Below are 57,671 nucleotides of genomic sequence, written 5' to 3' on the forward strand. Positions count from 1 at the left end.
CGCCGCACTCCGCGGCGAGCCCGGCCGCGAGCCGCAGCACGGCTTGGGCGCGCGCGGGGTGCCCGGCCGCGCGGTGCTCCCGGCCCAGGTCGCCCAGCGCCCGGGCGAGGTGGAGCTTGTCCCCGCAGGCCCGCAGGCTGTCCACGGCCTGTGTGAGCAGGCCGACGCGGTCGGCCGGGGCGGCGGTGGCGGCGAGCACCCGCAGCGTCATGCCGCGGGTGCGCGGACGGTCGTCCCGGACCAGCATCGCCTGCCGGTGGGCCAGCGCGGCGGCCTTCTCGGTGTGACCGAGGGCCAGGTGCGCGTACGCGGCCCCGATGCGCCAGGGCACCACGGACGGCGGGTCGAACCCCCACGCCGTCATCGTCGTGCCGCAGGAGGTGAAGTCGTTCAGCGCGGCGTGCGGCTGCCCCGTCTCCGCGTGGTGCCGGCCCCTGGCGTAGAGGTAGAACATGCCGAACCGGCTCTGGAAGACGGCCTGCGGCAGTGGCACCTTCAGGTGGGCAGCGGCCGCGGTGTGGTCACCGGTCTCCGTGGCCGCGTGCACCAGCACCGACAGCGGGGCGGCCGCCACCGTCCCCCACCCCTCCAGGGGCACCCGGGCCAGAGCGGTCCGCGCCAGCGCCGCGGCCCGGTCCAGGTCGCCCTGCCGCAGGGAGATCTCCGCCCGCAGGGCGGCGAAGTGGCCCTCCCACATCGGCACCTTCTGGGCCCGGGCCTGCTCCAGCCAGTGGTCGCACCACCTGCCCGCGTCGTCCAGCCGGTCGGCGTACAGCAGGGCGGCCACGCCGGCGCGGAGCGGCACGTAGCTGCGCTGGTCCAGGCGCATGCTCCACATCGCGGCGTCGGCGTCGGCGACCGCGGTGCCGTCCGGGCCCTCACCGAGCACCTGGACCAGCGCGGCGGTGACCCGCACGCGCGGGTCGCCACCGGGCGCCCGCGGCGTCCGCCGGTCCTGCCCGGCGCGCAGCTTCTCGTGGGCGCGGAGCGCGGGGAAGGTGACGAACATCAGCTCCCTGGACAGGTACTCGTCCATCGCGGCCGCCGTGTCGTCGCCGGTGTCCTGCCCGGCCAGCGCCAGGGCGTCCACCGCCTCCTCCGACTGGCCGAACCACAGCAGATACCTGGCGATCATGAGTGCGTGCCTCGCCGGGAGCCGCCCGTCCCTGAGCATGTGGGCCAGGTCCGCGGTGTGGTGCCGGCACAGGGCGGGGTTGAGCAGCCACGCGGTCCTGGCGAGGTCCAGCTTCAGCTCGGCCCTGACCGGTTCGTCCGCGCAGACGCGCAGCGCCAGCTCCAGGCAGCCGTGGGCGTCGGCGAGCCGGTGGTCCGCCGCCAGTTGCTCCGCGGCCGAGCGGAGCACGCCGACGGCCCAGGGGGCGGAGCCCCGGTCGGCGGCGACCAGGTGCCTGGCCACGGCGATCGGGGGCGCCCCGTTCGCGTACAGGATCCCGGCCACCTCCGCGTGCAGTTGCTGGGCCCGCCGCGGCGGGATGGTCCGCAGCACGGCCTCGCGGACCGCGGCGTGCCGCAGGCGCCTGCCGTCCAGGAAGCCGTGGGCGGTCAGCCCCCGCATGTAGTAGTCCACGATGTGCGTCTGCTCGCCGAGGAGCCGGGCGACCGTCTCCGGGTGCAGGTCGTCCTCGTCGAGCAGGGCCAGCGCCTGGGCGGTGTGCAGCAGCCCCGGGTCGTAGCGCTCCATGATGCTGAGCGCGACGTCGACGAACGCGCTGCCCAGGACCACGTCGGTGACGGGTTCCGCGCTGCTGCGCACGTCCTCCAGCAGCGCCCGGACGAGCAGGGGGACGCCGAGGCTGACGGCGTGGAACTGCCCCGCGAGCCGCCTGGCCGTCATCCGGTCCAGGTGCTCGCCGAGCATCGCCTCCACACCGTCCCGGCTCAGGGCCGGCAGTTGGATCCGGCGGTAGTCCGGCTGGCGGAGCAGTTCGGCGCGCAGCGGCGAGTGCGCGGGCAGCAGGTCGCACTGGGACATCACCAGGGCGACCCGGGAGCCGGGCACGGCCCTGAGAAACAGCAGCAGCCACTGCCACGACGGCGGGTCCAGATAGTGGACGTTGTCGATGCAGATCAGCGTGGGCCGCTCCGCGGCGGCCGCCAGGATCGCGGTGGTCACCCGGTGCAGGTGGTCGGCCGTCTCCGGGTCCGGCTCGTCGCGCTGCCGGTGACGGCCGGGGGCGGCGGGCGGCTCGGCACCGCCGAGGGAGCGGAGCAGCTCGGCGACGTCCTCCTCGGGGAGCACCGGCGCGCCGGGGCCGCGCAGCAGGTGGCCGAGCGCGTGGCCGGGCAGGGACCGGTCCTCCCAGGCGATGGCCGCGGTGAGCACCCGGAAGCCCGCCTCCGCCGCCCGCTCGGCGACTGCGCCGAGCACCGCGGTTCTGCCGCACCCGCCGCTCGCCGTCACGAGCGCGCAGCCGCCTCTGCCCCGCGCCGCCCGGTCGAGCAGGTCGTACAGTTCCCCCAGTTGCTGGTCACGTTCGGCGAGGCGCATTGCCTGTCCTCTCCTACCTCGGCTGGCCATCAGAGGCGGTACCGCGCGGCGTCGGCGGTGCGCCCGGGGCGCGCGCCGTGTCCTCCCGTCGGCTCGGCCGGCTCCCGCACACGGGGGCGCACCGAGCGGCAGCATGCGTCGCCTCCCTGGGCGGATCGGTTCGTCGACGGGGACACGCGCGGCCCCGGGCCGGTCACCGGGACCGGTCGCCCGTACCGGTCGCGGGCAGATCGTGCGAGCCGCCCGCGACGGCCGGACGGCCGGCGGTGCGCCGCGCCCCTGACCGTTACGGAAATGCGGTGGACGATGACCATAAGCATCTCCATGGCCATAAAGACTCGATCACCGATCGCTTCCGAGTGGAGGTTTCACCAGCTCAACCCGGTCATCGCGGGCACGCGGGGCGGGGGCGGCCACCGTTCGCGAACCGGGACCGGGGTTGGTGTGGGGCGGCACGTGGACGGGCGGCATCGGGCACGGCCGGGCGCGCCCGGAGGGCCGCGCGGGCCCCGGACCGGGCCCGAGCCGGCCGGGCGGCCGGTCCCGGCTCGCCCTCGATGGACCGGCCTTCTGACGCAGCGACACCTGCCTGCACTCGACGCGTGCCTGCACTCGGCGCCGGCCTGCACTCGGCGCCGCAGGCCGGCGGCCTCACGGGCCCGAGCGTGGCGAAGGCCCCCGCACGGGGGCCTTCGCGGTGCACGGAATGGCCGGGCACCACGGGGTGCGGTGGGTGCGCGGGGCACCCACCGCACCGCGTCGGCGCGGGGCCGTCACATCGGGCGCCCGCCCCGGCCGGGGTCAGCCGGTGAGGGTCGGGGTCTGCCAGTTCCGCCACTCGGACAGGTTGCCGGACTTCCTGCTCGAGATCCGGAACACCCCGGGGTCGCTGCCCGTCCTCAGCAGGAACTTCTTGATGTTCTGCTGCAAGGGCGTCCGCCATTCACCCCTGACGGCGCAGTGGCCACCGTCCTGGATGTCGGACCAGTACGTGATGTTGCTCCCCGCGCCGAGCGCCTTGTAGACCTCGGCTCCGCCCAGGGCCGCCACGCTTCCCGACCTGGCGCCCAGCCAGTCGATGTGGGGGTTCTCCATGATGAACAGCCCGCGCGGCGCGACCATGCCCACGATGTGGTGGGTGTCCACCGGAAGATTGGCCGGATTGCCGGTGAAGGAGCCGAACGCGTCACCCAGCCAGGGCTGCTCCGAATAGCCGCTGCTCAGCGGCTGAGCGCCGCTTTCCCCGGGAATTCCGCGGAATACCGGGGCACCGGCGGTGCCCGACTCGATGGGCATGGTGAGATCGATGCGCTGGTCGAAAGCGCCGATCACGAATGCGCCTTTCCCGTACCGCGAGCATCCCGTGACGCCCATCGCGTCGGCTTTCAGGATTCCGCCGCCCGACTGCTCGATGACGTCGATGACACGGCTCGCCCCCCAGGCCCACGCCATGAGCAGCCCTGTGCTGCTGGACGAGCCGTGGATGCTGTAGAACGCGCCCTGCTTGTTGTTCCGCGGGGTCCCCTCCCTGCCGACGGCGAGGGGGTCGTAGTGGATGACGGCGGCGCCGGACGCCTTGATGGTGGCCGTGTCCGCGCCGAATCCGCCCACGACGAGGACGGCCGGGAAGGGCCCGGAGCCGCTGGGCAGCTCGACCCTCGCGGAGAAGCTCGCGCTCCTGCCCTGGTCGCTCACGTTCACGGTGATGTTGGTGTTCGACACCGTGCCCGTGACACTCGCGGGCTTCCGGTGCTTCTCGCCGTAGACGTACCTCTCCGCGAGCTTCTTGATCTCCGCCCGTCGGCAGCGCCAGTCGGACTTGGCGGTGATGCGCCTGCCGTCCATCTTCGTGAACGGGTCGGGCAGCCTCGGGTTGGCGGTCGGCGCTCCCGGTTCGGGCACGACGCAGTCGACGCCGTCGTCCTCGACGCGGGGGGCGGCCTGCGCGGCGGGCGCGGTGCTGTCGGCGGCTCCGGTCCGCGCGCCGGGGGCCGCGGACGCCTGCGCGCCGAGGGTGGTGGCCGTCAGTCCGGCGACAGCCGCGAGGACGACCGCCCACACTCGTGGCCGATGTCGATGGATGCGCATGGTTGGGGGACCTCCGATGGGAAGGCGCGCGGTCGGCGGCGACGGCCGCCTGCCGGACGGCATGGGGTCGCGGACCTGCCGCTGCGCGCCGGAATGGTGGGAAGTGCGCCGGACCGCGTGGTGATCGAAGGCCGCTCCCGGGGCTCAACCACGGACCGGGGGCCGTTCACGGATGTGGGAGCGCTCCCACAGTATGAAGGGGCCCGGTGGGCGGCAACACCCGGAACCGAGGGCTCCGAGGTTGGCCGCTTTTCTCCCCTGTCCACCCGGCGATCACGGCCCTCTCGGGCGGGGGCCCGTGGCGCGCTTCCGGCCGCCGGGGGCTCGCCCGCCGCACCGGGGGCGGACCCTCCGCCTTCCGACACGCCGCGCCGGGCGCCGACCCCACGCGGCGGACCGCACGCCGGACGACAGACGGCAGACGGCAGACGGCAGACGGCAGACGACACCTATCCATCAACGTGATTTGCCTACAAGCTATAGGTAGATGCATACTCGATTTAGGCAACAGAGAGAGGGCAGCCATGGCACGCGCAGGGCTCACCGCCGAACGCCTGGCCAGGGCGGGCGCGGAGCTGGCCGACGAGGTCGGCTTCGAGCAGGTGACCGTCTCCGCGCTCGCCAGGCGGTTCGGCGTGCAGGCCGCGAGCCTGTACTCACACGTCAAGAGCTCCCAGGACCTCAAGACCAGGATCGCCCTGCTCGCCCTCGAAGAGCTCGCCGACCGGGGCGACGCCGCGCTGGCCGGGCGGGCCGGCAAGGACGCCCTGGTCGCACTGGGGGACGTCTACCGCGACTACGCCCGGGAGCACCCCGGCCGCTACGCCGCGGCCCGGCTGAGGCTCGACCCGGAGACGGCCGCGGCCAGCGCCGGTGTCCGGCACTCCCGGATGACGCGGGCGATCCTGCGCGGCTACGACCTGGCGGAGCCGGACCAGACCCACGCGGTGCGGCTGCTGGGCAGCGTCTTCCACGGCTACGTCAGCCTGGAGCTGAGCGGCGGATTCAGCCACAGCGCCCCCGACTCGCAGGAGAGCTGGTCACGCGTCCTGGACGCCCTCGACGCCCTGCTGCGGAACTGGCCCGCGGCCTGACCCGGGCGCCCGCGGCAGCCGGAGCCCTCTCTCTATCCCCCCGCACGCACGCACGCGTCCGCGAAGCCGGACGGCGCCGGACCGCGCCGCACCCTCCGACACATCCATTCAACAGGTGAAGGCCATGCACCCCACGCACCACTGGATCACCACGCCCGTCACCGCCGACCTCCTGCGCGGCGCCCTCGACGTGGAGCGCACCGAGCGCGGCGTGCTGCCGCACCGGCTGCCCGCCTGGGCCCGCGCCCAGTGCGCCGACGGGCAGTTGGCCATGGCCGAGTCCCAGCCGTCGGGGGTGCGGCTGGCGTTCCGCACCCGGGCCACCGCCGTCGAACTGGACGCGCTGCCCACCAAGCGGGTCTACGTCGGCGTCCCGCCCCGCCCGGACGGCGTGTACGAGCTGCTGGTGGACGGCCGCCCGGCCGGCCGGGCCGCTGTGGCGGGCGGCAGCACCCTGACGATCGACCTGACCGCCGGGACCTTCGAGCACCGGCCCGGGCCGGTCGGTACCCTCCGCTTCTCCGGCCTGCCCGACGCCGCCAAGGACGTCGAGATCTGGCTGCCGCACAACGAGACCACCGAACTCGTCGCCCTGCGCACCGACGCCCCGGTCGAGCCCGTCCCGGACCGGGGCCGCAGGGTGTGGCTGCACCACGGCAGCTCGATCAGCCAGGGCTCCGACGCCGCGAGCCCCACCACGACCTGGCCCGCGCTCGCCGCCCGCCTCGGCGGCGTGGACCTGGTCAACCTGGGCCTGGGCGGCGGCGCCCTGCTCGACCCGTTCACCGCCCGCGTCCTGCGGGACACCCCCGCCGACCTGATCAGCGTCAAGATCGGCATCAACCTGGTCAACAGCGACCTGATGCGGCTGCGCGCCTTCACCCCGGCGGTGCACGGCTTCCTGGACACCATCCGCGAGGGCCGGCCCACCACGCCGCTGCTGGTGGTCTCGCCCATCCTCTGCCCCATCCACGAGGACACACCCGGCCCCGGCGCCCTGGACCTCGCCGCCCTCGGCGCAGGGGTGGTCCGCTTCCGGGCCACGGGCGACCCGGCGGAGCGCGCGAGCGGGAAGCTGACCCTGGGCGTGATCCGGGAGGAGCTGGCGCGGATCGTGGCGCAGCGGGCGGCGCGGGACCCGAACCTGCACTACCTCGACGGCCGCGAGCTCTACGGTGAGGCGGACTTCGCCGAGCTGCCGCTGCCCGACGGGCTGCACCCGGACGACGCCGCCCACCGCCGCATGGGCGAGCGCTTCGCCGAGCTGGCCCTCACCCGCTGGATGGCGGGATGAGGGCCGCTCGGCGGCGCGGGGGCGTCACCGGCCCGTGGGCGGCCCGAGCTGGTGGAAGGCGTCCAGGACGAGGGTGCCGCTGACGACCTCGATGGTCACCGTGTGCCGCCCGTTCCGCAGCGAGGACAGGTGGTAGGGGACGGCGCGCTCCCCCGTCGCCACCACCTCCAGGCCCTCGGCGACCGGTTCCCCGTCGACGTGGACGTCGATGACGGCCTTGGTGCCGGCGCCGTCGACGGCGAACCCGGTGCCGCGGAACGGCACGGTGAGCCTGGCTCCGGCGGTGCCGGTGGAGCGGGTGCGGTACAGGAACGCGTGGCCCGCGTTGACGGCGTGCGCCCAGGAGCCCTGGGGACCGGAGAACCGCACCCGCGCGTCGCCGTTGTCGAGCCGTTCCGTGGCGTAGGGCGCGTACCCGGGGATCGCGGTGACCTCGAGGTTGTCGAAGCGGTTCTGGTGGAAGCCGCTGGAGATCACCACGCGGCCGGCCACGGTCCGGTCGGACCGGTCCACGTACTCGACGACCTTGACGCCGTCCAGGTAGCCGACGTAGTGGTCGCCGCGCAGGTCGAGCCGGATGGTGTGGGTGGCGTCCGGGTCGAAGTCCGGGACGGTGCCGCTGAGCAGGGTGCCGTTGGCCGGGTCGGGCCGGCCCGGGGTCTCGGCGGGGAACCGCCTGGTGTCGCCGCGCTTCTGGAGGCCCCAGGTGCCGTCGGGCTGCACCACGAAGCTGATGCCGTCGCGCACGTCTCCCCCGCTGCCGCGGGCGTTGCGGCCGCCGAGCGCCACATAGTTCTCGTAGTGGGCGTCGGGGTCGGAGTCGACCTTCTTCGCCGGGTCGTACGGGGTCCGGTCGAAGGAGAAGTCCAGGCTGGCCGAGTAGTTGGCCCAGTGGTCGTCGCCGAGCAGGGTGTGCGGGTACCCGTTGCCGCCGTACCGCCACAGGCCGGGCTTGACGGTGTAGTCGATGGCCTGTTCCAGGTAGTTGCCGCTGCTGGGGCCCTTGCCCTCGGTCCTGACCTCGAACGCCCCGCTCATGTCCGTGGTGTAGCGCGGAGTGCCACCGCGGCGGTCGAGGTAGTCCAGGCGCGGTCCGGCGGCGCGGCAGGCGTTGCGCCCCGGGTCGGTGCCGGGCGCGCAGCGCTCGTAGTCCCAGGCGGTGGTGGCCGGCCGGTACCCGGCGTACTCGAAGTCGTCCCGGTACAGCAGCCCGCCGGGCCGGCCGACGTCGAGCACGGTGCGCCGGTGCGGCTCGGAGGAGCCGGGCTCGTAGGAGCGCACGCCCTTGACCGTGGTCACGGTGGAGATGGAGTGCGGGGCGAGGGTGACGGTGAAGGTCCGCCCGCCGGCGGTGGCCTTGGCCGGGACCCGGCCGGTGTCGCGGAACCAGTTGGCGTCGTACGCCTCGCCGGCGTCGGGGCCGCGGGTCTCGAAGCGGGTCAGGGCCCTGTGCTGGGCCGCGCCCATGTTCTTGAGGGTCACGGTGACGGTGACCGGCTCGGCGGTGCTGTTGGTCAGGACGGTGGAGAAGTCCTTCTTCTCCGGGTCGGCGAGGGTGAGGCGGTTGACGCGGGTGTCCTGGATGCCGTCGCCCGCGGTCCAGCCGGTGCCGTAGGACGCCCCGCCGTCCACGTACCGCCACGCCCGCTCGTGGCCGGTCTCGGCGAACGCCGTGAAGTGCCGGACCATCTGCACCCCGCTGTCCAGCTCGTACCACCCCGACCACGGGTCGTGCGCCCCGACGAGCTGCTTGGCGCTGTAGGTCCCGTTCTGGTAGAAGGCGCTGATCGCGGGCTGGAACAGGTAGCGGGTCTGGCCGGAGTCGGAGGGGAAGGCGCCGTTGCCGCCGTCGCTCCGGCCGGCGTTGTGGTACCCGAAGATCACCCGGTTGGCGATGTCGAGGGAGCTCTCGCCGCCGGTCAGCCCGCCGTCGCCGGAGAGGGTGACGCGGTTGCGGGACATGGCCATGGGCGCGATGCCCTCGGAGTACCAGAACTCCTTGGCGTAGACGTTGTTGAGGATGCGGATGGCCCGGTCCGCCGCGGAGTGGTAGTGGATGGAGACGGCGTCCACGCTGGTCAGCAGCTCGGCCGGGTCGAGGGGGCGGCCGTCGATCCCGGTGGTGGGCTCCCTGGGGTCGCCGATCGTGTAGTGGTACGTCGTGGAGTCGCCCTCGGCCGGCGGGTGGACCACGCCGTCGGAGCGCGTCCAGCCGTCGTACTCGCGGCCGGGGAACACCACCCGGTAGACCTTGCCGGTGACCGCGCCGGCGCCGGTTCCGGTGGTGTGGTCGCCGACGTACTCCACGTCGTGGGCCACGTTGGTGTACAGGCCGTCCTCGGTGACCGGGTGCTCGGGGTCGGCGTCGTCGGCGTCGATGCGCACCGGCTCGTCCAGCCGGTCGATGCGGGCCACCTCGTCCGCGCTGAGCACCCGGACCAGGTCGCCCGCGAAGCCGCGGCCCTTGATCTCGTCCGCGCCCACGAACTTGATCGTCCTGGCGTAGTCGTAGCGCGGGCGGTTCTCCGGCCGGGAGTCCTCGGCCAGCCGCTGCTCGAAGTGGTCGAGGAACGGGAGCACGTCCGTGCGGTCGTAGTCCTCGTTCTTGCCGATGCCGACCCAGTCGACGCGCATCCCGTAGGTGTCGTGGACGGCGTCGATGGTCTTCTTGTACCAGGCGTACCTGGCCTCGAGCTTCGCCTTCAGGCCGCCCTTGGCGGCGTCGGCCACCCATCGGGGGTCGGCCCAGCGCAGCATGCTGACCTCGATGTCGGGGTTGATCGACTTGGCGTCGGCCGCGAAGTGCCAGCCGGCGCCCGCCAGGACGTCCGCCTGCTCGTCGGCGGCGCGCATGGAGGCCGGCTCGGTGCCGGAGGAGGTGTTGGTGTCCGAGCCGAGCTCGACCTTGACCTCGGTGAGTCCCATTCCGGTCTTCGGGTTGAACAGGGTGTTCAGCAGCTCCCAGTACCGGTCGGGGTGCTCCTCCTTGTAGTCCAGGAGGAGCCGCGAGGTGTTGTTGCACGAGACTGCGCCGAACCCCTTGAACACGTCGGCGGGGTTGGGGTTGACGGCGTCGCCGTCGATGGTGAACGCCTCCTCCACCGCCACCGTGCCGCCGGGCGCCGCGGCCGTACCCGCTGCGGCCGTACCCGCCTCGGCCGGGCCCACCTCGGCCGTCGCCCGCGGCGCGCCCAGCCCGCACAGTGCCAGCGCGCACACCGCAGAGGTCGCCAGGGCGGCCCGCCCGAGTCTGCTCACCATGGAAGCCCCGTTCCCGTAGTGCCGGAGAATGGCCCTCCCGCCGTGGGGGCGAAGGGCACGGTCACACTACGACCGGGTTCGACCGGCTGACAGCACCACCAACCTCGATCGATCAGAATCGATCAACAATGAACACGCGGTGCGGTCGGCGGCCCCGCGCCGCGGAGGAGCGGGGACCGTCCGTGCCCCGCACTACCCTGGCCCGCGGAACAGGACGGCGGGGAGGCGGCGGAAATGACGGAGCGGGACTTCCGGGTGGGCGACGTGCTGCGCGTGTCCTGCCCGTTCACCCCCGCCCGGGTGACGGGGGTCCGCCGGGGCGAGGTGGTCCTCCGCTGGCCGTGGTGGCGGCAGGACCCCGACTGCGCGTGGATCGAGTGGGACGGCGACGTGGTCCTCGAACACGGCCCCGACCGGCCCGGCCGGCCCGTGGAGCTGTTCCGCGCCGACCCGCCGCTGGAGCGGCTGCGGCCCGGTGACGCCTGCCGCGTCGGCGTGCCCCCGACCGTGGTGCACGTCACCGGCGTCGAGCACTTCGACCCGCCGCTCGAGACGGGGCGACTGCCCCGGCCCTGGGGCCTGATGACCGTGCTGACCGCGGGCCGCGAGCCGATCCCCGGGGCGGAGCAGTGGGAGTCCGGCGGGCCCGATTACGCCGTCCACCTCGGCGACGGCATCCCGTTCGCCTTCGAGCCGCTGCTGCGCCCGTACGCGTTCCTGGCGCCGGGCGACGAGGTGGCCGACGGGGACGGACGGGCCTGGCGCTTCGACGGGCCGTGGACCTGGCACCCGTACGACGGCCGCGGGCCGGGCGCGCCCGCGTGGCCGCTGACCCTGCTGACCCGCGGCGGGAGCCCGCTGACGGACCCGGCGGACACGGCGACGGTGGCGTCGGCGACCGCCGCGGGATCGCACGAGACCGAGGCGGAGCGGTGGCGGGCGCTCACCCGGGTGCGGCCCGCCGCGGCCGATCCGGGGCCCCAGCCGTGCGGCGGCGTCCCCCGATAGGGTCGGCGCATGCTTGTCTGGATCAACGGCCCGTTCGGCGCCGGCAAGACGCAGACCGCGTACGAGCTGAGGCGGCGGCTCCCCGGCAGCGTCGTCTGCGACCCGGAGGAGGTCGGTTTCGGCCTGCACCGCATGACGCCCCCGGCGCTGCGCGGGGACTTCCAGGACTTCCCGGCGTGGCGGCAGGGCGTGTACGAGGTGCTCGACATGGTCCTCGGCAGGCACCGCGGCACGGTGATCGCGCCGATGACCGTGGTGGAGCCCGCCAACTTCCGGGAGACCGTGGGCCGGCTGCGGGAGCGGGGCCACGACGTGCGGCACTTCGCGCTGCTCGCCGACCGGGAGACCGTGCTGCGCCGGCTGCGGGAGCGCGGCCTCGGCCACGTGGCGGGGTTCCTCGCCGGGAAGGACGCGCCGCTGCGCCGGGAGAGCTTCGCCGTGTCGCACCTCGACCGCTGCCTGGAGCGCCTGCGCGGGGAGGAGTTCGCCGAGCACGTGTGGACGGACCGGCTGACCGTGCCCCAGGTCGCCGAGCGGATCGCCGCGTCGGCGGGCCTGACCCTGACCCCGGACACGGACGGCGCACTGCGCGGACGCCTGCGGCGGGCGTGGACGGGGGTGCGGCACATCCGGTTGGTGTGAGCGGGGCGGGGTTCCCGGGGCAGGCCGGGTGGGACCGGGGACCGGCCGCCCGCCGGTCGGTCGGTCGGTCGGTGGCATTCCGTCAGGGTGGCCGGCGGGCAGGCACGGCGAACGCTCGGGAACGGCGCATTCACGCCACGGCGGGAGTATGCGGCGAACCACGCGGTTTCTCCCGGTTGAGCGCTCCCCCGCTGCTGGGAGCGCTCCCAAATCCGCCTCCGGAACCGCCCGGCGCGACCACCTCCCAACGCCACCCCGCCCCGCTCCCCCACCGCCTCCGGCCGCCGCGTACCGCATGGTTGACGCGCGTCACATATCCCGTGACCCTCGGGTACCACACGTCCCTTCCGGCATGGAGGTCACATGCTCAGACGCACCGCCCGACTGCTCGTGACACTTGTCATGATCGCGACTGGCGTATTCGCCGGGACCGTCGTGACGGCGGGAACCGCGTACGCGGACGGCTGCTACACATGGAGCCGCACCCTGTCGCAGGGCTCCTCCGGGGCCGACGTCACCCAGCTCCAGATACGGCTCGGCGGGTACCCGGGCTACGGTTCCGTGCTCGCCGTCGACGGGGAGTTCGGGCCGGCCACCGCGGCCGCCCTCAAGCGCTTCCAGTCGGCGTACGGCCTCGCCGCCGACGGTGTCGCCGGTCCCGCCACCTACAACAAGCTCTACGCCCTCCAGGACGACGACTGCACGCCGATCCACTTCTCCTACAGCGAGCTGAACGACTGCAACAGCACCTGGTCGGGCGGTGCGGTCAGCGCCTCGACCGCCAAGGCCAACGCCCTGCGCACCATGTGGAAGCTGGAGGCCCTGCGACACGCCCTGGGCGACCAGCCGATCACGGTCACCAGCGGCTTCCGCTCGTACGCCTGCAACGAGGCGGTCGGCGGCGCGGGCGACAGCCGCCACCTGTACGGGGACGCCGCTGACCTCGGGGCGGGCCCGCACTCCCTGTGCACGCTGGCCAAGCAGGCCCGCTACCACGGCTTCCGCGGGATCCTCGGCCCCGGCTACTCCGGCCACAACGACCACACCCACCTCGACCACCGCTCCAGCCAGTTCTGGTCGGCGCCCACCTGCGGCGTCTGACCCCGCGGGGGCGGCCGCGGCGGCCGCCCCCGGGACACGGCCGTCCGCCGCGCCTCCCTCCCGGAGGCGTGGCGGACGGCCGTCGCGGTCACACCGCGCGGACCGGGTCAGCGCACCACGACGACACATGTGACGCGGCTGCCGTCGGGGTTGGTGCGCGGCCGGCAGTCGTCACCGTTCATCCGGTCGCAGGCGGCGAAGGCCACGGCCACCAGCCCGCCGAGGAGGATGCAGAAAAGGTATCCCCTGACGTCCACGTCTCAGCCCCGCTTTCCGGCACGCCGGTTGAGTCGGCGGCAGGTTACGGTCGCGCGGCCGGGACCGGTCCCCACGCCGAGGGCGCGGCCGGGGCGCGGCGGGGGTGCTTCGCGCGGGAGGCGGGAAGGCGGAACGAGTCCTCGCCGAACGCTGACACGGCCACCGAGATCCACGGTCGCGCCCATGCCGGGGGTCAACCATGCGTCCGGTCCGCGGCCGAGCCGCTGATGCCCGCGGAGCCTTCTCTGGCGCCGGAGGAGCCGAAGGAGCCGGAGGAACCGGGAACGAGAGGAACCGGGAACCGGAGGCGCCGGAGAGCCGGAGCAGTCGGAGAACCGAAGGAATCGGAGCCGGAGGAACCGGGAAGCGGAGGAACCGGAGCCCTGAGGAACCGGAGAGACCGGAGCCCGAGCAACCCAAGGTGCCGGAGGAACCGGGTCCCAGAAGGCGCGAGGAACCGGAGCCGGCCGGAGGAACCGAGGATGAACGCGAACAGCAGACGCCGCCCCTCCGCGGCTGGGGGCCGGTTTCCCGTGGTGCCGTCGGCAGGGTCCGGACGTCGGCGCGTCTCCGCCCGCTCCGCGCGGGTGAACGGGACGTGAGGGTTCGTGGGATTTCCCCGAGGCCCGACGGCGGAAGGCCAGGAGCGGCCGCGCCCCCGCTGTAGGGTGCGGCGGACCGTGTGCGAAGCCCGGCCGTCCGGGCCGCGCCGCCCCGCACCGCTCAGGCGCCTCGGCGACGGCTGCCGGCAGTTGTCTCTCCCTCACACCCATCTGGAGTTCGCCATGCCCGATCAGAAGTTCACCACCAAGCGCAAGGGTCTCCTGGCCGCCGTGGCCGGTGCCGGCGCGCTCGCCATCGGCGCCGGAGCGGTGGCGACCGCGGGGGCCGCCGAGTCGCACGGCGTCAAGCCGCCGGTGCGGAAGGTCGTCGTCAGGGCGGCGTTCTCCCCGGCGTCCGCGGCGCCCGCCGCCGAGGCGGTGACCTACAACACCGAGCTGGTGCCGGTGGGCGCCAAGGCGCGGGTCGAGGAGAAGACGCGGCGCGACGGGGGAACGCGCGTCGAGCTGCGGGTGAGGGGCCTGGTGCCCGACCGGGTCTACGGCGCCCACGTCCACACCAAGCCGTGCGGCGCGCTGCCCGCGGACGCCGGCCCGCACTACCAGGACACGCCGGACCCGGTGCAGCCCTCGGTCGACCCCGACTACGCCAACCCGCGCAACGAGGTGTGGCTGGACCTGACCACCACCCGGTTCGGCTCGGGCCGCTCCGCGGCCGTCGTGGACTGGCGGTTCCGCGAGGGCGGGGCCCGCTCCGTCGTGCTGCACCAGATGGCCACCTCGACGCACGAGGGCCACGCCGGAACCGCCGGCGCCCGCCTCGCCTGCGTCAACGTGCCGTTCAAGTAGCCCTCCCGGCAGGCCGGGACCGACCGGTGGTCCGCCGGGGCGCGAGTGCGCCCCGCGGGGTGACGCGAGGCGTCCGCCCCCGGCGGACGGCCTGGTCGTGCGGCGTGCCCGGGAGGCGGGCGGCGGCCTGGTGACCCGGCGGGCGCCGGGCCGGGGTCGCGGTGCCTCCCGGGCGGGGTGCGCCGGCGGTCAGCCGGTGAAGTTCACGTCGCTACAGAAGTAGTAGGACTGGTCGAGGTGGCTGGCCTGCCAGACGGTGTAGACGATGTGGTGGCCGGTGCGTCCGGGGGCGTTGACCTGGACAGGGGTGGTGCTGCCGGTGGGCATGCGGCCGGTCGTGGCGACCAGGTCCAGGTCGCTCCAGCGCAGGGCCTGGGTGGTGGGGTCGAAGCCCTGCTTGGTGACGTAGACGCGGATGTAGTCGGCGCCGTGCGAGGACTGGTCGTACAGGTTCAGCCGGAAGTTGTTGGGCCGGTCCACGGTCTTCCAGGGGCCGGGGGTGTCGAAGGCGCGGTAGCGGCCGTTCTGGGTGAGGCCGGCGCTGCACAACTGCCCGTCGGGGACGGCGGCCTGGTGGTTGCCGCCGACGCCGTCGCGGAGCAGGCCGTTCCAGTTCCACATGGCGGCGGGCTCGGTCTGCCAGGCCTGCCAGCACATCGGGTCCTGGGGAGCCCAGGAGGAGTCCCAGAACTTGGAGGCCCACTTCTCGTGGCAGGAGTAGTGGCGGGCGGGCGGGTCGTTGACCGCTCCGTGGGCGGAGGCGCTTCCGGTGCCGAAACTGGTGAGCAGGGCCAGGCAGGCGGCCGACATGGTGAGGGCCCGGCGCAGGGCGCGGGTGGTCGGGGAGGTCATCCTCGTCTCCTGATTCGTTCGGTTCGCGGTGTTGGCCGGATGAGTCCTTCCGGGGCGGCGGAGGAACCAGAGCTGGGAGCGCTCCCACCGAGGGATGCTCCTGCTCCCTTGGTCATCGGTCAACCCTCCGTGCACCAAACGGCAGTTCGGAGCGGGCCCCAGGCGTCACGAGCGAGACGCGCCCGCCGGCTCCCGGGGCCGGCCCCCGGGCCCTCGAACTCGCGGGGCGATCCCGCGCCGGGCGCCGCCCCCGTCGGCCCGCTGCGGTTTCATGAGCGCTTCTGTCGGATATAGGCCCTCCAGAGGGTGGTTTCTTGTTGAACTTGTTGACGTGACGCCCCTTCTTTCCTAGCGTGCCCATGCCAACACCGACGGCATTCGGTCATTCGACCCTGCTCGCGCCCGAGCAGCCGGCACGCCGGAAGGACACACGACATGGTGAGAAGACGTGGACTGCTGCGATGGTTGGCGGCCGTCCCCCTGGTGCTGGTCGGCCTCCTCCTCGGGCCCACCGGGACCGCCCACGCCGCGAGCACCTGCACGCCGGCCGCGACCATCACGCAGGGCAAGTACTACGTCAACAACAACCTCTGGGGCCGGGACGCCGGCAACGGCTGGCAGTGCTCCTGGGACAGCTACCAGTCGGGCAACACCGTCGGCTGGGGCACCAACTGGGACTGGACGAGCAAGTCGCCCGCCCAGGACAACTCCGTGAAGTCCTACGCCTCCTCCGTGCTCGGCTGGCACTGGGGCTGGAAGACGACGGGCACCCAGCTCCCCACCCAGCTCTCCGCCCGCAAGGCCGTGCGGACCGACTGGTCGTTCAACGTGCGGCACAACAGGCCGGGCACCATGAACGTCGCCTACGACCTGTGGCTGCACGACAAGGCCAACCCGGACTGGCCGGACAACCCCACCGACGAGGTCATGGTCTGGCTGTACCGCACGGGCGGCGCCGGGCCGGTGGGCTCCAAGGTCGCCACCCTCAACATCGGCGGGGCCACCTGGGACCTCTACCAGGGCGACATCGGCTGGAAGGTGCACTCGTTCATCCGGACCAGCAACACCACCTCCGCCTCCCTGGACCTGTCCCAGTTCACCCGGGCCCTGGAGAACCGCGGCTCGCTGAGCAGCAACAAGTACCTGTCGAGCGTGCAGGCGGGCACGGAGGTCTTCCACGGCGCGGGCCAGCTCGACACCACCGCGTACTCGGTGACGGTCGGCTGACCGGCGCGCGGGAGAGCGGAAGCAGCACGCCCAGGGCGGGCGCCCGGCCGGGAATCCGCGGCCGGGCGCCCGTCGTTCGCCGGGGCGGGCGTCACCTCACCCGGTAGGCGTTGACGATCGTCTGGTCGAGGGTGTTGCCCGCCTGGTCGGTCAGCCCGGCGCGGAAGGACACCGAGCCGCCCGCCGCCGGGTTCCGCACGACCACGTGCGTGCCGTTGACCAGCGGCCTGCGCTGCCACGTGGCGCCGCCGTCGGTGGACACCGCCACCGTGAGCGAGGCCACCCGTCCGGCCGCGGGGCCCTGCACGGTCACCGGGACGGTCAGGAAGGCGCCCGCCGGGGCCGTGCTGTCCGCGGCCAGCCTCGGCGTGAAGCGGACCACGGACAGGGGCATGGCCCGCGGCCCCTCGGTGCGCGCGGAGCGGAAGGTCCACGCGGCGTCCACCCGGGTGCTGACGGCGGTGAAGCCGCCGCGGGTCTGGGTGGTGGTCAGCCGGTAGTCGGCGGCCTCGGCCGGGAGCCGGAACTCCTGCTGGCTGAGCGGCCCGTCCTCCGCCGCCAGGAGCTCGCCGTCGCGGTACAGCTCCGTCCTGGCCGTGTCGTACGCCCACGCGCCCGGGTGGCCCGCGCCGTCGGCGAACAGGGCGGGGGAGCCGTGGAGGAGGTCGCCGTCCCGGAAGACGGTGTCCTGCTCCCCGACGGCGGGCCCGAACACCCCGGTGTTGAACGTGAGCGGGTACCGCCTGCCCGCCGTGTACGCGGTGGCGGGGGCCAGGTAGTACGCCTCCATCTCCCGGCTGCCGTCCGCCAGGTACCCGAGCTGGTCGGCCAGGACGTTCCACCGGGCGTCGCCCGTGACGTGCACCCGCCGCACGGCGGGCAGGGCGGCCTCCCGGGTGGGCAGCAGCTTCGGGCTGAAGTGGATCTGCGGCCCGAGCTGGAGGCGGCCCTCGCGGTCCGGCACGGACGCGCCCGCGGTCACGTCCAGCACGGCGAAGTCGCGGGTGGTGGTGCGGCGGGTGACGCCGGTGAACATCCGGCCCTCGGCACCGGCCGCGACGGCGTACGTGCCGCCGGTCGACGGGTTCTCCCACAGGCTGTTGAGCTGGGTGCGCAGCGCGGGGTCGGCCGGGCCCAGGTGGGCGGTGCGCACCGTGCCGAGGTCCGCGGCGAACAGGCTCCTGCCCAGGGCGATGCCGTCGCCGAGGTCCATCCGGTACTCGACGGAGCCCACGCTCGGGCGCGCGCCCGCGTCCGGCACGGTCACCTCGATGGGCCTGGTGGTCCGCGCGTCGGCGGCCACGGTGGTGGCACCGTCCACCGTCAGGGCGGGCCGGACGATCCAGTCGGTGCCCGCCGGCCCCTCCTCTTCCCCTCCGGCGGTGTGGATCCTGGTGTCCACGACGTAGCGGCCCCTGGGCACGCGCAGGGTGGCCGTGGGGCTGCCGGAGTCGCCCTGGAGCCAGTGGGTGCTCCTGCGGTCCAGGTCGAAGACGGTGGTGGAGTACTGCCAGTCGCCCACGCCCTCGGGGCCGGTGTGCTCGACCCTCAGATCGTAGGACTCGGTCTCCCGCAGGACCGCGGCGGCGGTGCGCACGGTCTGCCCGCCGCCGGTCGCGGTGACGTGGGCGGAGTAGTCGCCGTCGAGGTCGCCGCCGGGCCGGGTGTCGGCGGTGAGGCCCACGGAGGCGGTGCCGTCCGCGGGGACGGTCACGGTGCGCGCGTCAAGGGTGAACATGCCCTCGGGTCCGGGTTTCCCGTCGGGGCCGGTGACGTCCACGGACAGGTCGAGGGTGACCGGCTGGGTGCCGGTGTTGCGGTAGACGACGCGCTTGGTCTCGGTCTCGTCGTCGTGGTGCGGCCACTGCCGCAGGCCGAAGGAGAGCGAGGAGGTCTCGGACACGACGGTCTGGCCGACGGCGCGGGCGAGGTCCACGCGGCCGGTGCCCTGGGCGAACGCGGACACGCCGGCCCGGCCGGCCGCGGAGGACGTCAGCGCCTGCTTGATCCGCTGCCCGCTCCACCCCGGGTGCTGCTGGGCGAGCAGCGCGGCCGCGCCCGCAACGTGCGGGGTGGCCATGGAGGTGCCGCTGGCCATGGTGTAGTGGTCGTCCACGGGCCGGTCGAGGGCGGTGCCCGCGGCGCGGGCCGCGACGATGTCCACCCCGGGGGCGGTCACGTCGGGCTTCAGGGCGTGGTCGTCGCCGCCGGGGCCGCGGCTGGAGAACGCGGCGATCGCGTCGTGCTTGTCGACGGCGCCGACGGTCAGCGCGGCCGGGGAGGTGCCGGGCGAGCCGAGGGTGCCCGCCTCCGGGCCCCGGTTCCCGGCCGCGACCACGAACAGCGGGCCGTCCGGCTCGGCGGACAGACGCTCGAGGGCGGCCTCGATCGGGTCGGTGCCGGGGGTGTCGTCGCCGCCCAGGCTCATGTTGACGACGTCGGCCCCCTGCTCGGCGGCCCACTCCATGCCGGCGATGACCCACGAGTCGCTGCCGAAGCCGTGGCTGTCCAGGACCTTGCCGTCGAGGATCGCGGCGCCGGGCGCGACGCCCTTGTGCCTGCCGTCCGACTCGGCGCCCGACCCGGCGATGGTGGAGGCCACGTGGGTGCCGTGCCCGTTGCGGTCGGTGGCGTCGGGGTCCTCCGTGAAGTTCCGCTCGGCGCTCTGGACGCCGGCCAGGTCGGCGTGGGTCTCGTCCACGCCGGTGTCCAGCACGGCGACCTTCACGCCCGTGCCGGTGAACCCGGCCCGCCACGCCGTGGGGGCGCCGATCCGCGGCACGCTCTCGGCCAGCGCGGCGCGCCGGACGCCGTCCAGCCACACCTGCCGCACGCCGGGGGCCGTGGTGACGGCGCCCGCCTCCGCCTCGTCGGTGAGGGCGCGCCACGCCTTCGCGGTCGCGTCCCGGTCCCGGGTGTCCACGGTGAGGGCCTGGGCGTCGAGCGCGGGGAGGTCCCCGCGGTCGGTGGCGCCCGCGGCGCGCATCTCCTCGCGGGCCGCGGCCCGGTGGGTGCCGCGGTAGGAGACGATCAGCGGCAGGCCGTCGCGCAGTCGCTCGCGGTACTGCGGCCGCGCCAGCTCGGTGGCGTCGAACAGCCGCCTGTCGAGTCGTCCGCTGCCCAGCAGGGCCTCGGCGTCGGCCGGGACGACGTAGGTGTGGCCCTTCTCCTCGTGCACCGATATCGGCACGCCGTCGCGTCCCTCGCCGTGCTCGACGGCGGTCACCTCGCCCCGAGGTGTGACGGTGACCCGGTCGCCGGTGATCAGGACGATCTCGTGGAGGGGCTCGGCCGTGGCGGTCTTCGGGCCCGCGGGCGCCGCCGTGGGGCCCGCCGCGTGGGCGGCGGTTCCGGAGACGGCGCAGGCGGCGGTGAGCGCGCAGGCCAGCACCAGGGTGGCGGGGCGGTTCCTGCGCGTGCGCGGTGGTCGCGCTGTCGGACTCATCGGTCCCCTTCGTCGGGAAGCGGTGCCGGGACGGGCGTCCCGGCACGGGGACGGGCCGGCGGCCGCCCGCGGCGGGCGCGGGTGGCGGTCGGCGTCCCCACTCGCCCAACCGGTATGGGGGCGTGCCGCGTTGCCCGCTCCGGCGGCGGATGTCCCTCGGCCGCGGAGCGGCGCGCTCACGGGACGGCGGGGTCGGCGGGGGTGTCCCCGTGTGCTGACCGCGGCCTGGTGTGACGGGCGGGTAACGGTTAACGTCCCATCAGGCACATTGGTTGAACTTTGTTTCATTCAACGGGACTTCACTTCCAGGGCCCCCCACACCTGCCGGAGTTCGTCATGCCACGTCGCCGCTGGAGCGGCCTCCTCCTGTTCGCGCTCTTGCTGTCCCTGCTCACCCCGCTGTCCGCGGCCGCCGCCCCGGACGCCGGGTCCGGCGCGGCCGCCGCCGACGTCCCGCTGGAGAACATCACCGTCTCCACCACCCAGGTCGCCTCCGGGCTGCGGCGGCCGACCGCCGTCGTCGCGCCGGACGACGGCACGGACCGGCTGTTCATCACGGAGAAGTCCGGCACCGTCCGCGTCTACCACCCCACGACCGGGCTGGCCGCCACGCCCCTGATCGACATCAGGTCCTCCATCGACGAGTCGGGCAACGAGCGCGGCCTGCTCGGCATCGCCCTCCCCGACGACTTCGCCACCGACAAGGAGGTGTACCTCGCCTACACCGCGCTGCCGGACGGCGCGGTCACGCTGGGGCGCTACGACCTGGACAGCGGCACGCTCACCCCGCTGCTCGCCCAGGAGCACGCCGAGTACAGCAACCACAACGGCGGCCAGTTGGCGTTCGGTCCCGACGGCCACCTGTACTGGAGCATCGGCGACGGCGGCGGGTCGGGCGACCCGTTGGACACCGGGCAGCGGCTGGACACACTGCTGGGCAAGATCCTGCGCATCGACGTGAGTTCCGCCTGCGGCTCCCTGCCCTACTGCGTGCCGGCCGACAACCCGTTCGTCGGGAAGCCGAACGCCCGCCCGGAGATCTGGGCCTACGGGCTGCGCAACGCCTGGCGGTTCTCCTTCGACCACGGCGACGGCTCGCTGTGGATCGGCGACGTCGGCCAGGGCCGCTGGGAGGAGATCAACCGCCTCAAGCCCGGCGAGCAGGCGGGCGCCAACCTCGGCTGGTCCTGCTACGAGGGCTACGAGGTGTTCGACGAGGCGCAGTGCTCGCCCGGCGCCGACTACACCGAGCCGGTGTTCACCTACAGCCCCTACACCGGCGGCTGCGCGGTGATCGGCGGCCAGGTGTACCGCGGCTCGCGGTACGCCGACCTGCTGGGCGGCACCTACATCGCCACCGACTACTGCTCCTCCACGGTGTGGGCGCTGCGCGAGGACGGCTCGGGCGGGTACCAGCCGGCGGAGCTCGGGCAGTTCCCCACCCAGGTCACCGCGATCGGCGCCACGGCCGACGGCGAGTTCTACGTGGTCAACGACCTGCCCGGCGGCCTGCACCGGGTGTCGTTCGCCGACTCCGGGCCGACCTGCCGGATCGAGTACACCCGGAAGGCCTGGGGCACCGGGCTGACCCTGGACGTCACCGTCACCAACACCTCCACCGTCCCGGTCGACGGCTGGGCGGTGCGGTTCCCGCTGCCCGCGGGCCAGACCGTGGTGTCGGACTGGAACACCGACCTGTTCCAGGGCGGTGGCATCGTGACCGCGCGCAACGGCACGCACAACGGCACGATCGCGCCCGGCTCCAGCGTCACGTTCGGCTTCCTGGCCAACCACACGGGCGACTCGTCGCCGCCCTCGCGGTTCAGCCTGAACGGCAAGAGCTGCGCCGTGGACGGGTAGTCGGCCGGCCTCCGTCCGCCGGGGCCGCCGGGTCGGGTTCCCGATCCGGCGGCCCTTCCGCGTCCCTCCCGCCGCGGTGCCGGCCGGCGGGGCGCGCTACTCGCCGGCGGCGAGCACCTTGACCCGTTTGAGGTGGCGGGTGGCGCCGTTCGGGGAGACGTCGGTGCGGCCGTGCAGCAGGCGCCGGTTGTCCAGCAGCAGCAGGTCGCCCGCGCCCAGCAGGAACACCGAGCCCAGGTGCGGCGCGTCCAGGGCGCGCCGGAAGGCGTGGAAGGCGGCCACGTGCTCCGCGTCCAGGGCGGGACCGGCCAGCCGTACGCCGTCGGCGACCCGGACCGGGCAGTACCGCACCGCGGTGTCCCCGCCGGAGACGGTGAGGATCGGGTGGGTGACGACCGCCGGGCCGTCCTTCCCTGCGGCGCCCGGGACGGCGAAGGGGTAGCGGGGGTCCTGGAGCGCCCGCAGGTGGCCGGTCCCGGCGAGCGCGGCGGCGACGTCCGCGGCGCGTGCCAGGACGGTCTGCCCGTCGCCCGTGGGGCTGGGCCGGACGCACAGCAGCCCCAGGTGGGCGTGCGGGCGCGGCAGCAGCGGGGAGTCGGTGTGCAGCGGGTCCGGGTCCCGGTAGGGGCGGGCAGCGCTGTCCACGACGTCGTGCACCACCGTGTCCGGCTCCGGGCCGTTGTGGCTCGGATCGACCGCGCCGAGAGCGGCGGCGACGACCACCAGCGCGGTGTCGTCGAGCGGAACGTTCCCCACGACCACGGCGAGCTCCCGGCGCACCGCGGCGACCGCCCCGTCCAGCAGCCGGCCGAATTCGGGAATCCGCTCGCGGGCGAGGCCGAGAATCTCCCGCTGGGTCCGCGCGTTCCCCAGCTCCGCCGCCTGCCACGCCGAACAGAAACCGGCCAGCGCGGCCGCGGTCGCATCGGTCACAACGAGACGGGGTGGCCACGGCATGCACGCCATTGAAGCAGATGTCCCGCCCGCATTCCCCGACCGCCGCCCGGGTTTCGGCGCGGTGGTGACGCGGTTACCCGAATGGTAGCGCGCCGGCACCGGGCGGGACGGGAATCCGTCCGACCGGGGGAGGAAATTGCGGCCTGGAATATGCCGGGCCTCCCGTGATTTCCTCCGGGGCGGCGGGGACACGCGGGTGACGAGCGGCCGGCGGGCGGCGGGGCCGGGCCCGTGACCTGCTGTGACCCCTGGGACGTGAGGTGTTGACGGCGTCTCGGCCCCCGCTCCCCCGCCCCGCGGCGGTGCGCACCACGGGTTCAAGCCAGTGACACGGGGCGCTGTTGACCGTGCCAGGGGCCTGCTTTAGCTTGGGCGGGAGTGTGGTTCCCGAATGGCAATGATCACTGATCCGTATTTGTTCCGGTGGCCGTGCGCCGCCGACTCGACGCGCGCCCTGTCGCTCGGACGCAATGGATACGGAGACGCATGGCGACCAGCACGGCCCACTCCTACGATCGCGGAACGGCGCTCCGCAGCCTCGCCGATATCGACCCCGAACACCCCAGGCCGCGGATCTCGTCGCTGCTTTCCGAGGAACGCAACGACGAACTGCTCGGTTATGTGCAGGCCGAGGCGTTCACCCATGTCTTCACCGGGGACGCGAAGAGCGATCCGCGGCGGTTCTTCCACGACCTGGACCGGGAGCTGCGCCGGGCGCCGTCCTTCCACCTGTGGGCGGACATCCCGCTGTGCCGGTACCGGTGCCACTTCTGCCAGTTCCCGGTGCTCGTGACCAGCAGCAGGTCCGAGGTGGCCGACGCCACCGCGCGCCGGTGGGTGGACGCGAACATCGCGGAGGCGCGGCTGTGGGTGGAGGCGGTCCCGGCGCTGCGCACCACCCCGGTCGGCGAGTTCTGCCTGTTCGGCGGCACACCGAGCGTGCTGCCGCCCGAGGAGATCACCCGGCTGGTGGACTTCTACCGGGAGACGTTCGCCTTCGACGGGCGGACGTCGCTGCGCGCGGAGGGCAGCCCGGACTCCCTCACCGGCGAGGTGCTGCGGACGCTGCGCGCGGCGGGCTTCACCTCCCTCACCTACGGCATCCAGTCCCTGGACGACCGGCTGCTCGCGGTGGCGAACCGGCGGCACACCGGGGAGCAGGCGCTCGAAGTCCGGGCGGCGGCCGGGCGGATGGGGTTCACCAGGGTCGACGGGGACCTGGTGTGGGGGCTGCCCGGCCAGACGGTCGCCGGTTTCCTCGACGACGTGGACCGCATGGTGGAGGCCGGGTTCGACACCGTCGTCGCGATCAAGCTGCATCTGCGGTCCTTCCACGACGTGGACTCGGCGATCGGGCACGTGTCCGCGGCCCCGTGGGAGGACCCGCGGGTGCGCGAGCAGTTGGCGGCGCGCGGCTACCGCTGGCCGTCGCTGGGCCGGCAGTTCCAGATGCGGGAGGGCGCGGTGGCCCGGCTGACCGCCGCCTCGTACTACGAGCACCCCACGACGTACTTCCCGCGGCGGGAGGTGGGCCCCGAGCTGTGGCGGTCGCTGAACCTGGATCAGGACAAGCAGGTGCCGCAGGTGGGCATCGGGCTGGGCGCGTACACCTGGTGCGGGCACGCGGAGGCGAACGCGGTGGCCGCTCCGGCGGAGTACCTGGACCGGGTGGGCAGGGGCGAGATCCCGCTGGAGAACGTGACGTCGGTGAGCCCGGACCACCGCGAGGTGCGTGCGGTGCAGATGGCGCTGTCCACCTGCCGGCCGCTGCTCGAGGAGGTGCACCGCTCCCGCTTCCCCGGCGGTTCGCTGCTGTCGGGCAGGTGGGGGGCGGTGTTCGGTTCGCTCGCCGACCGCGGTCTGGTGCGGGTCGACAGGAGAGCAGGCAGCGTCGTCCTCACCGAGGCCGGCGCCACACTGGTGGAGGCCATCATCAACACCCAGATCGCGGGCGGGTGACGCCGATGCGCGTGGGACTGGTCTGCGGGGACGGGGTGCCCGCCAGCGGACTGCTGACGATCTTCCGCAACGTGGTGGGGCTCGGTGTCGAGATGGATCTGCTCGACGTGCCGGTCCCCGCGGAGCTGGGCTACTCGTGGCGGCCCGACAAGCCCGCCTTCTTCCCGCACGGGCCCGCCGAGCGGGAGCCGTCCGCCCTGCTGGGGACGGCCCGCGCGGCCCCGCCCGACCTGGGGGACCCCGGGGCGGCGGCGGCCGAGTGGACGGCGATCCGGACCTCGGTCGCGGCCGCGGCCGAGCTGGACCCGGCCGGCCGCGAGCAACTGCACCGGCGCATCGACCGCCTCGCCGCCCGGTACCGCGAGTACTTCCTGACGTGGCTGCGGGAGACCCGGGTGGACTGGACGGTCGCGGTCAACATGACGCTGTCGGACGCGGTGCCCGTCACCAAGGCCCTGCACGCCGCGGCGCGCGACCGCCACCGCGAGACCAGGTCCGGCGGCGTGCTGTTCTGGGACCACGACCTGTTCGCCAGTTGCGCGGTGCACGACGAGGGCGTGCGCATGTACCCGGACCGCCCCAACGAGTTCACCCCGCTGCCGGAGGTCGGTCCCGGCGTGCGCTGGGCGGTGGTCTCCGACGCGCTCGCGCACGAGACTGCGGCCTACCCGGTGCGGGGGCTGCCCCGGGTGGTGCCGAACATCCTGCCCCGCGTGCCCACCGAGCCCCTGGAGCCGCGGCACGAGCGGTTCCTCGCCGACCAGGACCTGGACCCCCGGCGGCCCGTCCTGCTCAACCCGGTGCGGGTGTTCCGGGTCAAGGGCGTGGAGCTCTCCCTGGAACTGCTCGCCGCGGCCGGGGCGGCCAGCGCCGACCGCGGTCTGCCCGCCCCGTACCTGCTGGTGTTCGGCAGCCTGGCGGAGGACCCGGGGTACAGCGAGGAGGTGCTGCGGACCGCGCGGCGCCTGGACGTGCTGCCCGACGTGCGGTTCCTGGACGGCGTCCCGCTGTGCAGCGTCCGGGATCCCGCCGGCTCGTGGCAACTGGACGAGATCGACCTGCTGCGGATCGCGGCGGCGACCGGCGGCGGGGTCGTCTTCACCCCCAACACCGGGGACGTCGAGACGGTCGGGCTCGGCCCCGCCCTGGCCGCCGTCGCCGGGCTGCCGTGCGCGAGCACCTCGTACGCCGCCTTCACACCGGTGTACGGCGAGGAGTTCTCCTTCGTCCCGGTGGACCCCGGCGCCGACGGCATGGCCCGGTCCGGCGCCGAGCTGGTGGCGGCCATGCGGGCCAACCGCTCCGAGGCGCCCGGCATGGCCGCCGTGCTGCGGCGCAACCGGCAGATCGTCGACCGCAGGTTCCCCGTGGAACCGTGGGCGAGGCTGCTGACCGAACTCGCGGCGAACACCGCGGACACCACCGTGCCGCCCCGCCGGGGCCGGGGCGGCTGACGACGGCAGGAGGGCACACGCATGCGTCGGTCCGCCCAGGCGCCCGACATCCGGGAGATCCGGCTCACCGCACGGGAGGTGCGGCCCGCGGACGAGGTGATCCGCGTGCTGGCGGCGCGGCACGGGGCGGCGGACGGCCCCGAGGCGCTGGCCGCGCTCGCCGGATCCCGGGACGCGCTGCCCGCGCGGCTGGTGGACGCGCTGTCCGGCGTCAGGTCCCGGCGGGGGTGCCCGGTCACGGTGGTGCGCCGGCCCCGCCCCGCCGAGGACGTCGGCCCCACACCGCCGCACTGGCGGGTGCGGGGGCGCGGCGCCACGGTGGTGCACGACCTGTGGCTGGCGCTGGTGGCGGTGCAGGTCGGCGAGCCGGTGTGCTGGCAGACCCTCCAGGACGGCAGGCTCTTCAACGACGTCCTGCCGATCGAGGGCCAGGAGCAGGCGCAGACCGGCCACAGCAGCCTGGCCGACCTCGACGTCCACGTGGAGGACGCCTTCGACGACGACCGGTGCGACGTGCTCGCGCTGCTGTGCCTGCGCAACCCGCGGCGCACCGCCACCACCGTCGCCACCGGCAGCCGGCTGCGGCTCGGCGAGGAGGACCGCGAGGTGCTCTCCCAGCCGCGGTTCGCCATCCGGGCCGACCCCGAGCACGTGCGGGCGAGCGCGTCCGGCGACCTGCCGCCGGTGTGGCGTCCCGTGCTCTTCGGCGGCTCGCGGCCGTACCTGCGGGTCGATCCGGCGTACACCGCCACCGCGCCCGGGGACGACGCGGCCGTGCGGGCCTTCTCCCGGCTGTGCCGCCATCTGGAGCGCGGGCTGCTGCCGGTCCGGCTGGAGCCGGGCGACCTGCTGCTGATCGACAACTACCGGGCGGTGCACGGCCGGGAGCCGTTCGAGGCCCGCTACGACGGCACGGACCGGTGGCTGCGCAAGCTCACCCTCACCTTCGACCTCCAGCGCTCCGGCGGGCGCAGACGGGCCGGCGGCCGGGCCCTCTCGCTGTCCTGACGGCCGCCGTGCGAGCGAGCGCGGGGCCGGTCTCCGCGCGGTTCCGGTTCGTCACCCGCGGGCGGCTCAGCGGCGAGCCGGTGGTGCCGGCCGTGCGGTCCCTGCTGTGCTGCCACCCCGGCGCCGCCGTGGTCGTGGTGGACGCCAACGACGAGCCGGAACCGGCCCGGGAGCGCTTCGGGCCGGGCGGGAACGTGACGGTGGTGCCGCTGCGCCCGGGCGCCGACCCGGTGGCGCGCGCAGTCGGCCGGGGCACCGCCGGCCACCTGTTCCACTGGCGCCACTCCCCCGAGCTGCGGGGCAGCCTGCCGCCGTGGCCCGGCTACGACGTCCACGCCGACGCCGACCTGCTGTTCCTGCGCCCCCATGGACCTGGGGGCGCTGCACCGGCCGCTGGGGTGGGGGCGGATCGCGGCGGTGGTCGACGAGTCGACCATGGACCACTACGCGGCGCTCGGCGAGGCGGCGTGGACCGAAGTGGCCGGCACACTGGGCGCCCCGGGGGCCGGCGGCCCGCTGCCGCAAGCCGGTCTGATCTTCAGCGATCCGGCCGACGACGGCGGGTTCCACGACCTCCTGTGGCGGGCGGCGGGCCAAGAGGTTCCTCCTCGCCCGGGCCGGCACGCTGTTCCCGCCGGACGCCCCGGCCGGGCAGGCCCCGTGGGGCACGATGACCAGGCCGGCGCGGCCGGGCCGGCCCGCGCTCGTCCGCGGCCTGTGGCGGCAGGCGTGGCTCCCGGCCGCCGCCCCGCCCCGGCGGCGCCGTCCAGGCACGTCTCCAGGGGCAGCGCGGGGTCGGCGAGCCGGGCGAGCACGGCGGTCCCGAGAAGCCGCGCGTACCCGTCCGCAGCGGAGCCGGCGACGTCGAGCAGGACGGCGGCGCCGGGGGTGACGCCCCACCGCCGGCGGCCATGGTGGCGAACTCGGCCCGCATCACCGCTCTCGCGCCGCACCCTCGGCGCACCGCCCGCACACCGTCCGCGTACCGTACGACCGACGATAGGGGCCCACCGTGACCGATGAACTGATCACCTCCGAAGAGCCGACCCTTTCCGGCCTCTCCGCGCTGCTGGAGCGCACCGCCGGCAGCCCGCCCCGGGCCGAGCTGTGGCGCTGGGCCCACCTGTCCACGGTCCTCGGGGTGGAGCTGGCGGACCGGCGCCGTGTGGTGGTCAAGGTGCGTCCGTTCGCCGAGCGGCTGATCGGGTGCTGCCGCACCCACCGGCTGATGTGGTCGGCGGGTCTGCCGTGCGCCGAACCCCTGGGCGAGCCGTTCCGGGCGGACGGCCGGATCATGACGGTCGAGACGCTGGTGGACGACGGCGACTCGCTCGACGTGGCGCCCCGCGACTCCGCCCGGTCGGCCGCCGCGCTGGCCCGCTTCGTCTCGACCGCCCCGGCGGTGGACGCGGCGGGACCGCTCGACCCGCCCCCGCCGTGGGTGTGGTGGGACCACGACCAGGGCAGGCTGTGGCCGATCCCCGACGACCGGGACGAGGACCTCAACGAGCACCCGGGGCCGGACTGGCTGGACGAGGCGGCGGCCCGGATCCGGCGGCGGCTGTCCGGGCAGGACCTCGGCGACGCGGTCGTCGGCCACTGCGACTGGGAGGCGCAGAACGTCGTCTGGAAGGGCGGCGACCTGCACGCGGTGCACGACTGGGACAGCGTCGTGGCGCTGCCGGAGATCGTCATCGCCGGGGCCGCCGCCACGGTGCACGCGGTGCTGGGCGGCCGTCCGGGCGAGGCGTCGATCCCGCACACCGAGCGGTTCCTGCACGCCTACCAGGAGGCCAGGGGGCTGCCCTGGACCGCGGCCGACCGGGAGGCCGCCTGGGCGGCCGGGCTGTGGGTGCGCTGCTTCAACGCCAAGAAGGCGACGCTGCACCCCGGAGGCGGCCCCGCCGTCGCCCGGCTGGCCGGCGAGATCGAGGAGCGGCTGCGCCGCGCGGGCGCCTGACGGGCCCTCGGGGGCGCCGCCGCCGGGTGCGGGTCGCAGGGCCGTCCGGGGGACGGCCGTGACCGGGGCGGCCCCGGGCGGGTTGAGGGTGTGTGGCGGCGGTCCCGCCGCCGACGTTCCCGGGGCCGGGCGCCTGCGCGCCGGCCGGGGGACGGCCCGTCCCGTGTGCGGCGGGGCGAGGTAGTGGGGCGGCGCGCCCCCCGGCTCGACGGAAGGAACGTCATGGACGCGACCACCGCCAAGAGGCACATCTTCGCCATGCTCGACGTGGACGGGGACGGCGTGATCTCCCGGCAGGAGTACCTCACCCGCCCGGCGCGCGCGGCGGCGGCCCTGGGGCGCGCCCAGGACGACCCGCTCGTCCGCGCCGCGCACACGGCCCACGAACGGGTGTACGCGTCGATGGACGCCGACGGCGACGGCCGGGTCACCTTCGAGGAGTACGCGGCCTGGGCGGGCGCCGAGGCCTTCGACGAAGTCTGCCGGCAGGCGCTGGGGTCGCTGTTCGACCTCGCCGCCACCGGCGGCGACGGCACGCTGGACCGGGCGGGGTTCGTCCGGCTGCGGGAGGCGCTGGGCAACCGCGCCGACAACGCCGGGGCGGCGTTCCACGCCCTGGACACCGACGGCGACGGGCGGATCGACCGCGAGGAGTACCTGGCCTCGATCCGCGGCTATGTCACGGAGGGCACCTCCCCCATGGCCGAGACCCTGCACGAGGGCGCCGACCGCACCGGCGCGGCCGGCGCCCTGCCCGCGCGGTAGCGGCCGCCGGGGGCCCCGGCGGGCTCCCGGCGGCGGGTGGCGCGGGGCCCTCACGGGCGCCGCGCCCCGCGGATCACTCGGCGATCGTGGCCCCGAAGCGCGCCCCGTCGTACGGCGCGCCGACCGAGCCGCCGCCGAACGTCCACGACCCGGAGGCGGTCAGGCCCGACGCAGTGCCGGGGAGCACCCACACCACGCCGTCCGAGCCGTTCTCACCGGGGGCCGCGGCGACCAGACCGGCCGTGCCGTCGCGGCCGGCGTCGATGATCCTGACCTGGCCGCCGAAGCGGTCGGACGCCTCGACGGCGCCGGGGACGTCCGCGGAGTCCTGGTGGAGCATCTGGGCGCCCGTCGCGGTGGGGCCGTCGGCGGAGCCGCGCAGCAGCCACACCGCGCCCGCGTCCCGCACCGTGCCGACGTCCTCGCCGTCGCCGCCGACGGCCACGTCCGCGTGCCCGTCCCCGTCCACGTCCCCGATCGACAGGTCAGAGCCCCACCGGTCGCCGTTCTCGCCGGTGTCCGGCACGCCCGGGGTGTCCTGCGTGAACTCCACGTGCTCGCCGCCGAAGCCGTACTGGCTGCCGGGCCAGAACCTGGCGTTGCCCTGCCCCTGCTCCGGGTGGCCGGTGACCAGGTCGTCGTAGCCATCGCCGTTGACGTCGCCCACGGCGCCCACGGTCCCGCCCCGGAACTCGGCGCCGAAGATCGGGCCCTGGTCGGTGCCCTGGATGTAGAAGCCGAACGGCTCGACGCCCTCGGGGGTGGTGAGCGTGCCGAGCTGCACCAGGTCGTCGATGTGGTCGCGGTTGAAGTCGCCGGAGACCAGGCCGGTCTCGGTGACGGAGTCGGCGGCGGACGCGGCCCGGCCCTGCGCCCGGGCGGGCGGGGTCTGCACGGAGGGCTGCCGGTCGGCGGTGAACGAGACGAACGACGGCGCGCCGTCGCCCTGCACCGCGGCCATGTTGCGCTCTCCGCCCCAGTAGTCGCCGACCGCGAGGCCGAGGCCGTACCTGTCCCCCTCCACCGGCGGGTTCGCGTTGAGCCCGGTGCTCGTGCCGGTGAGGCCCTTGGCCGAGCCCCACAGGACGACGGCCCCGCCCGCGTCCCGGACGGTGCCCTGGTCCTCGCCGGGCGCGCCCACGACGAGGTCGGGGAACCCGTCGCCGTCCAGGTCGCCGGACGCGGCGGCCTGCCCGAAGGCGTCCCCCGCCTCCGGGGCGCCGGGCACACCGGCCGTGGCCTGGCTGATCACGGTGCGGTGGGCGGTGCTCAGCCCCGCCTCGCCGCCGTAGAGCACGACGACGTACCCGGCTCCGGCCCGGCCGTCCACGGTGGCGGACGGTGCCGCGGTGACCAGGTCGGGATAGCCGTCGCCGTTGAAGTCGTCGTGGGTGGCGGGCGGCGGCAGGGGGTCCGCCGCGGCCTGCGGGGCGACGGCGGAGGTGAGGGCTGCGGCGCCGAGGACGGCGGCGGTGGCCGTCAAGGCGGTCCAGCGTGTGGTGCGCACGAGTGGAACTCCTCGCTGTCCCGGTCGGGACATCGGGCGGGGTACGCGGGGGTCACGGCCGCGGGCCCGTTCCGCCGCCGTCGTCGTGTTCGACCGGCGGATGAGACGAGGGAAACCGGTTCATGGTTGTATGCGGGGGTTTGCCGGGGGTTCGTTTCCCGCACCACCCTCTTCGACCCGCGCACCCGGCCCAGGGTTGCCCGCCCCGCGGGGCGGGTGCGCGAGCGACCCGGTCCGGCCCCGGGAGGGCGGACACGGGAGCGGCGCCCCGGCCGTCGCCGCGGGACGGCCCCGGCGGGGCCTCAGCCCCACCGGGGCGGGTGTCAGCGGGCCTGGCAGCTCAGCGACGGTGTGACCGCTCGCGGTTCGGCGGCGTCCCACCTGAGGTAGAAGGACGTGGTCCGGCCGGGCTCCAGGGCGGCGTTCCAGCCGAGGTTCTCCGCGGACCAGCCGGTGGGCGTCACGGCGAGCCGGGCGTTCCAGTGGTCCGCCACGGGCGCGCCGGTGGCGCGGTTGGCGCCGACCCGCCAACCGGACAGGGCCCGGTCGCCGCCGTTGGTGACGGTGACGCGGACCAGGTGGCCGTCGTCCCAGCGGCCGATGACCTCCCAGTCGGCCCGGCAGCCCCCGTGGCGGGTGAAGTCGCCCAGCTCGTCGAGGGTGATGACGTCCCGGTGGTGGTAGACGTGCCGCAGGTGCTCCCGCGAATTGGTGACGCCGTCCTCGACGAAGCCGCCGCTCCAGGTGGTGAAGTAGCTCCAGTGGGCCTGGTGGGCGCGTGTGAGGTCCGGGTCGGGGATGGGCCCGTTCTCGCTGAGCGCCACCACCTTGGTGTCGTCCACCAGCTCCACCAGCCGCTCGTACGCCCCGCTCTGCGCGCTGTGGTCGCCCGCGGGCGGGTAGGTGTCGGCGCTGACGATGTCCACCACGTCGTCACCCGGGTACCAGGCGGGGTCGAGGGAGTTCCACACCCACAGCAGGTTGTGCAGGCCGTGGTGGCCGACCATGCGCTCGTGCATCAGCCGGTACAGCTTCTTCGCCGGTTCGGGGCCCTTGGCACCCCACCAGAACCAGCCGCCCTCCGCCTCGTGCAGGGGCCGCCAGATCACGGGGACGTCGGCGTCCCTGAGCCGGGCGAGCTGGGCGGCGATGGCGTCGATGTCGCGGATCAGCAGCCGGTACTCCGCGGACCGCGGGTCGGCGAGGGCGGCGGCCACGTCGAAGGTCGTGGCGTCGGTGTAGAAGCCGCGCCACCACTCCTTGCCGGGCTGGTCGATCAGGCCCGCGGGGGCGTTCCAGTGCCAGGCGAACGCGGTGACGCCGCCGCGCTGGTGCCACGCCAGGGCGTTCTCCACCTCCCTGGACGAGGTGCCGCGCTCCACCCGGCTCGGGGAGTAGTCCATCATGTCCAGGCCCGCGATGGCGGGGGTGCGGCCGATGTTGTCCTCGACCCAGGCGAGGGAGCCCATGTCCTGCTGGCCGCTGAGGGTGTGCCGGCCGTAGTTGTCGGTGAGGTAGCGCAGCAGCGACCGCGCCTGCGGGGTGGCGTGCGGGTCCACCGGCACGCCGGTGGCCTGGTGCGGGCCGCGCGGCGGTGTGGGGGCGAGGCTGATGGCGTCGATCTGGTACCAGCCCCAGAAGCTGCGCAGGGTGACGGTGTTGTCCCCCGGCTTCAGCAGCACCCTTCCCGCCTCCGCGGTGGTGAAGGTGTGCGACTCGGGCAGCGGCACGTCGCCGGCGCCCTTGCCGTTGAGCAGCAGGGAGCTCACCTTGGAGCCGTAGGGCGCCCGGTAGTGCACCGTCAGGTCGTACAGGCCGCCGGGGCCGCCGGGGACGGTGATGGTCACCTGGTCGTCGGAGGCGTCGAAGCCCTCGACGTAGCCGGTGCCCGAGAAGCCCTCCGCCGAGGAGCCGACGGTGACGCCGTGCAGTTGGCCGTCCTCCGCCTCGTGGACGGTGCGGTCGGCGGCGGGAGCGGGCTCGGCGGCGTGCGCGGTGCCGGGGAGCACGACGGCCAGCAGGCACCCGGCGAGGGCGGTGGCCAGCCGCCGGACGCGGCGGCCCGATCCGGGACGGGCGGCCCGCGGGGCGGGTTCGGGCGGTGGGAGCATCGGAAGCGGCCTCCTGACGGCGGGTCACGGGTGGGAGCGCTCCCATTCATGGGGACGCTCGCGTGCGCGTCAATACGGCGGACGCCCTTCCCCCCGGGGGCGGCCGACGGCCGCGGGACCCGCCGCGGACCGCGCCCGCCCGGGTGCGGGACGGGCGCGGTCCGGCTCGGCGGGCGGGCGGGCGGGTGTCAGGCGGCGTGCAGATCCTCGTCGTCGTCGTGCAGACGCACCACGTTGTGCGGACGCGCGGCGTCGTCCTGGGCGGACGCGGCGACGGAGCGGGCCCACAGCACCAGCGGCACCTGCATCGGCAGGCGCGCGAAGGCCGCCGCCTTCTGCGCGGCGGGGCGGCCGCGCCAGTCGAGCGCCATCTGCACGTTCGCCGGGAAGACGCCGACGAAGAACGCCCCCGCGGCCCGTGCCGCGGCCCGGCGGGTGCGCGGCGCCAGCAGGCCCGCCGCCAGGGCCAGCTCCGCCGCGCCGCTGGCGTAGGTCCAGGCCCGGGGAGACCCGGGGAGCGCCCGGGGGACCATCACGTCGAACTGCTTGGGGACGGCGAAGTGGGCGGCGCCCACCGAGGCGAGCATTCCGGCGAGCAGCAGGGGCGAGGAGACGGAGCGGGCCATCGGGGCCTCCGGGGCGGGACGGGCGGTGACGGGGTGTCACTCGCGGGTCGGCAGGGGGGTGGGACGGGCTGCGGCCGGGCGCGGTCCTGCGGGGGCGCGCCTGGTCGCGGGCCCTGGAAGGGCCGGGCAGGGAGTTTCCACGGAGGCGGTTGAGGCCCGCTTTACCGCCGCGCCGGGGGTTCGCGCACCCGCGGCCGAAGGAGGCGGCCGGGCACCCGCCCGCCGGGAGGGCGCGACGCGCGGCCCCCGGGGCCCGCCGTCGGGTCCCCGCCCGGCCCGCGCCCTCGCCGCGCCGGGTGAAAGTCCGAGTGCGCCCGGCGGGAGGAACTCCGCCCGGCACACCGAGAGCACGCGCCGGACGCGGCGGGGCCGCCCTTCGGGCGGCGACGGGGACGTGACGACAGCCCCGGGGCCCGACTCCGCGCCGTCCGGGGCGGCGACGCTGGGCGGGCGCACCCGGCCGGCCCCGCCTCCACCGCGCCCGCGGTGACATGTGCCGCACAAACCCGGCCGCGCCCGGCCCGTGCCCCGCCCTCCCCGCGCGGGGCTCCGGCGGACGCCCGCACACCTATTGACCGGGGGCGCGGCGGCCTCTACGTTGCCAACATCTTGCCGCAAGTTTCAGCAGTCTTTCAGTCATGTGCCGGTTGCTCTTCCGGCGCGCGGACGCCCTCACCCACCGGGAGACGGCGATGAGCACCGCACCCCGACCCGTCCACCGCGGCTCCCACCTGCGGTGACGGCGGGCAGGGCGGCGCGGTGCCGGGCGCCAGGGGGCCACCGGGGCAGGACGCGCACCGGGCAAGCGACCAGCAACCACCGAACATGGAAGGGCGCCAGCGCGTGATGGCTCTCCCCCGCCCCGGCACCGGCCGAAGAAACCGTGCGGGCCGACGTCCCCGCACCGCCGCGCTGCGCGGGGCCTGTGCGGCCGCCGCGGCCGCGCTGCTCGTCACGTCCCTGCCCGCGGCGCGCTCGGCCGCCGCCGCGCCCGCGCCGCCGGAGCCGCCCTCGGACGCCCGCCTGGCGGCCGAGGCGTCCCGGCACGACCTGACCCGCGAGCAGTTCTACTTCGTCCTGCCGGACCGCTTCGCCAACGGCGACCCGTCCAACGACCGGGGCGGTCTTACCGGGACCCGCGCGGTCACCGGCTTCGACCCGGCCGACAAGGGCTTCTACCAGGGCGGCGACCTCAAGGGCCTCACCGAGAGGCTCGACTACATCAAGGGCCTGGGCACCACGGCCATCTGGATGGCGCCCGTCTTCAAGAACAAGCCCGTCCAGGGCAACGGCGAGAGCGCCGGATACCACGGCTACTGGATCACCGACTTCACCCAGGTCGATCCGCACTTCGGCACCAACGCCGACCTCACGCGGCTGATCGACAAGGCCCACGCCAAGGGCATGAAGGTCTTCTTCGACGTCATCACCAACCACACGGCCGACGTCATCACCCCGGCGGAGGAGCGGTACGCCTACCGCTCCAAGGGGGCCTACCCGTACCTGGACACCGAGGGGCGCCCCTTCGACGACGCCCGCACCACCGCCCGGGTGGACCGGGACGGCATGCCGTACACCCCGCGGATCGCCCCGGCAGAGCGCGACGTCAAGGTGCCCGCCTGGCTCAACGACCCGACGATGTACCACAACCGCGGGGACTCCACCTTCGCCGGCGAGAGCGGCCTGTACGGGGACCACACCGGCCTGGACGACCTGTGGACCGAGCGCCCCGAGGTGGTGGAGGGCCTTGAGCGCATCTACCGGAAGTGGGTCGAGGACTTCGACATCGACGGCTTCCGGGTCGACACGGTCCGCAACGTCAACATGGAGTTCTGGACCCAGTGGGCCACCGCCCTGGACCGCCACGCGGCCCGGCACGGCCGCGAGGACTTCTTCATCTTCGGCGAGACGTACTCCTCCGACCCCGCCGTCACCGCGCCCTACGTCACCCAGGGCCGCCTGGACGCCACGCTCGACTTCCCGCTCCAGGAGGCCCTGCTCGGCTTCGCGTCGCGGGACGAGCCGGCGAGCCGCCTCGCGGAGGTGTTCGCGCAGGACTACCGGTACACCACCGGCAGGGCGAACGCCTACGAGCAGGTGACCTTCCTCGGCAACCACGACATGGGCCGCGTCGGCGGCAGGCTGGCCAAGGACAACCCGGGGGCGTCCGACGCGGAGCTGCTGGACCGCGACCGGCTCGCCCACGAGCTGATGTTCCTCTCCCGCGGCAACCCGGTGGTCTACTCCGGGGACGAGCAGGGCTTCACCGGCGCGGGCGGCGACAAGGACGCCCGCCAGACGATGTTCGCCTCCCGGGTCGCCGACTACCTGGACGACGACCAGCTCGGCACCGGCCGCACCCACGCCGACGACGCCTTCGACCCGGGCCATCCGCTGTACCGGACGATCGCGGCCCTGTCGAAGCTGGTGAAGGACCACCCGGCGCTGCGCGACGGCGTGCAGACCGAGCGGTACGCCGAGGGTTCGGTGTACGCCTTCTCCCGCGTCGCGGCCCCGGGCGGCAAGGGCGCCCGGGACCGCACCGAGTACCTGGTGGCCGTGAACAACGCGGAGGCGCCGAAGGAGGTGACGCTCCGCACGGACTCCCCCCGCACCCGCTTCACCGGCGTCCACGGCACCCACCGGACCGCGGCCAGCGACGCCGAGGGGCGCGTCACCCTCACCGTCCCGGCCCGCTCCGCCGTGGTCCACCGGGCCGACCGCCCCGTTCCGGCCCCGCGCACCGCGCCGGCCGTCACGCTGCGCGCCCCGGCCGAGGGCGCCACGGGCACGGTGACGGTGACCGCCGACGCCCCCGGGAGCGGGCCGCGCCGGGTGGTGTTCGCCGCGCAGACCGGCAACGGCGCCTGGCAGACCCTCGGCACCGCCGACCACGCCCCCTACCAGGTCACCCACCACATCCCCGGCACGGTGCGCGCCGGCACCCCGCTGCGGTACAAGGCGGTGGTCGTGGACGGCGCGGGGCGCACGGCGAGTGCCCTGGCCCAGTCGACGGCGGGGCAGGCCCCGCCGGCCGGTAAGCCCAGCGCCGTGGAGCGGGAGTACGCCGTGGTGCACTACCGGCGGGCCGACGGCGACTACACCGGATGGCGGCTCACCGCGGGCGGGGCGACCGGCGAGTTCCTGGGGCGCGACGCCTACGGCGCCTTCGCGTGGGTGCCGGTGCGGGACGGCCAGGACCAGGTGGCGTACACCGTCCGCAAGGACGGCACGGCCGACGGGCCGGAGCGCACCATCGACCTGGCGGCCACCGGCGAGGTGTGGATCGAGCAGGGCCGGGACGGGCAGTCGGCGACCAGGCCCGGCGGGGTGTACCCGCAGCCCGACCCGGCGAAGGCGGTCATCCACTTCCACCGGCCCGGCGGCGACTTGGACGGCTGGGGCCTGCACACCTGGGCGGGGGCCGAGCAGCCCACCGACTGGGCCGACCCGCTGGAGCCCGTGGCGCGGGACGCCTACGGCGTGACCTTCGAGGTCCCGCTCGCCGAGGGCGCCACCTCCCTGAGCTACATCGTCCACCGGGGCGACGAGAAGGACATCCCCGCGGACCGCTCCCTGGACTTCGGCACCCACGGCCACGAGGTGTGGCTCAACTCCGGGGACAGCGGCTACCTGCTGCCTTCGGTGGGTTCCGCGCCGGACCTCGACCTCGGCAGGTCGAAGGCCCAGTGGATCGACGCCCACACCGTGGTGTGGCAGGTGAGGGCCACCGCCTCGACCAGCCAGCAGCTCGTGTACGCGCCGCGGGGCGACATCACGATCGAGGACGGCGCGCTGTCCCACGAGGGCCACTGGCTGCGGCTGATCCCCTCGTCGCTGACGGACGCGCAGAAGGCCGAGCACCCCCACCTGAAGGACCTCCCGGCGTTCACCGTGGACCCGCGCGACCGGGACCGGATCCGCCCCGCGCTGCGCGGGCAGCTCATCGCGACGCAGCGGGCCGGGAACGGGGCGCTGCTCGCCGCGACCGGGGTGCAGACCCCCGGGGCGCTGGACGACGTGTACGGCGCCGCCGCGGAGAAGGCGCCGCTGGGGCCGGTGTTCCGGGACGGCCGGGTCACCCTGTCCGTGTGGGCGCCCACCGCCCAGGACGTGGACCTGGAGCTGGACGGGCGGCGGGTCGGGATGCGCCGGGACGACGCCGCCGGGGTGTGGTCGGTCACCGGGCCCCGGTCCTGGCGGGGCAAGCAGTACCGGTACGTGGTGCGGGTCTGGGCGCCCGGTGCCCGCGAGGTCGTCACCAACACGGTCACCGACCCGTACTCGGTGGCGCTCACCGCCGACTCCCGGCACAGCGTCGTCGCCGACCTCGACGACGCGGCGCTCGCGCCCGCGGGCTGGTCGTCGCTGCGGAAGCCGAAGGCGGTGCCGCTGCGCGACGCGCAGATCCAGGAGCTGCACATCCGGGACTTCTCCGTCGAGGACGGCACGGTGCCCGCCGCGCACCGCGGCACCTACCTGGCCTTCGGCGACAAGGACGGCGACGGCTCCCGGCACCTGCGCAGGCTCGCCGAGGCGGGCACGACGCACGTGCACCTGCTGCCCGCCTTCGACTTCGCCACCGTGCCCGAGCGGAAGGCCGACCAGGCGGCGCCCGAGTGCGACCTCGCCGCCCTGCCGGCCGACTCCGAGCGGCAGCAGGAGTGCGTGTCCGCGACGGCCGGCGAGGACGCCTACAACTGGGGGTACGACCCGTACCACTACACGGTGCCCGAGGGCTCCTACGCCTCCGACCCGGACGGCACCCGCCGCACCGTGGAGTTCCGGAAGATGGTCAAGGCCCTCAACGAGGACGGGCTGCGCGTGGTGATGGACGTGGTCTACAACCACACCAGCGCCGCCGGGCAGGCGAGGACCTCCGTGCTCGACCGGATCGTGCCCGGCTACTACCACCGGCTGCTCGCCGACGGCTCGGTGGCCGACTCGACCTGCTGCGCCAACACCGCGCCCGAGCACACCATGATGGGCCGGCTCGTGGTCGACTCGGTCGTCACCTGGGCCCGGCAGTACAAGGTGGACGGCTTCCGCTTCGACCTCATGGGCCACCACCCGAAGGAGAACATCCTGGCGGTCCGCGCGGCCCTGGACGCGCTCACGGTCCGCGAGGACGGCGTGGACGGCAGGAGCATCGTCCTGTACGGCGAGGGCTGGGACTTCGGCGAGGTCGCCGACGGCGCCCGCTTCACCCAGGCCACGCAGGAGAACATGGCCGGCACGGGTGTGGCCACCTTCTCCGACCGGGCCAGGGACGCGGTGCGCGGCGGCGGCCCGTTCGACGCCGACCCCGGTGTCCAGGGCTTCGCCTCCGGGCTGTACACCGAGCCCAACGGCTCGGCGGCGAACGGCTCCCCGGCCGAGCAGCGGGCCCGCCTGCTGCACTACCAGGACCTGATCAAGGTGGGTCTCTCGGGCAATCTGAAGTCGTTCACGTTCACCGACAGCGGCGGCAGGACGGTGACCGGCGCCGACGTGGACTACGGCGGCGCGCCCGCCGGGTACGCGGACGCGCCGGGCGACGCCCTGGCGTACGCCGACGCGCACGACAACGAGTCCCTGTACGACGCGCTGGCGTTCAAGCTGCCCCGCTCCGTCCCGGCCGCGGACCGGGCCCGCATGCAGGTCCTGGCGATGGCGACGGCCGCCTTCTCGCAGGGCCCCGCGCTCTCCCAGGCCGGCACGGACCTGCTGCGCTCGAAGTCGCTGGACCGCAACTCCTACGACAGCGGCGACTGGTTCAACGCGATCCACTGGGACTGCCGGGACGGCAACGGCTTCGGCCGCGGCCTGCCGCCGGCCGCGGACAACGCGGACAAGTGGTCGCACGCCAGGCCGCTGCTGGCCGCGGACACCCTCAGGCCGGGCTGCGCGGAGATCGAGCACGCCGCGGCCGCGTACCGGGACCTGCTGCGGATCCGCAGCACGGAGAGCGCCTTCAGCCTGGCCACGGCCGGTCAGGTGCAGCGGGCGCTGTCCTTCCCGCTGTCGGGCCGGGACGAGGTGCCCGGGGTGGTCACGATGCGGCTCGGCGACCTGGTGGTCGTCTTCAACGCCACCCCCGACCGCGTCCCCCAGCGGATCGCCGAGCTGGCGGGCGAGGCCCACGGGCTGCACCCGGTCCAGGCCGCGGGCGCTGACGAGCGGGTGAGGTCCGCCGCGTACGACAGCGCCACGGGCACCTTCACGGTGCCGCCGCGCACGGTCGCGGTGTTCGCGCCCACCAGCCGCTAGGGGGTCCCCGGGTGCCGCCGCGTCAGGGGCGGTGGCACCCGGGGGTGCGGGCGGCGGCGGGGGACGGGCGGCTTGGGGCGGCGTGATAGCTTGCCCGGGCCAGTCAAGGGAATCCGGTGCGAATCCGGAACTGACGCGCAGCGGTGAGGGTGACGGGCGGGGCAGTACGAGCCACTGGACGCAGGTCGGCACGACCGAGGTCCGGGAAGGCGCCCCGTCCGGGTGATCCCGAGTCCGAAGACCTGCTGGCGGCCTTGTCCGAACGGGTCCCGCGCCTGGGCCCTCGACACACGAGGAACATCCGTGCCCGTCACGCACCCCCCGCGCTTCCCCGCCCTGCTCCTGGCCTCGGCGCTGCTGCTGGCCGCCTGCGGTGAGGACGCCTCCCCGCGCTCCTCCGGCGCCCCCTCCGGCCGGGCCGTGGTCCTGGACAACTGCGGTCAGCGGGTGGAGATCGCCGCCCCGCCCGAGCGGGCGGTGTCCCTGAACCAGGGCACCACCGAGATCATGCTCGCCCTGGGCCTCGCCGACCGGATGGCGGGCACCGGCACCTGGACCGACCCGGTGATGAAGGGCCTGGAGAAGGCCGAGGCGCGGGTGCCCAGGCTGGCCGACAACGCCCCTTCCTTCGAGAAGGTGCTGGCCGCCGAGCCGGACTTCGTCGCCGCGTCCTTCGCGTCCACGTTCGCCAAGGGCGGTGTGGCGCCGCGCGGGAAGTTCCGGGAGCTGGGCGTGCCCACCTACCTCTCCCCCGCCGACTGCGCGGGCAAGGACAACAGCGGCGACGGCGACGGGGCGCGGACCGAGCCGCTGACCATGGACACCGTGTACGGCGAGGTGCGGGACCTGGCGCGGGTCTTCGGTGCGGAGGAGCGCGGCGAGCGGCTCGTCCGCGACCTGCGGGCCCGGATGGACCGGGCCACCGAAGGGATCGACGCCGACGGCACCTCGGTCCTGTACTGGTTCGCCAACCAGAAGTCCCCCTACATGGCGGGCTGCTGCGGCGCCCCCGGAGTGATCACCGAGGCGCTCGGCGCGCGGAACGCCTTCGACGACACCACCCAGGAGTGGCCCCAGGTCAACTGGGAGACCGTCGTCGACCGCGACCCCGACGTGCTGGTGATCGGCGACCTCACCCGCAGGTCGCAGACGGCCGAGACCGCCGCGAAGAAGATCGCGTTCCTGGAGTCCGACCCGGTGACCAGGAACATGGACGCGGTGCGGCACAAGCGCTATGTGCTGCTCAGCGGGCAGGCCATGAACCCGACGATCCGCACCGTCGAGGGGGTGGAGAAGGTCGCGGCGGCGCTGCGCGCGTGGGGCCTCGCCGGGTGACGGCGGCGACCGCGACCGGGGTCCTGCTGCGCACGTCCGCCGGCGCCGCCGCGCTGGCCGTGTCCGTCGCGGTGGCGATCACCATCGGCCCGGCGGACATCGGCGTGCGCGACGTGTGGTCCGTGGTGGCCGCGCACCTGGGCGGCGGGACCTCCGGGCTGAGCCCGATCCGGGACGGCATCGTGTGGAACCTGCGGCTGCCCCGCACCCTGCTGGCGGCCGTGTGCGGGGCGGGTCTCGCGGTGTGCGGGGCGGTGATGCAGTCCCTGCTGCGCAACCCGCTCGCCGACCCGTTCGTGCTCGGGGTGTCCTCGGGCGCCTCGACGGGCGCCGTGGCGGTGGTGGTGCTGGGCGCGGGCGGCGGCGCGCTGTCGGTCTCCGGGGGAGCGTTCGCCGGGGCGGTGTGCTCGTTCGCGCTGGTGCTGCTGCTCAGCCACACCCTGGGCGGCACCACCGACCGGGTGGTGCTGTCCGGGGTGGCCGCGATGCAGTTGTTCTCGGCGCTCACCTCGTTCGTCGTGATGACCGCCGCCGACGCGGAGACCACCCGCGGGGTGCTGTTCTGGCTGCTCGGCTCGCTCGGCGGGGCCGGGTGGAGCGACGTGTGGCGCTGTGCGGCGGTGCTGGTGGTCGCCCTGGCCGTCTGCCTGGGCCACGCGCGCACCCTGGACGCCTTCGCGTTCGGGCAGGACGCGGCGGCCTCGCTCGGGGTCGCGGTGGCGCGCACCCGGCTGGTGCTGCTGTGCGTCACCGCGCTGCTGACGGCCGCGCTGGTCAGCTCGGCGGGCGCGATCGGCTTCGTCGGGCTGGTCCTGCCGCACGCCGCCCGCGCGGTGGCCGGGCCCGGGCACGGGCGGCTGCTGCCGCTCACCGCCCTGGCCGGCGCGGTGTTCCTGGTGTGGGTGGACACCCTGGCCCGCACCGCGCTCGACCCGCAGGAGGTGCCGGTGGGCGTGGTGACCTCGCTGATCGGCGTGCCCGCGTTCGTGCTGGTGCTGTACCGCACCCGGAGGGTCGCGCGATGACGCTCGCCGCCGACCGGGTCACGCGCGCCGCCGACGGGCGGTTGATCCTCGACGGCGTGTGCGTCAGCCCGGCCCCCGGGTCCGTCACCGGGCTGCTGGGCCCCAACGGCTCGGGGAAGTCCACGCTGCTGCGGCTGCTCGCCGGGGTGCTGGCGCCGGCCTCGGGCGTCGTCACCCTCGACGGCCGGGCGCTGGAGCAGTGGGGCCGCAGGGCCGTCGCCCGGCGGGTGGCCGTGGTCGAGCAGCAGGCGGACACGCAGGTGGAGCTGACGGTGCTGGACGTGGTGCGGCTCGGCCGGATCCCGCACCGCCGCGCCTGGGCTCCCCCGTCCCCGGCGGACGAGGCAGCGGTGCGCGCCGCCCTGGACCGCACCGGCCTCACCGACCGGGCCGGGCGCCTGTGGCGGACCCTGTCCGGCGGGGAGCGGCAGCGCGTCCAGATCGCCCGCGCGCTCGCCCAGGAGCCGCGCGAGCTGCTGCTGGACGAGCCCACCAACCACCTCGACGTCCGGCACCAGCTCGCCCTGCTGGCGCTGGTCGCGGAGCTCCCCGTGACCAGCGTCGTGGCCCTGCACGACCTGAACCTGGCGGCGATGTACTGCGACCGGGTGGTCGTGCTCGACCGGGGCCGGGTGGTGGCGGGCGGCACTCCGCGGGAGGTCCTCACCGAGGAGCTGATCGCCGAGGTCTACGGCGTGCGGTGCGCGGTCGCCGCGGGGCCCGGCGGCCGGCCCCACATCCGGTACCTCGGGGTGGTGTCCGGGACCTGAGCGGGCGGGCGGGGGCGCGCCCGGGCCGCCGGTGGCCGCGCCCCCGCCGCCGGTCACCCGCGGGCGGACTGGTCCGGCGGGGCCCCGGTCAGGGACCGAGGGCGCTGGTCCGGCCAGTGGGCGTCGATCCAGGCCAGGGCCTCGTCGCGGGGGGCCGCGGGGCGGGCGACGGTCCAGCCCTCGGGGACGGCGGCGAAGGCGGGCCACAGGCTGTGCTCGCCCTCGGCGTTGACCAGGACGAGGCAGGCGGTGCGGTCGTCGTCGAAAGGATGGGGCATGGCGGGGTCTCCCGTGGGGTCGGTGCCAGCCGGCGGTGGACGGGGCCGGCGGCGGACGGCGGGGCGGCGGGCGGCTAGCGCAGCCCGCCGTCCACCCGGACGACGGTGCCGGTGATGTAGGAGGCGCCGGGGGACAGCAGATACGCCACCAGGTCGGCCACCTCCTCGGGGCGGCCGGCGCGGCCCAGCGGGATCCGGGCGGCGGCCCGCTCCAGGACGTCCTCGGGCAGGCCGTCGAGGATGCCGGTGTCGATGAAGCCGGGCGCGACCACGTTGGCCCGCACGCCGTGCCGGCCCACCTCCTGGGCCAGGGAGGTGGTGAAGCCGACGATGCCCGCCTTGGACGCGGCGTAGTTGGTCTGGGCGGCGTTGCCCTGGAGCCCGGCGACCGAGGAGAGGGTGACGACGGCGCCGCGCCCGCGCCGCGCCATCTCCGGGACGACCGCACGGCAGACGTGGTAGACGCCGTCGAGGTTCACCCGCAGCACCTCGTGCCAGTCGTCGTCCTCCATCAGCGCCAGCGGGGCGTCCCTGAGGACCGCGGCCGAGGCGACCAGGGCGGTGATCGGGCCGAGGGCGTCCTCGGCCGCCTCCACCAGGTCCCGCACGGCGGCGGCGTCGGACACGTCGGCGCGCCGCAGGTACACCCTGCGGCCGAGCGCGGTCAGCTCCTTCTCCAGTTGCCGGGCGGCCGCGCCGTCGGAGGCGTAGCACAGGGCGAGGTCGTGGCCGTCGCGGGCCAGGCGCAGGGCGGTGGCGCGGCCGATGCCGCGGGTGCCGCCGGTCACCAGCGCCACCGGGGCGGGGGTCTGCTTCACGGGTCCTCCGTGGGGATGCGGGTGGTCAGTCGTCCAGGACGGTCTCGCGCAGGGCGCGGCGCAGGTCGGTGACGCGGCGCCCGGGGTCGGCCGCCACCAGGCGCAGCAGGTGCTCCCACTGGCGCAGCAGCACGCCCATGACCCGGCCGTCCAGGCGCTCGGGCGAGTACAGCCACAGGCCGCGCAGGCTGCCGCCGGTCTCGCGCATCATCAGGTAGAGGTCCACCACGGACGGCCGCATGGCGGTGATCAGCTCGGGGAACACCCCGTCGTCGCCGACCCGGACGTCCAGCGGCGCCACCCGCAGGCCGGGCAGGCGCAGCGTGGTCTCGGGGGCGTTGAGCAGGTTGAACAGGATCCGGAACGGGTCGTTGCCGTGGCGGGTGCGCTCGTGCAGCAGGGCCCGCAGCGGCACGTCCTGGTGGGCGTGGGCGTCCAGCGCCGCGCCTTGGACCAGGTCGAGCAGTTCGCGGAAGGTCGGGTCGCCCGACAGGTCGAGGCGGACCAGCACGGGGCTGATGAAGAAGCCGATCATGTCGGCCACCTCGGGCCGCTCGCGCCCGGCGAGCGGGAACGCCACGGCGATGTCGTCGCTGTCGGAGTAGGTGTGCAGCAGCACCTTGAACGCGGACATCAGGACCATGAACAGGGTGGTGTCGGCGCGCTGCGCGGTGCTCCGGAGCGCCGAGGTGAGGCCGGCGTCGAGGACGAAGCCGTGGGTGTAGCCGCCGGGTGCCGCGGCCCGCTGGTGGGCGGGCGCGTCGAAGGCGAGCCGGGGCGGCAGGGGGTCGAGCAGCCGCCGCCAGTGGGCGAGGTGCTCGTCGAACGCCCCTTCCGCGAGCCGGTCCTGCTGCCAGGCGGCGTACTGGGTGTAGTGCAGGGGCAGCTCCGGCAGCCCCTGCCCGGTGCCCGCGGCGTGGGCCGCGTACAGGGCGCTGAGGTCGTCGAACAGGACGCGGTACGCCCAGTGGTCCACCACGATGTGGTGCATGGCCAGGACGAGCACGTGCTCGTCGGGTCCGGTGGCGGCGAGCGTGCCGCGGACCAGGGGCCCGGCCGCCAGGTCGTAGGGGCGGCGGGTCTCCTCCTCGATCAGCTCGCGCAGTCGCCGCGAGCGCTCCCCGGGCGGCAGGCCGCGCAGGTCGGCGGCGGCCAGCGGCCAGGCCGCCTCGGGGTCCACCGTCTGCACCCAGCCCGCGCCGCGGCGCAGCAGGCGGGTGCGCAGCGACTCGTGCCGCCGCACGATGCCGTCCAGGGCGCGGCGCAGCGCGGTCTCGTCCAGGGCGCCGGTGAGCACGGTGGCGGTGATGACGCCGTGGTGCGGGTCGCCCGGGTCCACGGGCTGGTGCACCACGTCGAGCTGGGCGAAGGACAGGGGGATGCCGTCGGCGGCTCCGGCGCGGACGGCGGGCGGGAGGGCGGCGGCCGGCTCGGCGGGCTCCTCGGCGGGGGTGCCGAGGCGGTCGGCGCAGGCGGTGACGGCCCGCAGGGCGGCGAACCAGTCCTCGGCGAGCTCGCGCACCGCCGCCTCGTCCAGCAGCGACGGCGCCCAGGTCCAGTGGGCGGTCAGCCGGGGCCCGCCGGGGCCGTCGTGGGTGACCGCGTTCACCTCCAGCAGGTGGGCGAGCGGCATGCCGGGGTCGGCGCCCGCCGCGGGGTCGAGCGCGTCCGCCACCGGGGTCCACGGCGCCTCGCCGTCCGGGGCGGGGAGGCGGCCGAGGTAGTTGAAGGCGGCCTGCGGGGCGGGCAGCGCCGCGAGGGCGGGCCCGGCCTGCGGGTCGAGGCGGCGCAGCAGCCCGAAGCCGAGCCCGTCCCCGGGGACGCGGCGCAGTTGCCGCCGCACCCTGGCCACGGCGTCGGCGAGCGGCTCGGCGGCGTCGGCGAGCTCCCGCCCGGTCAGCGGGCCGGGGTCGAGGCGGACGGGGTGGACGCTGGTGAACCAGCCCACGGTGCGGGACAGGTCCACGCCGGGGGCCAGGCCCTCGTGGCGGCCGTGGCTCTCCACGTCCACGGTCACCGCGCCGTCGCCGCCGCCGCGCCGGCGGCGCCACCCGGTGAGGGCGATGCCGAGGGCGGCGAGCAGCACGTCCTGCACGCCGGCGCGGTACGCGGCGGGGACGCGGGTGAGCAGCGGGGCGGTGTCCCGTTCGGGGAGGGTCAGGGTCAGCTTCCCCGCGGTGCCGTGGGTGTCCCGGTCGGCCCGCGGGGCGCCGGGGGCCAGGGGCGGGGCGTCCCGCAGGATGTCCGTCCACGCCGGCAGTTCGGCGGCGCGGCGGCCCGCGGCGGCCTCGCGGTGCAGCAGGGCGGACCAGCGGCGCAGGGGGGTGCCCACGGGGGCGAGGGCGGGCGGGCGGCCCGCGGTGACGGCGTCCCAGGCGTCCTTCAGGTCGGGCAGCAGGATCCGCCAGGAGACGCCGTCCACCACCAGGTGGTGCAGGACCAGCAGCAGCCGGCCGGGCCGGGGCCCGGCGTCGAACCACACGGCCTGGAGCACCACTCCGGCGGCCGGGTCGAGGCGGTCCCTGGCGGCGGTGTGCTCGCGCGCCACCAGGGCCCGCAGCGCCTCGCCGTCCAGGCCCGCGGCGTCCACGCGCCGGGGGCGGTGCTGCGCGCGCGGGGCGCCGGGCGGTGCGGCGTGCAGGGCCCAGCTCCCGTCCGGGCGCACCACCAGGCGGGTGCGCAGGGCGTCGTGGTGGGCGGTGACGGCCTCCAGCGCGGCGGTCAGCCCGTCCGGGTGGGCGCCGGCGGGCGTGACGACCACGGCGGCCTGGCTGAATCCGCGTGTCGGGCCGTCCAGCGCGCGCAGCCACTCCACGACCGGGGTGGGGGCGATCTCGCCCGCGCCGTCGCCGGTCCCGGCGGGCTCCTCGGGCGCGGCGGTGCGGGCGGCGGCGGCCAGCGCGGCCGGGGTGCGGTGGGCGAAGACGTCGCGGGTGGTGACGACCAGGCCCGCGGCCCGGGCCCGGGCGACGACCTGGATGGCCTGGATGCTGTCCCCGCCCAGGTCGAAGAAGCTGTCCTCGGCGCCGACCTCCGGCAGGTCGAGGACCTGGCGGAACACCGCGCACACGGCCCGCTCGGCGGGGGTGCGGGGGCCGCGGGAGGTCACGGCGGCGGCGTAGTCGGGGGCGGGCAGCGCGGCCCGGTCGACCTTGCCGTTGGGGGTGAGCGGCAGCCGGTCGAGGACGACGACGGCGGCGGGCACCATGTGGCCGGGCAGCCGCTCCGCGGCGAAGGCCCGCAGCGCGGCCGGGTCGGGCCGGGGCCCGGCCGCGGGCACGGCGTAGCCGACCAGCCGCCGGTCGCCGGGCCGGTCCTCGCGGACGACCACCAGGGCCCGGTCCACCGCCGGGTGGGCGGTCAGCGCGGCCTCGATCTCGCCCGGCTCGACGCGGAACCCGCGGAGCTTGACCTGCTCGTCGGTCCTGCCGAGGAAGTCGAGCTGCCCGTCCGGGCGCCAGCGGACCAGGTCGCCGGTGCGGTACATGCGGCTGCCCGGGGGGCCGAAGGGGCAGGCCACGAAGCGCTGGGCGGTCAGCGCGGGACGGCGCAGGTAGCCGCGGGCCAGGCCCGGGCCGGCCACGTACAGCTCGCCGGGGACGCCGACGGGCACCGGCTGGAGGGCGTCGTCGAGCACGTACACGCGGGCGCCCGCGACGGGCCGGCCGATGGGCGGCACCGCCGCGCCGGACAGCGGGTCGCTGATGGTGGCGCACACGGTGGTCTCGGTCGGACCGTACGCGTTGACCATGCGCCGCCCCGCCGACCAGCGGGCGGCGAGCTCGGGCGGGCACGCCTCCCCCGCCACGACCAGGGACACCTCGGGGCCCAGGGCGCCCTCGGGCAGCGCGGCGAGGGCGCTGGGCGGCAGGGTGACGTTGGTGACGCCGTGCTCGGCGCAGGTGCGGGCCAGCGGCTCGCCCGGCAGCAGGTCGTCCTTGTCGGCGAGGACCAGGGTGGCGCCGGACAGCAGGGCGTCGCAGCGCTCGGCGACGGAGGCGTCGAACGCGGGCGAGGCGAACTGGAGCAGCCGGGTGCCCGCGGTGAGGCCGAACCCCTCGACCTGCGCGGCGACCAGGTGGGGGATGCCCGTGTGGGTGACCACGACGCCCTTGGGCGTGCCGGTGGAGCCCGAGGTGTGAATGACGTAGGCGGGGTGCTCGGGCCGCAGGGGCTCGGCGCGGTCGGCGTCGGTCGGCGCGGTCGCCGGGCGGGCGGCGAGCGCGGCGGTGACGGCGGGGTCGTCCAGGTTCAGCCGCGGCACCCCGGTGTCCGGCAGGGCCGGCTCCGTGGCGGCGCAGGTGATCATCAGCGTGGGGGCGGCGTCGGCGAGCAGGTACGTCACGCGGTCCGGCGGGTAGGCGGAGTCCACGGGCAGGAAGGCGGCGCCGGCCTTGGCGACGGCGAGCATGGCCACGACCGAGGCGGTGTTCCTCGGCAGGGCCAGGGCGACGATCCGCTCGGGGCCCGCGCCGCGGCCGATCAGCAGGTGGGCCAGGCGGTTGGCGGCGGCGTCCAGCTCGGCGTACGTGGTCCGCTCGGCGCCGCACACCACGGCCGGGACGCCGGGGGTGCGGGCGGCCTGCGCCTCGAACAGCGCGGGGAGGGTGCCCCGGGGCACCTGCCGGGCGGTGCCGTTCCACTCGACGGTGATCCGGTGCCGCTCGGCGGGGGTGAGCAGGTCGATCGCGGCGACGCGCCGGCCGGGGTCGGCGGCGGCCCGGGTCAGCAGGTGGCGCAGCCGGTCCAGCAGCGCCTCGACGGTGGGCGGGTCGAACACGTCGGTGTTGTACTCGACGGTGCCGTGCACGCCGCCCGGCTCGGCGCCCGGGCCCAGGCGCTCGGTCAGCGAGAACGCCAGGTCCATGCGGGCGGTGCCGGTGCCGACGGGCAGGGTGCGCGCCGTCACCCCGGGCAGCCGCAGGTCCGCCTCGGGCGTGTTCTGCCAGGCGAGCATGGCCTGGAACAGCGGGTGGTGGGCCATGGAGCGGCTGGGCCGCAGGGCGTCCACCAGCAGCTCGAACGGCACGTCCTGGTGGGCGTAGGCGGTGAGGCTGCGCTCGCGCACCCGGGCGATCAGCTCGCGGAAGGTGGGGCGGCCCGAGGTGTCCACCCGGATCACCAGGGTGTTGGCGACACAGCCGACGAGGTCCTCGGTGGCCTCGTCGGTGCGTCCGGCCACGGCGGCGCCGAGGGGGATGTCCTCGCCCGCGCCGAGCCGCGTCAGCAGCGCGGCCAGCGCCGCGTGGACGACCATGAACACGCTGGCGTCGCACTCGCGGGCCAGGCGGGTCAGCTCCCGGTGCAGGTCGGCGTCCCAGCCGAAGGCGACGGTGCGGCCCTCGCGGGACGGCTCCGGCGGGTGCGGGCGGTCGGTGGGCAGCGCGATCCGCTCCGGCAGGCCGTCCAGCGCCCGGCGCCAGTGGGCGAGCTGGACGGCGGCCGGGCTGCCGGGGTCGTCCGGGTCGCCGAGCAGGTCCCGCTGCCACAGGGTGTAGTCGGCGTAGGACACCGGCAGGGGCGCCCAGTCGGGGGCGCGGCCGTCGCGGCGGGCGGCGTAGGCGGCGGCCAGGTCGCGGGCGAGCGGCGCCAGGGACCAGCCGTCGGCGGCGATGTGGTGGACGACGACGACCAGCACGTGGTCGCCGGGGGTCACGGCGAGCAGCTCGGCGTGCAGCGGCGGCTCGGTGGCCAGGTCGAAGGTGTGCCGGGCGGCGGCGGCCACCGCGGCCCGGAGGTCCTCCTCCCGCACCCGGGTCACCGCCGGGTCGGGGCGGACGGCCTCGGGTGGCAGCACGTGCTGGCGCGGGCGTCCCTCGGTGTCCGGGTACACGGTGCGCAGCACCTCGTGCCGCTCGGCGACGTCGGCCAGCGCGGCCCGCAGGGCGCCGGTGTCCAGCTCGCCGGTCAGGCGCAGCGCCATCGGGATGTTGTAGGTGGGCGAGGGGCCCTCCATCGAGTGCAGGAACCACAGGCGCCGCTGGGCGAAGGACAGCGGCAGCTCCCGGGGGCGCTCCCGCGGGGCCAGCGCCGGGCGGGCCGCGTCCGCTTCCGGCAGTTGCCGGGCCAGCAGCGCCGGGGTGGGCGCCTCGAACAGGGTGCGCACCGGCACCTCGACGCCGAAGGCGGTGCGCAGCCGCGACACCAGCCGGGTGGCCAGCAGGGAGTGGCCGCCGAGGTCGAAGAAGCTGTCGTCGGCGCCCACCCGGGGCGCGCCGAGCAACTGGGCGAACAGGTCGCACAGGGTGCGCTCGCGGGCGTCGCGCGGCGCCGTGTACGGCGAGCGCAGCCCGTCGCGTCCGCCGTCCGGCGCGGGCAGGGCCTTGCGGTCGGTCTTGCCGTTGGGGGTCAGCGGCAGCGCGGGGAGGAGGACGTAGGAGGACGGGAGCATGTACTCGGGCAGTCGCCCGGCCAGGGACTCCCGCAGCGCGCGGACGAGCCCGGGCCGCCGCGGCGCCCCCTCGGCCGCCCCTGCTCCCCCGAGCGCCTCCGCCCCTTCGGCCGCGTCGGCGCTCCCTGCGGTCCCGTCGCCGTCCGGCGCGGCGGGGCGCGGCACCACGTACGCCACCAGCCGCTGGTCGCCGGGGGCGTCCTCGCGGACGGTGACCACCGCCTCCCGCACCGCCTCGTGGCGGGCCAGCGCCGACTCGATCTCGCCGAGCTCGATGCGGTGGCCGCGGAGCTTGACCTGGTGGTCGAGGCGGCCCAGGAACTCGATGCCGCCGTCGGGCGCGCGGCGGGCCAGGTCGCCGGTGCGGTAGAGCCGGTCGGACAGGCCGCCGCCGAAGGGGTGGGGCACGAAGCGCTCGGCGGTCAGCTCGGGGCGGTCCAGGTAGCCGCGGGCCAGGCCCGCGCCGCCGACGCACAGTTCGCCGGGAACGCCGAGCGGGGCGAGCCGCCCTTCCGGGTCGAGGATGTGCAGCTCGGTGTTGGCGATGGGCTCGCCCAGGGTCACCGGCCCGTGGCCGACCCGGGCGACCGAGGACCAGATGGTGGTCTCGGTGGGCCCGTACATGTTCCACAGCTCCACGCCCCGCTCCAGCAGCCGGTGCGCCAGCTCCCGCGGCAGGGCCTCGCCCCCGGCGAGCGCGCGCAGGCCCGGGCGGCCGGCCCAGCCCGCGTCGAGCAGCATTCGCCAGGTGGACGGGGTGGCCTGCATCACGGTGGCGCCCGAGGTGGCCAGGGCGTCGGCCAGCAGCTTGCCGTCGGCGGCGGTCTCCCGGCTCGCCAGCACCACCCGGGCCCCGCGGACCAGGGGCAGCAGCAGCTCCAGCATGGAGATGTCGAAGGACAGGGTGGTGACGGCGAGCAGCGCGTCACAGGCGTCGATGCCCGGCCGCTCCGCCGTGGACAGCAGCAGGTTGGCCAGCGCCCGGTGCGGGATCCGCACGCCCTTGGGGCGGCCGGTGGAGCCGGAGGTGTAGATGACGTAGGCCAGGTCCTCCGGGTCGAGCGGCACCTCGACGGGCTCCGCGGGCCCGGCGTCGAGTTCGGCGCGCAGCTCGTCCAGGCACAGGGCGTGCGCGGTGAGCGGGGGCAGGCCGTCGAGGAGCCGCCGCTGGGTCAGCAGCACCGGCAGCCGGGAGTCCGCCAGCATGAACGCCAGCCGCTCCGGCGGGAAGCCCGGGTCCAGCGGCACATACGCGGCCCCGGCCTTCAGCACGGCGAGCAGCGCCACGACCATCTCGGTGGACCGCTCCAGGCAGATGCCGACCAGGGTGCCGCGGCCGACGCCGTGCGACGCGAGGCGGTGGGCGAGCCGGTTGGCGCGCCGGTCCAGCGCGGCGTAGTCGAGCGCCCCGTCGTCGGCGCGCAGCGCCTCGGCCCGCGGGGTCAGCGCGGCCTGCCGCTCGAACAGCCGGTGGGCGAAGAGCGGTTCGGTCCACTCGCGGCGGGAGGCGCCGCCCGCGCCGAGCAGCGCCCGCTCCTCCTCGGGGGTGAGCATCGGCGCCTGCCCGACGGGGCGGTCGGGGTCGGCGACCAGGGCCCGCACCAGCGCCTCGAGGTGGCCCGCCAGGCGCGCGACCGTGGCCGCGTCGAACAGGTCGCTGTCGTACTCGAACCAGCCGCTGAGGCCCCCGTCCCGTTCGAAGACCTGCACCTCCAGGTCGAAGCGGGCCGTGGAGCTGGCGACCTCCACGGGCTCCAGGCGCAGGCCCTGGGCGCCGAACTCGGGCAGGGGGATGTTCTGGTAGATGAAGGAGACCTGGAAGACGGGGGTGCGCGACAGGTCCCGCCGGGGGTGCAGCTCCTCCACCAGCCGCTCGAACGGCAGCTCCTGGTGGGCGAAGGCGTCGACGCAGACCCGGCGCACCCGGCCCAGCAGCTCCCGGAAGGTGGGCCGCCCCGACAGGTCGGTGCGCAGGGCGAGCATGTTGACGAAGTAGCCGATCAGCGGCTCGACCTCGCTCCGGCCGCGGCCCGCGACGGGCACGCCGACGACGATGTCCTCCTCCCGGCTGTAGCGGTGCAGCAGCACCTCGAACGCGGCGAGCACGGTCATGAACGGGGTGACGCCGGCGCGGCGGCTCAGCTCGCGCACCGCGTCCATCACCTCGGCGGGGAGGTGGAACGGGACGGATCCGCCGCTGGTGCCCCGCACGGGCGGGCGGGGCCGGTCGGTGGGCAGTTCGAGCGCCGCGGGAGCGCCGTCCAGGGTGCGCGTCCAGTACTCCAGGTCGGCCGCGAGCGCGTCGCCCCGGAGGCGCTTGTGCTGCCAGACCGCGAAGTCGGCGTACTGGACGGCCAGGCGCGGCAGCTCGGGGGCGCGGCCGGAGGCGTGGGCGCCGTAGAGCTCCACCAGTTCGCCGAAGAAGACGGAGGTGGACCACAGGTCGCCGATGATGTGGTGCATCGTCAGCAGCAGCACGTGCTCGTCGGCGGCCAGGCGCAGGAACCGCAGCCGCAGCAGCGGGCCCCGGCGCAGGTCGAAGGGGCGGGCGAACTCGGCGCGGGCCAGAGCCCGGATGCCGTCCTCGCCGTCCGGGCCGCGCAGGTGCCCGGCCTCCTCCACGGTGAACTCCGGCTCCAGCTTGTCCAGGATCACCTGCACCGGTTCCCCGTCCTCCTCCTGGAAGACGGTGCGCAGGCTCTCGTGGCGGCGGGCGATCTCGTTGACGCAGCGGCGCCACAGCTCCACGTCGAGCGGGCCGTGGACGCGCAGCGCGCCGGGGACGTTGTAGGCGGCGCTGCCCGGCGCGAGCCGGTCGAGGAACCACAGGCGGCGCTGCGAGAAGGACGCGGGGAAGCGCCCGCGCTGCCCGGACGGGCGGGCGGTGCCGCGGCGGCGCAGGTGCCGGGCGAGCAGGGCGCGCTTCTGGGCGGGCGAAAGGCGGGCGAGGTCGGCCGGGGAGAGGGCGCGGGGCTCGGGGCCGGCGCCGTTCGAGTCGGCGCCGTTCGAGTCGGCGCCGTTCGAGTCGGCGCCGTTCGAGTCGGCGCTGTTCGGTCCGGCGTCGCTAGGTCCTGCGCCGTTCGGGTTGACGTCAGCCGGTTCGGTGCCGGCCGGGTTGGCGCCGTTCAGGTCGGTGCCGGCCGGGTTGGCGTCGCTCATGCCGTGTCTCCCTCTTCGCCGGTCCCCGCGGCGAGCAGTTCCCTCAGTTGTGCGTCGACTTCCTCGTCGGAGAGCCCGTCGAGGTCCGGGTCGGGCCCGCCGGGGTCCGGCGCCCCGGCCCCGTCGCCGGTCTCCTCGCGGGCCAGCGCCTCGATGGCGCCGCCCGCGTCGCCGCCGGGCGGGCCGCCGGGCGCGGCGGCTTCCAGCAGGGCGGCGGTCCCGGCCACCGTGGGGGCGTCGAAGAACGCCCGCAGGTCCAGCTCCACGCCGAGCCCGCTGTGGATCCGGGTGCCGATCTGCACCGCGGCGAGCGAGTGGCCGCCGAGGGCGAAGAAGTCGTCGTCGGCGCCCACCCGGTCCACGCCCAGGGCCTCCCGCCAGATGGCGGCGACCGCCCGTTGCAGCTCGGTGGCCGGCTCCACGTACGGGGTGTCCAGGTCGGGGCGCGGGTGCGTGGTCCGCGGCGGGGCCGTGCGCTCCGCCTCGCGGGCCAGCAGGCCGGGGGTGAGGGACAGGGCGAGGCGGCGCAGGCGGCCCAGGTCCCGGCTGGTGACGACGACGTGCTCGGGGCGGGGCGAGGCGGCCGGCAGGCGCCGGAACGCGGCGCGGGCGTCCTGCTCGGCCATGCCCTCGCCGAGCTCCCGCAGCACGCCCTCGCCCGGTTCGGCCCCGTCCTCCGCGGCGGCCTCCCGTTCGACCTGCCGGCGCAGCGCGGCCAAGTCGTTGATGCGTTTGACGCTGAAGTCGGTGACCTCCACCAGCGTCCGGCCGTCCGGGTCCATGATCTCCATGTCGCAGGTCAGGGTCTCGCCGGAGGAGTCGGCGGGCTCCTTCAGCACGGCGTGGACGAGGACGGTGCCGGTCAGGCCGTGCCGGACGCGCAGGGACCGGTAGGTGAGCGGCAGGTAGTGGACGTCGGGCGCGTAGACGCGGGCGCAGCCGCCCGCCACGTCCAGCAGGGCCGGGTGCAGGCCGTCGCCGTCGATGTCGGCGAGGTGGGCGTCGTCCAGGGCGAGGGTGGCCAGCAGGTGCCGCTCGCCGGCCCGGATGGCGCGCAGGCAGCGCCACCGCGGCCCGAAGCCGAACTCGAGCTCGCCGCCCGCGCCGAACCGGTCCAGGCCGAGGGCCCGCCCGATCTCCTCCGGGGTGTCCAGGACCCGGGTGACCTCCCGGTCCGGCAGCAGTCCGGCGAGGTCGCGCACGCGCTCGCCGTCCCGGTCGAGGAAGGCGACGGTGCCCACGGCGTGCTCCCGCCAGACCGTTCCCGCCTCGCCCGCGGCGCGACTGCGCACCGTGAAGCGGGTGGCGCCGTCGCGGGTCTCGACGGTGGTGAAGATCTCCCGGCTGCCGCCGTCCGGGACGACGAGCGGCGTCAGGAACAGCACGTCGCCCAGTTGCACCACCCGCCCCGCGGCCTCCTCGGCGACGGCGGCGCGCACGAGTTCGAGGTAGGCGGTGCCGGGGACCAGGCCGTGGCCGCCGATCCGGTGGTCGTCCACCACCCAGTGGGCGGTGGTGAGGGGGGTGCGCCAGGTGCGGGAGCCGTCGGCCGCGCGGACGGGGTGCAGCGGCAGCAGTCGGCCGGCGGGCAGCGGCTCCGTTTCGTCCGCGCCGCCGAGGCGGGCGCGCAGGCCCGCGGCCATGCCCACGTCCCGCCAGGTGTCCCAGGCCACCGAGGTGACCGGCGCGCCGTCGCGGGCCCGCCACTGGGCGAAGGCGTCGAGGAACGCGTTGGCCGCGGCGTAGTCGCTCTGGCCCGGGCCGCCCAGCACGGCGGTGAGGGACGAGCACAGGATCAGGAAGTCCAGGTCGTCGCCGCACACCTGGTCCAGCACCAGGGTGCCGCGGGTCTTGGCGGCGAGCACCTCGTCGGCGGCCTCCTGCGGCCTGGTGGCGAGCATGCCCGCGGACGGCAGCCCGGCCGCGTGGATCACGCCGTGCAGCGCGCCGTGGCGGGCGCGCAGTCCGGCGACGACGGCGGCCATGGCCTCGGGGTCGGTGACGTCGGCCCGCAGCACCTCCGGGCGGGCGCCGCGCTCGGCGAGCCGCCGCAGCCGCCGGATCCGGGCCCCGACCGGGTCGCCCTCGCCGTGGGCGGCCGACCGGTCGTCCCACTCCTCCTCCGCGGGGAACGGCGAGCGGCCGAGGAGGGCGAGCACGGGGGCCTTCGCGGCGTCCGCGATCTCCTCCGCCAGGGCCAGGCCGACCCCGCCGAGGCCGCCGGTGATCAGGTAGACCCCGCCGTCGCGCAGCGGGGGCCCGCCGTCCGGCGCGGCGTCCTGGGGCGGCAGCGGGTCGTAGTCGCGCACCCACCAGTGGCGTCCGCGCAGGGCCAGCTCCCGCTCCTCGGTGGCCCGGGTGAGCAGGGCGTGCACGGCGGCCCCGGCGGGGCCGCCGTGGTGCGGGCCGGCGCCGGTGACGTCCAGGACGCGGCAGGTGGTGCCGGGGATCTCCTGCGGGATCACGGTGCACGGGCCGAGGAGGGTGGCGTGCTCCGGCTGGAGCGGCTCCTCGCCGGTGACGGCGTACACGCCCCGGCACAGCACGTCGATGTGGACCGGGCCCTTCGGGCGGGTGCCGGCCAGGGCCTGGGCCAGCGCGGTGAGGCTGGTCAGGCCGAGCCGGGACGCGGTGTCGAGCCGGGCGGTGTCGAGCCGGGCGGCGGGTCCTTCGGCGGGCGGCGGGGCGGCCAGGCTCCACAGGTGCGCGATCCGCAGCGGCTCCGGATCGTCCGCCAGGGACGCCAGCAGGGAGGCGTGGTGCTCCCGCCGGGCCGGGTCCAGGACCCAGTCGCCGTCGCCGGTCCGCCGCAGCTCGTCGCCGGGGACGGCGGTGACCACCCGCGCACCCTGCCCGGCCAGGCGCCCGGCCAGGTCGCGGCCGAGCGCGGTGTCCGCGCCGAGCAGCAGCCACCGGGCGCCGGGCGCGGTCGCGGAGCCCCGGCGCGGGGGCAGGCGCCGCCAGCCGGGGGTGTGGAACCGGATGCCGGGCGCGGCGGCCTCCGGCCGCTCCCCCGCCCGCTCCCCGGCTCGCTCGCCGTCGCGGCCGGCGGGCGTGCGGTCGGCGTGCGCGCGGCCTGCGCCGGGGGCGTCGATCCAGTAGCGGCGCCGCTGGAAGGCGTATCCCGGCAGGGACAGCACGCGGCGGTCCTCACCGGCGAGGAAGCCCGGCCAGTCCACCGGCACTCCGGCGCTCCACAGGGCGCCGAGGCCGCGCAGCGCGTGCGCCGGGTCGTCGCCGCGCTCCTTGGG

Annotated in this window: 31 protein-coding genes and 1 riboswitch (1 of these 32 running past the window's edge); of the genes, 17 read left to right on the forward strand and 14 right to left on the reverse strand. The window is 75.6% G+C overall.

Annotation, left to right across the window (positions count from 1 at the left end; genetic code table 11):
* Both ACYVO2_RS24360 and ACYVO2_RS24365 read right to left on the reverse strand, forming a co-directional pair.
* A partial coding sequence (locus tag ACYVO2_RS24360) for an AAA family ATPase (RefSeq protein WP_461010098.1) occupies nucleotides 1-2,509 on the reverse strand: 2,509 nt, incomplete at its 3' end.
* 801 nt (nucleotides 2,510-3,310) lie between these two features.
* Complete coding sequence (locus ACYVO2_RS24365; protein ID WP_461010099.1) at nucleotides 3,311-4,597, reverse strand: glucuronyl esterase domain-containing protein; 1,287 nt, start codon at nucleotides 4,595-4,597, stop codon at nucleotides 3,311-3,313.
* 524 nt (nucleotides 4,598-5,121) lie between these two features.
* On the opposite strand from ACYVO2_RS24365, the gene ACYVO2_RS24370 reads away from it, so the two are divergent.
* Both ACYVO2_RS24370 and ACYVO2_RS24375 read left to right on the forward strand, forming a co-directional pair.
* Nucleotides 5,122-5,691: a TetR/AcrR family transcriptional regulator gene (locus ACYVO2_RS24370; RefSeq protein ID WP_461010100.1), complete on the forward strand. Its 570-nt coding sequence runs from the start codon at nucleotides 5,122-5,124 to the stop codon at nucleotides 5,689-5,691.
* A 124-nt stretch (nucleotides 5,692-5,815) separates the two neighbouring features.
* Nucleotides 5,816-6,985, forward strand: coding sequence for a GDSL-type esterase/lipase family protein (locus ACYVO2_RS24375; protein WP_461010101.1), 1,170 nt, complete (start codon nucleotides 5,816-5,818; stop codon nucleotides 6,983-6,985).
* A gap of 24 nt (nucleotides 6,986-7,009) precedes the next feature.
* On the opposite strand, the gene ACYVO2_RS24380 is transcribed toward ACYVO2_RS24375, so the two are convergent.
* Nucleotides 7,010-10,246 (reverse strand): glycoside hydrolase family 30 protein, encoded by a 3,237-nt coding sequence (locus ACYVO2_RS24380; protein ID WP_461010102.1) that lies wholly within the window; start codon nucleotides 10,244-10,246, stop codon nucleotides 7,010-7,012.
* Between the two features lie 234 nt (nucleotides 10,247-10,480).
* Between ACYVO2_RS24380 and ACYVO2_RS24385 the strand changes: the two genes are divergently transcribed.
* From ACYVO2_RS24385 to ACYVO2_RS24395, 3 genes are all read left to right on the forward strand, one after another.
* Nucleotides 10,481-11,254: a hypothetical protein gene (locus ACYVO2_RS24385; RefSeq protein ID WP_461010103.1), complete on the forward strand. Its 774-nt coding sequence runs from the start codon at nucleotides 10,481-10,483 to the stop codon at nucleotides 11,252-11,254.
* Between the two features lie 9 nt (nucleotides 11,255-11,263).
* On the forward strand, nucleotides 11,264-11,896 hold the full coding sequence (locus ACYVO2_RS24390) for an AAA family ATPase (RefSeq protein WP_461010104.1): 633 nt from the start codon (nucleotides 11,264-11,266) through the stop codon (nucleotides 11,894-11,896).
* Between the two features lie 363 nt (nucleotides 11,897-12,259).
* Nucleotides 12,260-12,997 (forward strand): D-Ala-D-Ala carboxypeptidase family metallohydrolase, encoded by a 738-nt coding sequence (locus tag ACYVO2_RS24395; RefSeq protein ID WP_461010105.1) that lies wholly within the window; start codon nucleotides 12,260-12,262, stop codon nucleotides 12,995-12,997.
* Nucleotides 12,998-13,104: 107 nt separating this feature from the next.
* Here the strand turns inward: ACYVO2_RS24395 and ACYVO2_RS24400 are convergent, their stop codons facing one another.
* The gene (locus ACYVO2_RS24400; protein WP_461010106.1) at nucleotides 13,105-13,254 is read right to left on the reverse strand and encodes a hypothetical protein; all 150 of its coding nucleotides are present in this window, start codon (nucleotides 13,252-13,254) and stop codon (nucleotides 13,105-13,107) included.
* A gap of 786 nt (nucleotides 13,255-14,040) precedes the next feature.
* Between ACYVO2_RS24400 and ACYVO2_RS24405 the strand changes: the two genes are divergently transcribed.
* Nucleotides 14,041-14,664 (forward strand): superoxide dismutase family protein, encoded by a 624-nt coding sequence (locus tag ACYVO2_RS24405; RefSeq protein ID WP_461010107.1) that lies wholly within the window; start codon nucleotides 14,041-14,043, stop codon nucleotides 14,662-14,664.
* Nucleotides 14,665-14,853: 189 nt separating this feature from the next.
* Here the strand turns inward: ACYVO2_RS24405 and ACYVO2_RS24410 are convergent, their stop codons facing one another.
* The gene (locus ACYVO2_RS24410) at nucleotides 14,854-15,516 is read right to left on the reverse strand and encodes a lytic polysaccharide monooxygenase auxiliary activity family 9 protein (protein ID WP_461010108.1); all 663 of its coding nucleotides are present in this window, start codon (nucleotides 15,514-15,516) and stop codon (nucleotides 14,854-14,856) included.
* Between the two features lie 435 nt (nucleotides 15,517-15,951).
* On the opposite strand from ACYVO2_RS24410, the gene ACYVO2_RS24415 reads away from it, so the two are divergent.
* Nucleotides 15,952-16,743 carry a GH12 family glycosyl hydrolase domain-containing protein gene (locus ACYVO2_RS24415; RefSeq protein ID WP_461010109.1) on the forward strand — a complete coding sequence of 264 codons (792 nt, stop codon included), beginning with the start codon at nucleotides 15,952-15,954 and terminating at the stop codon, nucleotides 16,741-16,743.
* A gap of 91 nt (nucleotides 16,744-16,834) precedes the next feature.
* On the opposite strand, the gene ACYVO2_RS24420 is transcribed toward ACYVO2_RS24415, so the two are convergent.
* Nucleotides 16,835-20,188 (reverse strand): S8 family serine peptidase, encoded by a 3,354-nt coding sequence (locus tag ACYVO2_RS24420; RefSeq protein WP_461010110.1) that lies wholly within the window; start codon nucleotides 20,186-20,188, stop codon nucleotides 16,835-16,837.
* Nucleotides 20,189-20,524: 336 nt separating this feature from the next.
* Between ACYVO2_RS24420 and ACYVO2_RS24425 the strand changes: the two genes are divergently transcribed.
* Nucleotides 20,525-22,048 (forward strand): PQQ-dependent sugar dehydrogenase, encoded by a 1,524-nt coding sequence (locus tag ACYVO2_RS24425; RefSeq protein ID WP_461010111.1) that lies wholly within the window; start codon nucleotides 20,525-20,527, stop codon nucleotides 22,046-22,048.
* Between the two features lie 96 nt (nucleotides 22,049-22,144).
* On the opposite strand, the gene ACYVO2_RS24430 is transcribed toward ACYVO2_RS24425, so the two are convergent.
* The gene (locus ACYVO2_RS24430) at nucleotides 22,145-22,981 is read right to left on the reverse strand and encodes a TauD/TfdA family dioxygenase (RefSeq protein WP_461010112.1); all 837 of its coding nucleotides are present in this window, start codon (nucleotides 22,979-22,981) and stop codon (nucleotides 22,145-22,147) included.
* Nucleotides 22,982-23,491: 510 nt separating this feature from the next.
* Between ACYVO2_RS24430 and ACYVO2_RS24435 the strand changes: the two genes are divergently transcribed.
* The 5 genes from ACYVO2_RS24435 to ACYVO2_RS24455 all read left to right on the forward strand — a co-directional run bounded on the left by ACYVO2_RS24435 (nucleotide 23,492) and on the right by ACYVO2_RS24455 (nucleotide 30,151).
* Complete coding sequence (locus ACYVO2_RS24435; protein ID WP_461010113.1) at nucleotides 23,492-24,964, forward strand: radical SAM protein; 1,473 nt, start codon at nucleotides 23,492-23,494, stop codon at nucleotides 24,962-24,964.
* Nucleotides 24,965-24,969: 5 nt separating this feature from the next.
* A complete protein-coding gene (locus ACYVO2_RS24440) occupies nucleotides 24,970-26,418 on the forward strand; it encodes a hypothetical protein (RefSeq protein WP_461010114.1) in 1,449 nt (482 codons plus the stop codon).
* 21 nt (nucleotides 26,419-26,439) lie between these two features.
* Nucleotides 26,440-27,426 carry a TauD/TfdA family dioxygenase gene (locus ACYVO2_RS24445; RefSeq protein WP_461010115.1) on the forward strand — a complete coding sequence of 329 codons (987 nt, stop codon included), beginning with the start codon at nucleotides 26,440-26,442 and terminating at the stop codon, nucleotides 27,424-27,426.
* Nucleotides 27,427-28,438: 1,012 nt separating this feature from the next.
* Nucleotides 28,439-29,386 carry a hypothetical protein gene (locus tag ACYVO2_RS24450; protein WP_461010116.1) on the forward strand — a complete coding sequence of 316 codons (948 nt, stop codon included), beginning with the start codon at nucleotides 28,439-28,441 and terminating at the stop codon, nucleotides 29,384-29,386.
* Between the two features lie 222 nt (nucleotides 29,387-29,608).
* Nucleotides 29,609-30,151, forward strand: a complete 543-nt coding sequence (locus ACYVO2_RS24455) for an EF-hand domain-containing protein (RefSeq protein ID WP_461010117.1) — start codon at nucleotides 29,609-29,611, stop codon at nucleotides 30,149-30,151.
* 73 nt (nucleotides 30,152-30,224) lie between these two features.
* Here the strand turns inward: ACYVO2_RS24455 and ACYVO2_RS24460 are convergent, their stop codons facing one another.
* The 3 genes from ACYVO2_RS24460 to ACYVO2_RS24470 all read right to left on the reverse strand — a co-directional run bounded on the left by ACYVO2_RS24460 (nucleotide 30,225) and on the right by ACYVO2_RS24470 (nucleotide 34,395).
* A complete protein-coding gene (locus tag ACYVO2_RS24460) occupies nucleotides 30,225-31,658 on the reverse strand; it encodes an FG-GAP-like repeat-containing protein (RefSeq protein ID WP_461010118.1) in 1,434 nt (477 codons plus the stop codon).
* Between the two features lie 323 nt (nucleotides 31,659-31,981).
* Complete coding sequence (locus ACYVO2_RS24465) at nucleotides 31,982-33,769, reverse strand: glycosyl hydrolase (RefSeq protein WP_461010119.1); 1,788 nt, start codon at nucleotides 33,767-33,769, stop codon at nucleotides 31,982-31,984.
* 188 nt (nucleotides 33,770-33,957) lie between these two features.
* Nucleotides 33,958-34,395 (reverse strand): DoxX family protein, encoded by a 438-nt coding sequence (locus ACYVO2_RS24470; protein WP_461010120.1) that lies wholly within the window; start codon nucleotides 34,393-34,395, stop codon nucleotides 33,958-33,960.
* An 846-nt stretch (nucleotides 34,396-35,241) separates the two neighbouring features.
* Between ACYVO2_RS24470 and pulA the strand changes: the two genes are divergently transcribed.
* The 4 genes from pulA (at nucleotide 35,242) to ACYVO2_RS24490 (ending at nucleotide 43,774) form a co-directional block, all read left to right on the forward strand.
* Nucleotides 35,242-40,644 (forward strand): pullulanase-type alpha-1,6-glucosidase, encoded by a 5,403-nt coding sequence (pulA, locus tag ACYVO2_RS24475; RefSeq protein WP_461010121.1) that lies wholly within the window; start codon nucleotides 35,242-35,244, stop codon nucleotides 40,642-40,644.
* Nucleotides 40,645-40,727: 83 nt separating this feature from the next.
* Nucleotides 40,728-40,908: riboswitch (cobalamin riboswitch) on the forward strand.
* Nucleotides 40,909-40,947: 39 nt separating this feature from the next.
* Complete coding sequence (locus tag ACYVO2_RS24480) at nucleotides 40,948-41,979, forward strand: ABC transporter substrate-binding protein (RefSeq protein ID WP_461010122.1); 1,032 nt, start codon at nucleotides 40,948-40,950, stop codon at nucleotides 41,977-41,979.
* Nucleotides 41,976-43,004 carry a FecCD family ABC transporter permease gene (locus tag ACYVO2_RS24485; RefSeq protein WP_461010123.1) on the forward strand — a complete coding sequence of 343 codons (1,029 nt, stop codon included), beginning with the start codon at nucleotides 41,976-41,978 and terminating at the stop codon, nucleotides 43,002-43,004. Before ACYVO2_RS24480 ends, ACYVO2_RS24485 begins: the two co-directional genes overlap by 4 nt.
* A complete protein-coding gene (locus ACYVO2_RS24490; RefSeq protein WP_461010124.1) occupies nucleotides 43,001-43,774 on the forward strand; it encodes an ABC transporter ATP-binding protein in 774 nt (257 codons plus the stop codon). Before ACYVO2_RS24485 ends, ACYVO2_RS24490 begins: the two co-directional genes overlap by 4 nt.
* Nucleotides 43,775-43,827: 53 nt before the next feature.
* On the opposite strand, the gene ACYVO2_RS24495 is transcribed toward ACYVO2_RS24490, so the two are convergent.
* From ACYVO2_RS24495 to ACYVO2_RS24510, 4 genes are all read right to left on the reverse strand, one after another.
* Nucleotides 43,828-44,052, reverse strand: a complete 225-nt coding sequence (locus ACYVO2_RS24495) for an MbtH family protein (protein WP_461010125.1) — start codon at nucleotides 44,050-44,052, stop codon at nucleotides 43,828-43,830.
* A gap of 74 nt (nucleotides 44,053-44,126) precedes the next feature.
* A complete protein-coding gene (gene fabG / locus ACYVO2_RS24500) occupies nucleotides 44,127-44,870 on the reverse strand; it encodes a 3-oxoacyl-ACP reductase FabG (RefSeq protein ID WP_461010126.1) in 744 nt (247 codons plus the stop codon).
* A 25-nt stretch (nucleotides 44,871-44,895) separates the two neighbouring features.
* Nucleotides 44,896-54,420, reverse strand: a complete 9,525-nt coding sequence (locus tag ACYVO2_RS24505; protein WP_461010127.1) for an amino acid adenylation domain-containing protein — start codon at nucleotides 54,418-54,420, stop codon at nucleotides 44,896-44,898.
* Nucleotides 54,417-57,671, reverse strand: the 3' portion of a protein-coding gene (locus ACYVO2_RS24510; protein WP_461010128.1) for a type I polyketide synthase. It continues 2,520 nt past the right edge of the window; only the last 3,255 of its 5,775 coding nucleotides appear in the window; the start codon falls outside the window, past its right edge — the gene reads right to left on this strand; it ends in the stop codon at nucleotides 54,417-54,419. Before ACYVO2_RS24510 ends, ACYVO2_RS24505 begins: the two co-directional genes overlap by 4 nt.

The organism is Streptomyces capparidis (assembly GCF_054782095.1).

Bases quoted from the DNA above. Each gene is read 5' to 3' on its own strand.
- ACYVO2_RS24365 (WP_461010099.1), bottom strand. From the start codon at position 4,597: ATGCGCATCCATCGACATCGGCCACGAGTGTGGGCGGTCGTCCTCGCG.
- ACYVO2_RS24370 (WP_461010100.1), top strand. From the start codon at position 5,122: ATGGCACGCGCAGGGCTCACCGCCGAACGCCTGGCCAGGGCGGGCGCG.
- ACYVO2_RS24375 (WP_461010101.1), top strand. From the start codon at position 5,816: ATGCACCCCACGCACCACTGGATCACCACGCCCGTCACCGCCGACCTC.
- ACYVO2_RS24380 (WP_461010102.1), bottom strand. From the start codon at position 10,246: ATGGTGAGCAGACTCGGGCGGGCCGCCCTGGCGACCTCTGCGGTGTGC.
- ACYVO2_RS24385 (WP_461010103.1), top strand. From the start codon at position 10,481: ATGACGGAGCGGGACTTCCGGGTGGGCGACGTGCTGCGCGTGTCCTGC.
- ACYVO2_RS24390 (WP_461010104.1), top strand. From the start codon at position 11,264: ATGCTTGTCTGGATCAACGGCCCGTTCGGCGCCGGCAAGACGCAGACC.
- ACYVO2_RS24395 (WP_461010105.1), top strand. From the start codon at position 12,260: ATGCTCAGACGCACCGCCCGACTGCTCGTGACACTTGTCATGATCGCG.
- ACYVO2_RS24405 (WP_461010107.1), top strand. From the start codon at position 14,041: ATGCCCGATCAGAAGTTCACCACCAAGCGCAAGGGTCTCCTGGCCGCC.
- ACYVO2_RS24410 (WP_461010108.1), bottom strand. From the start codon at position 15,516: ATGACCTCCCCGACCACCCGCGCCCTGCGCCGGGCCCTCACCATGTCG.
- ACYVO2_RS24415 (WP_461010109.1), top strand. From the start codon at position 15,952: ATGGTGAGAAGACGTGGACTGCTGCGATGGTTGGCGGCCGTCCCCCTG.
- ACYVO2_RS24420 (WP_461010110.1), bottom strand. From the start codon at position 20,188: ATGAGTCCGACAGCGCGACCACCGCGCACGCGCAGGAACCGCCCCGCC.
- ACYVO2_RS24425 (WP_461010111.1), top strand. From the start codon at position 20,525: ATGCCACGTCGCCGCTGGAGCGGCCTCCTCCTGTTCGCGCTCTTGCTG.
- ACYVO2_RS24435 (WP_461010113.1), top strand. From the start codon at position 23,492: ATGGCGACCAGCACGGCCCACTCCTACGATCGCGGAACGGCGCTCCGC.
- ACYVO2_RS24440 (WP_461010114.1), top strand. From the start codon at position 24,970: ATGCGCGTGGGACTGGTCTGCGGGGACGGGGTGCCCGCCAGCGGACTG.
- ACYVO2_RS24445 (WP_461010115.1), top strand. From the start codon at position 26,440: ATGCGTCGGTCCGCCCAGGCGCCCGACATCCGGGAGATCCGGCTCACC.
- ACYVO2_RS24455 (WP_461010117.1), top strand. From the start codon at position 29,609: ATGGACGCGACCACCGCCAAGAGGCACATCTTCGCCATGCTCGACGTG.
- ACYVO2_RS24465 (WP_461010119.1), bottom strand. From the start codon at position 33,769: ATGCTCCCACCGCCCGAACCCGCCCCGCGGGCCGCCCGTCCCGGATCG.
- ACYVO2_RS24470 (WP_461010120.1), bottom strand. From the start codon at position 34,395: ATGGCCCGCTCCGTCTCCTCGCCCCTGCTGCTCGCCGGAATGCTCGCC.
- pulA (WP_461010121.1), top strand. From the start codon at position 35,242: ATGGCTCTCCCCCGCCCCGGCACCGGCCGAAGAAACCGTGCGGGCCGA.
- ACYVO2_RS24490 (WP_461010124.1), top strand. From the start codon at position 43,001: ATGACGCTCGCCGCCGACCGGGTCACGCGCGCCGCCGACGGGCGGTTG.
- ACYVO2_RS24495 (WP_461010125.1), bottom strand. From the start codon at position 44,052: ATGCCCCATCCTTTCGACGACGACCGCACCGCCTGCCTCGTCCTGGTC.
- ACYVO2_RS24505 (WP_461010127.1), bottom strand. From the start codon at position 54,420: ATGAGCGACGCCAACCCGGCCGGCACCGACCTGAACGGCGCCAACCCG.